Origin of the sequence: Nocardioides zeicaulis (genome assembly GCF_042432345.1) — a bacterium.
Classification (GTDB): domain Bacteria; phylum Actinomycetota; class Actinomycetes; order Propionibacteriales; family Nocardioidaceae; genus Nocardioides; species Nocardioides zeicaulis.
Genome location: NZ_JBHLXH010000001.1, coordinates 1,734,762 through 1,786,823 on the forward strand (window position 1 = coordinate 1,734,762; position 52,062 = coordinate 1,786,823).

Consider the following 52,062-nt stretch of genomic DNA (forward strand, 5'->3'; position numbering starts at 1 on the left):
AACTGGGTCGTCGCAGACCCCGCCGGGCGACCCATTTGATACGGACTACCGGGGGTGGGGAACTACGACGATGTAACTCCTGGGGCGACTTGCACCTCCTGTGACCAGAGGGGACAGTGGGACGTCCGTTCCCCGGATCGAGGTCCTTCCCCATGCGTCTCCTGCCCTCCCGCGCCCCCCGCTCGCTGGCCCACCGCATCGCCACCGACGACGTACGCCGGTCGCTGTGGCGGCACCCGGCGAGCATCGCCGCCGCCGCGCTCGCGCTGACCCTGGGCGCGGTCCCGCTGCTGCCCGACGGCTACGACGCCGAGCGCGGGGAGATCGCCCCGGCTGCGGACGCCGCGCCCTCCCACGGCGCCACCGGTCGGGGCCGGGTGACCGCGGAGATGCGAGCCGAGATCGAGCGCGTGGTCGCCGAGGGCGCGCTGCTCGACCGCGCGAGCGGACGCACCGCGCGCGCCCTGGCGTCGGTGCGGTGCGCGACGTTCGACGGGCAGCGCTACTGCCTCGGCTTCGGCTGGACCAACCGGTCGCGCGAGGAGCTCGCCGCCCGCCTCGAGCCCGATCCGGCCTCCGGGCGTGAGCGCACCGGCGACCTCGACGCCCAGGCGCTCGTGGCCCGCTCGGCCGGCCGTACGACGGCCGCCCGCGCCACGGCCGACCGCGCGGAGCTCACCGCCGCCGCGCAGGCCGTCGGCAAGGTGTGGCTGCTGCGCCACGAGATCCAGGGCGTCGACCTGCCCGCCGACTTCGCGGCGCAGCACCCGGAGGTCGCCGGAGCCACCGACGGACCGGGCGCCGCGAAGGGCTTCGGCGCCAGCTACCCGGAGCGGTTCTCGATCCTCGACCGGCGACAAGTCGCGGCGCAGAACGAGACCTGGTGGTGCGGCCCCGCCACGATGCAGGCGATCGGCTGGGGCGACGACCAGAAGCGGCGGAACCAGTCGTACTGGGCGCGCCGCCTCGGCACCACGAGCGCCGGCACCGCGATCACCGACATGGTCCGCGTGGTCAACAACAAGACCGACTACGACGACGAGGAGCACGCCGGCCCCTACGTCACGCTCGACGTCAGCGACTTCACCTTCAAGCAGTGGTACCGGCTGATGATGCGCCACGTGCACGACTACCGGGCGCCCGTCGTCCTGCACCCGATCCTGCTGAAGCAGTACTACCCCTACCTCGACGACGACGCGAGCGGGCACTTCCAGGTCGGCCGCGGCTTCGACCAGAACCCCGGCGGCAACCCGCAGCTCGGCTACTTCGAGCCGTGGGACCAGTCGAGGTTCGACCCGAGCGAGCCCGCCATCGGTCGCGTGCAGTGGCGCAACGCCTACCGCTCCTACCGCGCCAACCTCGCGCACTTCCAGCACAACGTCGGGGTCTGAGGTGCGCCGTACGACGCTCGCGCTGGCGCTGCTGCTGGCCCTGGCCGGCTGCGGCACCGACGACCCCGTGGCGCCCGGCCGGGACGTCCCGAGCACCGCCCCGACCCGCGCGCCGACGAGCGACGACGCCGGGCCGGCCGGCGCCGTCGACGGGACCCGCGAGGACCCCACCGTGGTCGAGCCCACCGATGCGCTCCTGGACTGGCAGGACACCGGCGTGCCGGCCGGCGTCGGCTATGTGAAGGGCCCGAAGTGGGAGGCGCTGTCCGACGAGGGCCGCACGCGGGTCGACCTCCAGGCCGACGGGATGTCCGCCTCCGTCGTCGCCGGAGGCGGCCGAACGATCTCCGAGGTCCTGATGAGCGAGGACTGGGCGGTGGTGGTCCGGCAGGACGAGGCCGAGACGGACCCCAGCCAGGTCGTCGCGATCGACCTCGCGACCGGGAAGGAGCGCGACCTGGTCTCCCCCGCCGCGGCGAGCGGCGGGTCGTGGGCCCTCACCGGCGGCGACCTCCACTACCCGACCTACGGCGACGGCGGGGCCTACTGCCTGGCCACGTCGGCGCTCGCCGACGCCAACGGCGAGGACGGCTGGTGCGCGCCCGCGCGCTCGGGGTTCTCCGGGCTGACCGCGAGCGAGGACGGCATCGGGATGATGACCTTCGACGACGCGCGACCGGTCGCCTGCCGGACGTTGAACCTCCTCGACGGCAGCGGCGTGCCGCAGCCGGTGGAGGGGCCGACCGAGTGCCTCGGTTGGGACGTCGCGGCCACCCCCGACGGGGTCGTGTGGTCGGAGGTGCCGAAGCCCCGGCGCCAGGAGCAGGCCCACCTCTACGCCTCCGTCGACGGCGCGTACGCCGACCTCGGGCCCGGCACCACCGGCAGCGTGCTGCCCTGCGGCGGCTCCGTCTTCTTCGTCCGCGACCCCCAGTCGCCCGACGAGCCCGCGCGGCTGATGCGGTGGACGCCCGACCACGCCCTCGAGGTGGCGTACGCGTCCACGTCCACGGGCAACGCGTTCCTCGGCAAGCCGGTGTGCGGCGGCGGCGTGATCACGCTCTCGTCGTTCGGGGAGCAGGGCGACGAGCACGTCTGGGCTAACGTCGGCTGACGTGAGCTTCACCGGATTCCCCGTCGCGGCACTGGACTTCTACGACGACCTCGAGGTCGACAACACCAAGTCCTTCTGGGAGGCCCACAAGCACGTGTGGCAGGAGTCGGTGCAGGTGCCGATGAAGGCGCTGGTGGCCGACCTCGAGGCCGAGTTCGGCCCGGCGAAGGTGTTCCGCCCCTACCGCGACGTCCGGTTCGCGAAGGACAAGACGCCCTACAAGACCCACCAGGGCGCGTTCGTCGCGGCGGGCCCGCGCACGGGCTGGTACGTCGAGATCTCGCCGCGCGGCACCCGCGTCGGTGCGGGCTTCTACGACGCCGACGGTCCGGCGCTCGCCGCGATCCGGGCCGCGATGGCCGACGACAAGACCGGCCGCGCGCTCGACCGGCTGCTGCGCCGGCTGGAGAAGGACGGCTTCGAGGTCGGCGGCGAGCAGCTGAAGACCTCGCCCCGCGGGTACGACGCCGACCACCCCCGCATCCACCTGCTGCGTCGCAAGCAGCTCTTCGTCGGCCGCTCCTACGGCTTCGACGCCGACGCCATCGGAGCCGGGCTCGTCGACCGCGTGCGCGAGGACTGGCGGGCCCTGCGGCCGCTGGTCCGGTGGATCGCCGCGGTCCGCGTCGACTGACCTACTCGAACCACACCTCGCTGGTGGTGATCGCGGTCAGCTGTTGGAGCGACAGCGGCGGTCGATCCGCCAAGGGCGGGGAGTCCTTGCTGCTCGCGGCGTTGCACGAGTTCGCCCACACGACGAAGCCGTAGCGGTAGGCACTGACACCCTGGCAGGTCACACCGTCGGCGAGCGTCGGCCCCCAGGAGAGCTGGACCGTGCCGTCGTCGAGCTCGACGCACGAGCCGCCGAGGCCGGCGTTGACCTCCTCGCACCGCGCCACCGTCAGCAACTGGTTGGGCTCCATGCCGACGGCCGTCTCCATCCCGTCGTAGGGGAAGTAGACGACCTTCTCGTCCACGTCGTCGACCACCGTGTCGGTCGGCCGCGACGGCGCAGCGAGCGCGGTCCCGAGGACCTCGTCGACCGTGCCCGGCACCGCCGCGGCGCCGAACCGGCCGAGCGCCCGCTCGGTCGTGGCAGGAGCAGGCGGCTCGACGGTCGGCGTCCCGGTCGGGGTCCCGGTGGGCGCCTCGGTCGCCGTCGGCTCGGTCGCCACCTCCGAGCTCGTGCTGTCGGGGTCGCCGAGGTGGGGTACGACGGCCGCCAGCGTGCCGATGACGCCGATCACGGCCAGCGAGGCGACCGTCGTACCGATCCGGGCGCGGCGCTGCCTCGAGCGGCCGCGGGTGATGCCGCCGCTGACGAGGCGGTCGACGTCGGGGGTGAGGCCGTCGCTGGCACGGCGGAGGAGCTCGGTGACGCCGGTGTCGTCGGTGGGCATGGGATCTCCTAGATCTCGAGCAGGTCTCGGAGGGACGGGCCCAGCACGGCACGGAGGCGCTCGAGGGCGCGGAGCGTCCGGTTGCGCACGGCACCCGGACTGACCCCGAGGGCGTCCGCGGTGTCGGCGACCGACACGTCCTCGAGGTAGCGCAGCACCAGGACCGCACGGTCCAGCGGTGCCAGCTGGGCGAGCGCGTCGCGGAGGGCGAGCGAGGTGGCGGCGTCCCCACCCTGCTCCGTCCGCTCCGGCAACGTCTCGCTCGGCGTCTCGTGGTTGCTGCGACGGCGCTGGGCGCTGATGTAGGTGCGCGTCAGCGTCGTGTGGGCGTACGCGACCGGGTGCTCGATCGGTCCGCCCAGGCGGCGGTGCCACCGCACGTAGACCTTGGCCAGCGTCTCCTGGACGAGGTCCTCGGCGCGGTGGGCGTCGCCGCACAGCAGCCACGCGGCACGGTAGAGCTGGGGTGTCCGCGCGACGGCGAACTCCTCGAACTCCTCGTGCGTGCGGGGCATGTCTCTCCCTGGTTGGTTCGGCGTCACCTCTTCAGACGCGGCTCGGGGCCGTCGCGTCACACCACCGTAGGGACCCGGTGCGCCGACCCGCAGAGTTCGGTCGGGCGAGGGCGTGTGTTCACCGGCGCGTCGCGGGCGCCCGGGACGCTCGCGTCATGGCCAAGCGACTCTTCCTGCTCCACATCGGGCCCGACGCCGTCGACGTCGCCGCGATGGCGGCCACCCTCGCCCTCGGCGGCGTGGCCCTCCCCGACGTCTCGTCCGAGACCCTGCGCCACGCGGGCCTCGAGCTGACCCGTACGCACAAGGCCGCCGGCCTGCGCGGCTCGCAGGTCGAGGGCGCGTGGGCGAAGGTGTGCCGCCGGGCCTGGAAGTCGCGCATGCACTGCTTCGCCAGCGTCCCCGAGCTCTTCGACGCCGCGCCCGAGCAGGTCGCGCTGGCCCTCGACGGGCTGGCCGGGACGAAGGTCGTGCTCGTCCTCACCAGCGGCTTCTCGGCCCTGCCGCCGGCCGCGTGGATGGCGCAGGTACGACCGCACCGCACCCACGTCCTGCCCTCCCACCTCGACGCCACCCAGCTGGCCGCCCAGGTCGCGCGCATCGCGCTGATGGAGGAGGAGGCGCGCCTCGAGTCGCGCCTCGCCAGGATCGGGCGCCGGCGCAGGCGGGTCGACCGCCGCCTGGCGGCCTGACGCGATCGAGATCCCCGGATATCCGGGGAAGTTGCCGCTTCGAGGCCGAAGCTTCGCGTACGAAGCGGCGGTTCCGACCTCGAAGTCAGCTCAGTGCGGCTGCCAGGCGTCGTCGTCCTCGGTGAGCGCCTTGACGCCCTGAGGGAGCTTCGCGTCGGCGAGGTCCTGGATGGTGACCTGCTCGAAGACCGAGCGCAGCGAGCTGCGGGCGGCGATCCACACGTGCTGCAGCACCTGGGCCGACTCGTCGTACTCGACCGCCTCGGGGCGCAGGCCGTAGACCGACACCAGCGGGCCGTCGACGGCCCGGATCACGTCGGCGACGGTGACCGACTCGGGCGTGCGGGCGAAGCGCCAGCCACCGGACTGGCCACGCTGGGAGACCACCACGTCGGCCCGGCGGAGGTCGGCCAGGATCGCCTGGAGGAAGCCGTGCGGGATCCCCTGGGCCTTGCCGAGCTGCTCCGCGCTGACGGCCGCGCCGTCGGCGCGCACCGCGATCTCGATGAGCGCCCGGAGGGCGTAGTCGGCTTTGGCGGAGACGCGCATGGGTCCAGTTTGTCAGAAGTGTCGATGCAGATACTCCTCGTCGGCACCACACGTCCCCCACACACGTACGCCACCGTCCCGGGGGGTGGGGGGACGGCGGCGTGCGTGCGGGCAGCGGTCAGACGGCGACCGGCTCCAGGTCGCGGTCGTCGTCCTCGGCGGCGCGGGCGGCGCGCTCCTGGCGGACGGCCCACACGATGCCGGAGATCCACAGCACCGCGATGACGGCCGCGGCGGCCGCCACGCCGACGCCGGGCACGCCGACGGCCTCGAGGAGGGTCTTGGAGTTGGTGAGGATGATCAGGCCGCCGGCGGCGACGCCGAGGACCCGGGCGGCGAGGCGCTTGACGAGCCAGGCCGCGATCGGCGCGGCCACGACGCCACCGGCGAGCAGTGCACCGGCGTAGCCCCAGTTGATGTTGGCCGCGCCCAGGCCGAAGAGGAAGCCGAGCGAGCCGCCCACGGCGACGACGAACTCCGAGGTGTCGATCGAGCCCACGACCTTGCGGGGCTCGAGACGACCGCTTGAGAGCAGCGAGGTGGTGCCGACCGGGCCCCAGCCGCCGCCGCCGACCGCGTCGAGCGTGCCGGCGACCAGGCCCATGGGGGCGAGGAAGAGCGCGGAGGGGTGGCCCTTGAACGTGGGCCGCGCGCCGCCGAGCTTGAGGAAGCGGTAGACGACGTAGAAGCCGAGGCTCAGCAGGATGACGGCGACGACGGGCTTGGCCACCGCGGCGTCCATGTTGGACAGCAGCGTGGCGCCGAGGAAGGCACCGATGAAGCCGGGGAGGGCCAGGATCGACACGGTGCGCCAGTCGACGTTGCCCAGCTTGTGGTGCGAGGCGCCGGAGACGAGCGAGGTGCCGATCTCCGAGAAGTGCACGGCGGCGGAGGCGGCGGCCGGGGCGACGCCCACGGCCAGCAGCAGCGTCGAGGACGTGACGCCGTACGCCATGCCGAGCGAGCCGTCGATGAGCTGGGCCAGCAGGCCGACGACGCCGAGGACGATGAGCTTGCGCACGGCGGGCTCCTTTCCATCAGGTCCGCGGGTGCGGATCGGGTGGTGGCGCTCGGCGGACGCACGGCGCACAACGTTTGTCTGGTGAAAGACTAGACATACGTACGGTGATAGACAAAACCGATCTAGGACACGGCGTGGCCTTTCGCGCCCGTTCTCCCCAACATCGGGGACCGGCCCACCCTCCGGAGCGAGGGGACGCGAGCGCTGTGAGCAGCGACATCTGCCGTTCGTGTTGCGTGCGGCCCCGCGGCGAGGCATCATTTTGTTACCGGCGAGTAGCAGCGCTGCCCGCCCCTCCCCACGCAACGACGGAACAGGTGCAAGCCGTGAGCCACTACAAGACCAACCTGCGCGACATCGAGTTCAACCTCTTCGAGGTGCTCGGGCGGGACGAGGTGCTGGGCACCGGTCCCTTCGCCGAGGTCGACGCCGAGACCGCCCGCGAGGTGCTGGCCGAGGTCGACCGCCTCGCCCGCGAGGACCTCGCCGCCTCCTACGTCGACAGCGACCGCAACCCGCCGGTCTTCGACCCCACCACGCACACCGCGCCGCTGCCGGAGTCGTTCAAGAAGAGCTACAAGGCCTGGGAGGACGCCGAGTTCTGGCGGCTCCAGGTCAACGAGGAGCTCGGCGGCACCCCCGCCCCCTCGTCGCTCATCTGGGCGATCGGCGAGATGGTGCTCGGCGCCAACGCCCCGATCTGGATGTACGGCGCGGGCCCGGCCTTCGCCGGCGTCGTGCACCGCAACGGCAACGAGCGCGACAAGCGCATCGCCCAGCACATCGTCGACCGGGGCTGGAACACCACCATGGTGCTCACCGAGCCCGACGCCGGCTCCGACGTGGGCGCGGGCCGCACGAAGGCCACCCCCAACGACGACGGCTCGTGGAACATCGAGGGCGTCAAGCGCTTCATCACCTCGGCCGAGTCCGACCTCTGCGACAACATCATCCACCTCGTGCTGGCCCGCCCGGTCGGCGTCGAGGGTGCCGGCGGCCCCGGCACCAAGGGCCTCTCGCTCTTCATCGTCCCGAAGATCCACTTCGACCACGAGACCGGCGAGCTGACCGGCGAGCGCAACGGCGTCTACGTCACCAACGTCGAGCACAAGATGGGCATCAAGGTCTCCAACACCTGCGAGGTCACCTTCGGCGACCCGTCGGTCGGTGGCGGCGAGGCGGCGAAGGGCTGGCTGCTCGGCGAGGTCCACGACGGCATCGCCCAGATGTTCCAGGTCATCGAGAACGCCCGCATGATGGTGGGCACCAAGGCCATCGCGACGCTGTCGACCGGCTACCTCAACGCGCTCGAGTTCGCCAAGGAGCGCGTCCAGGGCGCCGACCTGACCCAGGCGGCCGACAAGACCGCCCCGCGCGTCGCGATCACCCACCACCCCGACGTGCGCCGCTCGCTGATGACCCAGAAGGCGTTCGCCGAGGCGATGCGTGCGCTGGTGCTCTACACCGCCACCTGGCAGGACCAGGTGATGGTGGCCGAGCACGAGGGCACCACCGACTCCGACGAGGCCCGCCTCGCCGCCGCGGTCAACGACCTGCTGCTCCCGATCGTCAAGGGCTACGGCTCCGAGCGCTCGTGGGTGCTGCTGGGCACCGAGTCGCTGCAGACCTTCGGCGGCTCCGGCTTCCTGCAGGAATACCCCGTCGAGCAGTACGTCCGCGACGCCAAGATCGACACCCTCTACGAGGGCACGACCGCGATCCAGGGCCAGGACTTCTTCTTCCGCAAGATCGTCAAGGACCAGGGCCGCGCGCTCGGCCACCTCGCGCAGCAGATCCAGGGCTTCATCGCCTCCGAGGCCGGCAACGGTCGCCTCAAGACCGAGCGCGAGCTGCTCGCGACGGCCCTCGAGGACGCCAACGCCATCGTGGGTCACATGATCAACGACCTGATGTCCTCGCAGGACGACCAGCGCAACATCTACAAGGTCGGCCTCAACACCTCGCGCCTGCTGATGGTGCTCGGCGACGTGGTCTGCGCCTGGCTGCTGCTGCGCCAGGCCGAGGTCGCGCTCGGCAAGCTCGCCGGCGAGGTGTCGGCGAAGGACAAGACGTTCTACGAGGGCAAGGTCGCCGCGGCGCAGTTCTTCGCGCAGACCAACCTGCCGAAGATCAGCGCCGAGCGCGCCATCGCCGAGGCCACCACCCTCGACCTGATGGACCTCGACGAGGCGTCCTTCTGATCCACGCCTGACACGCAGCATCCTTCGCGAAAGTCCCCGGATATCCGGGGACTTTCGTGCTGTGCACCCGCGATCCGGGGTGCACAGCACGAGGCCCGGGCGCGAAGTCGACAGGTGCGAGACCTGACAGGTGTCACGGGGAGGTCGTGACAACTCCGCGAGGGCCCGCGGTCCTCGCGGCGACAGGCTGGGCGCATGAGCACTCCAGCGATCCGCGCCACCGGGCTGCGCAAGCAGTTCCGCCAGGCCGACGGCACCCCGGTCCTCGCGGTCGACGACGTCGACCTCACCGTCCAGCCCGGCGAGATCGTGGCCTTCCTCGGGCCCAACGGCGCCGGCAAGACGACCACGGTCGACATGCTGCTCGGGCTCACGAGCCCCGACGCGGGCACGATCGAGGTCTGCGGCACCGACCCGGCGACCGCGGTCCGGGCCGGGCGGGTGTCGGCGGTGATGCAGACCGGCGGGCTGCTCGACGACTTCACGGTCGAGGAGACCGTGCGCGCGGTCGCCGCGCTGCACGGCCGCCCCGACCGGGTCGCCGTCGTCCTGGAGCGGGCCGGCCTCACCGGGCTCGCCGGGCGCCGCGTCGAGGCCTGCTCGGGAGGTGAGCAGCAGCGACTGAAGTTCGCCCTGGCGCTCCTGCCCGACCCCGACCTGGTCGTGCTCGACGAGCCGACGACCGGCATGGACGTCGCCGCGCGCCAGGAGTTCTGGCGGGCGATGCGCGCCGACGCCGCACTGGGCCGCACCATCGTGTTCGCCACCCACTACCTCGCCGAGGCCGACGAGTTCGCCCAGCGCACGGTCCTGATGAACCATGGCCGGATCGTCCACGACGCCGCGACCACCGACGTCCGCGCTGCCTACGGCGGGCGCACGGTGACCTTCCGCCCGCCCGCCGCCGTCGTGGGCACCGACGGCATCGACGCCGACTGGCTCACGCAGGTGCGCCGGGCCTTGGCGCCCCTTGGCGTCACCGACCTCGACGTCTCCGCCGCCAGCCTCGAGGCGGCGTTCCTCGCCCTGACCGCCGAGCCGGCGGCCGCCACCGTCCTCGAAGGAGCCTCCCGATGAGCCAGCTCGCCCCCAGCCTCCGCGCCACCGACGTCGTACGCACCGCCGCGCGGCGGCCCGACCTTCTCACCTACGGCCGCCTCGACCTCCGCCGGCAGCTGCGCGACCGCATCGGCATGTTCTTCATCGTGGGCCTGCCCACCTTCATGTTCCTCGTCTTCGGCCTCGGCTCCGACGAGGCGGTGGGCAGCGGCAACGTCGCGATGTACGTGATGATCTCGATGGCGGCCTACGGCGCGGTCACCGCGACCACCGGCGTCGCCGGCAGCGCCGCCACCGAGCAGGTGATGGGCTGGGGCCGGCAGCTCGGCCTGACCCCGATGCGCCCGCTGGGCTTCGTCGCCACCAAGGCGGCGATCGCGATGGTGGTCGCCCTGATGCCGGTGACCCTGATCTTCGCCATCGGCGCCCTCACCGGGGCGCGCGGCAGCGCGACCGACTGGGTGCTCGCGGCGGTGCTGGTGTGGCTGGGCTCGGCGCTCTTCGCGATCTACGGCCTGGCGATGTCGCTGGTCTTCCGGGGCCCCAACGCCACCGGCATCGCGTCGGGGATGATCGTGATCCTGGCCTTCCTCGGCAACGTCTTCACGCCGATGAGCGGCCTGCTGCTCGACCTGGGACGGCTGACCCCGCTCTACGGCTACGCCGCGCTGGCCCGGTTCCCCCTCACCGAGGGGTACCTGCCCTCGGGCGGTCGCGACCCGCTGTGGCTCCCGGTCGCTAACGTGATCGCGTGGACGACCATCTTCTCCCTGCTGGCGCTGTGGGGCGTACGCCGGAGCCGGGCGCGGGTGTGAACCCCGCCGCCGGGCTCGGCGCGCCGACGCTGCCGGACAACCCGTGGGAGAAGTGGGGCTGGGCCTTCGCCGCCATCTGGCTGGTCTTCCTCGCCTTCCCGGTCATCGCGGTCGCCGACTCCGACGTCGGGTGGGAGGGCCAGCTGGCCGCACTGCTCTGCATCGTCGGGTTCGCCGTCGCCAACGTGCTCGGCTACTCCACCAGGCTCAGCGCGTGGTGGGCCCTGGGGCTGATGGTGGCGCTCGCGCTGGCCACCGTGCCGGTGATCGGCATCGGCGTCATCTCCTTCACCCCCTACCTCGCCATCCTGTCGGCGCTCGAGCTGCCGGACCCGTGGTGGAAGCGGGCGGCGATCGTGTGGGCGGCGGTGCCGGTGCTGTCGCTGCTGCGCATCGACGGCTTCCCGACGTTCTTCTTCCTGATGCTCTGGCCGGTGATGCTCGGTGGCGTGATGCTCCGGATCTTCGGTGAGCGCGAGCGGGTTGCCTACGAGGCCCGCGGCGAGCACGCCATCGTCGCGGAGCGCGAGCGGGTGGCCCGCGACGTGCACGACGTCCTGGGCCACTCCCTCACCGCGCTCTCGGTCAAGGCCGAGCTGGCGGCGCGGCTCATCGACATCGACCCGGCCCGCGCCAAGGAGGAGCTCGAGTCGATCCAGGCGACCGCGCGCCAGGCCCTCGCCGAGGTCCGCGCGACCGTGGGCGGGCTCCGCGCGGGCAACCTCGAGGCCGAGCTCCTCGCGGCCCCGCTGGTGCTGGCCGACGCCGGCATCGCCACGCGGGTCCAGGGCGGCGTCGCCGACACCGACCCGCGGCACCGGGCGCTGCTGGCCTGGGTGCTGCGCGAGTCGGTCACCAACGTCGTACGCCACTCGGGCGCGACGACGGTCGTCATCGAGCTCGGCGCGCAGGGCATCGCGGTCACCGACGACGGCTGCGGGCGCGGTGGTCCGGAGGGCAACGGGCTGCGCGGCATGCGCGAGCGGGTCAGTGGCGCCGGTGGACGGCTCGCCGTGGTCGACGCGGCGCCCGGGACCCGGGTGGAGGTGGCGTTCGCATGATCCGGCTGCTGCTCGCCGACGACCAGGCCCTCGTGCGGGGCGCGCTCGCGGCGCTGCTCGACCTCGAGCCCGACCTCGAGGTGGTGGCGCAGGTGGGCCGCGGCGACGAGGTCGTCGAGGCCGCGCGCGCCACGGGTGCCGAGGTGTGCCTGCTCGACATCGAGATGCCGGGCATGACCGGCATCGACGCCGCCGCCGCCCTGCGCACAGCGTTGCCGGGCGTGAGGTCCCTGGTGGTGACGACCTTCGGCCGGCCGGGCTACGTCCGCCGCGCGATCGACGCCGGGGCGTCGGGCTTCGTCGTCAAGGACACCCCGGCCCGCCAGCTCGCCGACGCCGTGCGCCGCGTCCACTCCGGCCTGCGGGTGATCGACCCCGACCTCGCGGCCGAGTCGCTGATGGACGGCTCCAGCCCGCTCACCGAGCGTGAGCGCGAGCTGCTCACGCTCGCCCTCGACGGTGCGACGGTCTCCGCGATCGCCGCCCGGGTGCACCTGTCGGAGGGCACCGTGCGCAACCACCTGTCCGCCGCCATCGGCAAGACCGGTGCGAGCACGCGCAGCGAGGCCGCCCGGATCGCCCTGGACCGCGGCTGGCTCTGAGGCCGCGCCTCAGATGTCGCGGCGCTCCTCCACGTGGGTGGTCTGCGAGCGCTGGTTCATCACGAGCGCGAGCACGAGCGAGAGCACGCCGGCGATGACGAGGATCCAGCCGACGGTGCCGGGGTCGACGACGTCCTGGATCGCCGCCGGGAAGTCCTTGATGGCGAAGAGCAGGATCAGGCCGATGACCAGCAGCAGGATGCCGATGCCGATACCCATGACGACTCCTTCGTCGCAGTGCGGGCGGCTCGGGACCGGCCCGTCCCGGGCAGCGTAGGGCGTCGGGTCGCCCGGGGACGTGCGTCGGCCACCCGTGGGGGTGTCGCCGTGCGACGTCCGTCCACGCGCACGAGGGCCGGACCCCGGTCGGGGTCCGGCCCTCGTCACGGGCAGGGAGGGGTCAGCGGACCGTGCCCACCTTGATCTTCACGGTCTTCTTCGTCGAGCCGGCGCTGGCGGTCACCTTCACCGACAGCTTCTTGCCCTTCATCGACGACAGCACCTTGAGCTTGGACTTCGTGGCCTTCTTGATCTTCGCCGACCCGGCGTACCACTGGAAGGTGTACGAGACCGGGGTCGAGGCGCGGAACAGCTTGTCGAGGCCGGTGAGCTTGAGCGTGGCGCCGACCTTCGGCTTGCCGGCGACGTCGATGCCCTCCACGATCGCGGCGAGCGCGGCCGGGGCGCTGACGACCGGGGCCGGCGGGGTGACGACGGGAGGCGTCACGACGGGCGGGGTGACGACGGGGGGAGCCGGGGCGGCGGCCACGGGGGCCGTCGGCTCGGAGATCGCGTAGGTCGGCTCGTGACCGTCGCCGGTCACGGCGACGAGGACCGTGATCCGCTTGCCGAGGTCGGCGGCGGTCAGCTGGTAGGTCGGGCCGTTCGCGCTCTCGATCCACTCGTCCTCGTTGCGGAACCAGTAGTACTCGACGCCCGAGGGTGCCGGGGTCCACGAGCCCGCGGTGGCGGTGAGCGTCGAGCCGACCTGGGCGGCGCCGGAGATCACGGGGGCGGCCGTGTTGTCGAAGTACGGCAGCTGGACGGGGTCGTGCTCGCCCTCGACGAGCTTCGCGTCGACGGAGCCGCTGTCCTCACCCGACACGGTGGTGACCGGGGTGGCCTCCTCGAAGGTGCCGACGTTGTCGTAGTACTCGCCGAGGTCGGCGGTGTCGTCCTGGTAGTCGTAGAACTCCACCACGTAGGCGTCGTCGGCGAGGCCGTTGATCACGTAGGTGCCGTCGTCGCCGGTGGTGGCCCAGTCGACCACGTTCTGCTCGTCGTCGAGGGCGTACACCTCGGCGCCCGCCACGGGCAGGTCGCCGGCGTCGGTGACGCGGCCGGAGATGGAGGAGTACTCCTCCAGCTCGGCCGCCGGGAGCTCCTCGGTGCCGCCCTCGGTGACGGCGACGTCCGTGCCGCCCTCGACGGTGGCGGAGTCCTCGTAGAACTCGCGCTGGTAGCCGTCGGCGTAGAACTCCACGCGGTACGTGCCGGCCGGGACGCCGTCCACGTCGTAGGCGCCGGTCTCGGCGTCCACGTCGGAGCCGTACTGGGTCGGCTCCCAGGTCGTGCCGTCCTCGGCGGAGGTCACCTCGTGCCACAGGCTGACCCAGGCGTCCACGGCGGCGGCGCCGGAGGCGGTTCCCACGCTGCCGACGACGTGGCCCGCGAGGGCGAGGTCGGCGTCGACGGCGTCGTCGGCGACACCGTCACCGACCACGACCGTCCGGGCCTGGTCGAAGTCGAGGACGTTGTCGTAGGCCTCGTAGACGTAGTCGTCGGTCGGGCTCTCGAAGACGACGCGGTAGGAACCGGGGGCCAGTCCGACCAGGGAGTACGCGCCGTCCTCGTCGACGGCCACGTCCTCCGCGTAGGTCCAGTCCTCGCCGTCCTGGAGCCATGCCACGACTCGGACGGCCGAGGTCAGCGGGCCGTCGTCGTGCGTGACGTGACCGGAGATGGCGTCGTCGACGATCACGGCGTGGGCGGGCGCGACACCGAGGACGGTGGCGGCCAGCGAGGTGGTGATGAGCGCGACGGCGGGCCGGCGCAGGGATGAGGACACGAGAGTTTCCCCCCCAGGGGAACGAGGGAGGCAGCGCTCGGAGTGGGCCGCCTCGACGCCTGCGACGCTAGGGCCCGGGCGTGCGTCCCGTGGGCGAACGCCGGGAATCCACCCGGACTACCTACCCAGGGGTGGCCCTACGCTCTCCCCATGACCGACCAGCAGGACATGAGCGGCCTCGTGCGGGTGTGGTGGGAGGCCGTCGACTCCTTCACCCGGCTGCTCGAGCACGTCGGCGACGACCAGTGGGCCACGCCGACCGACCTGCCCGGCTGGGACGTGCACGCGGTCGCGGCCCACACCGCCCACCTCGAGGCGCTGCTCGCCGGACGACCCCACGACGAGGTCGAGGTCGGCGAGGTGGCGCACGCCCGCGGGGCGATGGGTCGCTTCACCGAGCAGGGGGTCGTGGCGCGGCGCGGCGAGCCCGCGCCCGACCTGATCGGCGAGATCCGCGCGTCGGCCACCGCTCGCCACACCGCGCTGCTGGCCGACCCGCCGAGCGACCCCGACGCACCCGCGCCCGGGCTGTTCGGCGCCATCGGGTGGTCCACGCTGACGTTGCTGCGCAACCGACCGCTCGACGTGTGGATGCACGAGCAGGACGTACGCCGTGCGCTGGGCATGCCGGGCAACCTCGACGGTGACGCCGCAGCGCACACCACCGACTACCTCCTCGAGAGCCTGCCGATGGTCGTGGCGAAGCGGGCGCAGGCGCCGGCCGGCAGCGCCGTGCGCGTCGAGGTCGCCGGGCACGCCCCGGTGACGGCGGTCGTCGGCGACGACGGCCGCGCGCGGCTCACGCGCGACGACCTCCCGCCGACCTGCACGCTGACCATGGACCGGGAGTCGTTCGTCGTGCTGGCCGGCGGCCGCCGTGCGCCCGTCGAGGGAGCGGTGGCCGTCAGAGGCGACGCCGAGCTGGGCGAGCGGGTGCTCACCGCGATGGCGGTCACCCCGTGACCGCCTGACCGCCCGGGCCGTCAGGACCGGTCGCGCACCCGGACCAGGCCGGCGAGGGTGCCCACCCACACGGTGCCCTCCGGTCCGACGGTCACCTCCGAGCCGTCGCTGCCGGCGAGCAGGCCGGTGCCCGTGCGCACGCTCCAGCGCCAGCGACCGGTGTCCACGTCGAGGGCAGTGAGGTACCACGCGCTCACCCCGGTCACGGTGGGTCGCTTGGTCCACGCGTAGGCCAGCCCGGAGGGCAGGCTGACGACGGCGCCCGACGACGGCGAGACCCAGTCGGTGCTCCAGCGCTCGACGCACGCGCCGTCGGTGACGTCGACACGGGCAATGCCGGGGCTCGTGGTGAAGCCCAGGAGGGTGCTGCGCGGCGAGGAGTAGCCGTCGTTGTTGGTCACGACGACCGAGCTGCCGAGCGCCGCGAGGTCGCTGGAGGTCGCGCCGGCACCCTTGTCGAAGACCGGTCGGTGGCAGACCTGCTCGCCGGTCCCGCGCTGCAGCACCACCACCTGCAACCGCCCGTCGGCCTCGTCGGTCACGGCGAGGGTGCCACCGTCCAGCAGTGTCGCCGCGGAGCCGCCGGCGTGCTCGGTGGGTGTGCGCCACACGGTGGTCGGGGTGCCGTCGGGGCCGACACCGATCCGCTGCACGGACTCGTCGGTGACGACGTACACGCCCCCGTCGGGGTCCTCGACCAGGTCGCGCCCGACCTCCTCGCCGAGGTCGAGCACCCGCACGTCGTCGGTGTCGGGGGCCAGGGTGCCGACGAGGCCCTCGCGGGAGGCCCACCAGATCACGCCGGACCAGTCGGGTGCGAGGGAGACGAGGCAGTCCCCGAAGGGGACGTAGGGCTTGAGGTCCCACGTCGCGTCGGTGGCGAGGTCGGGCCCGCCCTCGCCCGTCGTGGTGCGGACGGCCAGCACCTCGCGGTCGGCGGTCGCGACGACCGCGCGGTCGGCCTGGTCGAGGTAGGACGCGTCGCCGGCGCAGGTCTCGTCGTCGGGGAGCTCGCGCGTCGCGGCCGGCCGGAGGTCGGAGGGGTCGACGAGCCGCAGCTCGGGGCCGCCGCGGCCCGTGCAGGTCGCGACCAGCAGGCCCGTCGAGGCCACCGCGAGGCGGCCGCACCGCTGGAGCCCGAACCACGAGGTGTCGACCTCGGGCTGCAGCCCCAGTGGTCCGGGCCGTGCGGCGGGGGTCCCGGTCACCCGGAAGGGGTTCTGCGGGACGTCGGCGGTGACCGGGGACGCCTGCGCGGGGCGCCCGACGTAGGACGGCCCGGCGAGGACGCCCGGCGCCGGGGGCACCGGCAGCCAGCCGTCGGGGAGCACCAGGACGAGGCCGCAGACCACTGCCACGCCGGCGGCGATCCGGGCGACGGTCCGACGCTCGACGTGCGTGCGGTCCTGCACCCACCACCGGATCCGCGGGACGCAGAGCGCGACCGCGACGGCCAGCAGCACGAGGGGTCCGAGGGCGAGCCACAGGAGCACGAGCGCAGCGACCAGCCAGACCACCGGGCGACTCTAGAGCGACGTCGTACGCCCGCCGGGGAGGCGCCACGGGCGCCCGACCGGGGGTGCGTCACACTCCCGCCGCCGGCGCCCGCCCGTGCGCGGGCCGGTCAGTCGGTGGTGTGTCGCTGCGGTGGCGCCGTGACGGTGAGGTCGGCGAACGTGCCGTGCCCGGCGGCGTGGCGCAGGAAGATCCGTGAGCGGCGCGGCACGGGGACCAGGCCCCTCACCACGTCGGCGTCGTCGATCACCTCGACGACCTGAGGCGTACGCCGGGCGAGCAGGGCGCCGCTGAGCTGCTCGAGCTCGCGGAGCCGCCCGGAGACCTGCTGGTCGAACGTGCTGGTCTGGTCACCCATGGCGGTGACTCCCTCCCACTACCCCCACTTCGGCGACCCCCCACGGGACACCTGCCGAGAACGCTAGGGGCACCCGCAGGGGTGGGGAACAGCGTGGGCGGAGGCTCCGGGGAGTCTTGAGCCGGGGACCGGACCAGTGGTCGGTAACGCACGATCCGTTGACCAGCGCTTGAGGCTGCGCGCTCCGGAGCCCGGACGAGGGAGCCCCGACGAGGAGCCCGGACGCACGAAGGTGCCCCGCCCGTGACGGGCGGGGCACCTCGGGACCAGGACTCAGACGGTCCGTGGTCGTGCGGACGGACCGGCCCCCACCGGTCCCCGCTGTCGCGGGATCTGGGTCCGGACCACCTCGGGTCCCGACTCCAGCACGTCCTCCACCGTCCCGATTCGGATCATCGGTCACTCCCCCACACTTGATGCTTCCGGGACGTCCCCCGCCCCACACACATCCAAGAGGGCCGGGGCCGCTCGGTGATACACCCCCAGAGCGTTAATTTGCGCGGCTAGCGGACCCGACCGAGAGCGAGGGTGACCACCTTGGTCGCGCCATCGGCGACGAGGGTGACCTTGACCCTGAGCTTCGAACCCCGCATCGCCTCGGTGACACGGAGGCTCGCCTTGGTCGCCTTCCTGATCTTCTTGGTGCCTGCGTACCACTGGAACCGGTAGCCGACCCTCGTGCGCAGCTGGGCCACCAGGTTCTTCACCGTCACCGTCCGACCCACCACCGGCTTGCCCTTGACCGCGAGGTCTGATGCGACCTCGGCGAGCTGTGCAACCGTCGTCGGCGCCGGCGTGGGAGCAGGCGTCGGAGCCGGGGTCGGGGCCGGGGTCGGGGTCGGGGTCGGAACCGGAGACGGGGTCCCAGTCGGAGTCGGGGTCGGCGTGGGAGCAGGCGCTGCCGCCTGGACCGTCGTCGGCCACTCGACGAGCCAGGACGATGCGTTGGCCGCGTCGCCGGACGCAGTCACGCGGACGCCGACCGTCTTGCCGAGGTCCTCCGACCTGGGCACGAACGAGCTGCTCGTCTGGCCGTCGACCGGCTCGCCGTCGACCTGCCACTCGTAGGTGAACGTGGCACCCGACGGGGTCCACGTTCCGGGAGCCACGGTCAGCACCTCACCTACCCGGGCAGCGCCGCCGATGCGCGGCTCCTCGACGTTCTCGTAGTACCCGGACAACAGTCGGGTGTCGATGCCGGTCGCGAGCGTCTCGTCACCGAGCACGACATCGTCGGCGAGCTCCCAGGACGACTTGTCCGGCCAGCACCTCGGGGCCGTGCTCATGCTCCCGCTGAAGCACACGCGGTACGTCCCGGCCCGGAGCCCGGTGAGCTCGTACGTGCCGTCCGGCTTGGTGGTGGCGCTCGACCACGTGCCGTCGGCCGGCGTGGCGCCGGATGCGGGCCTGGCGTTCACGTAGACACTTGCGAGAGGAGCGCCGGAGGCGTCGGTCACCTTGCCGGTGATCCTCGACCCCTTGAGGAGGACGAGGTTCTTGTCGGTGGCCCGGGCGCCCTCTGCGACGACTATGTCACGGGCGGTGTCGACGGATGGTGCGCCGCCCCAGCACTGGTTCAGGTAGGGCGTCGAGAACGTCTGGACACAGACCCGGTAGGTGCCTGCTCGCAGCGAGGTGAACTCGTATCGGCCGGCGCCATTGGTCGAACTGCTCGTGACGTACTGCCAGACCGTCGCGCCAGCAGGCTTCTGCTGGAGCACGACGTAGAGGTTCGGGACGGGCGCGCCGGCGGAGCTGGACACCAGGCCCCCGATACGGCTGCTCCGGGCGAGGGTCGCGTCGACGGCGCCGACCCGAGACCCCTCGGCGTCGACGACGACGTCGCGCGCCAGCTCCGCGGTGGGCACATCGTCCCAGCACTCGCTCAGGAAGTCGGTCGTCCAAGCGTCGAAGCAGACCCGGAAGGTGCCGACACCCAGACCGCCGATGTCGTAGGCGCCGTCCGCGTCGGTGTAGCCCCACGCCTGCTCGGCCCACCAGCCCTGCTCGGTGTTCTTCCTCCGCACGGACACACGGAGGTCTGCGACCGGGTCGCCCGCAGCGTCGACCACGCGGCCGGCCACGCGCGACGCGCGAGCAAGGACGGGGTCGATCCCCTCGACGGCTGCACCATCGGCCACGAGGATGTCGAGACCCTGCTCGACGGTGGCGCGGTCGTTCCAGCACTCGCTGACGTAGGTGCTGCCGGGAGCCGAGAAGCAGGCGCGGTACCGGCCGGGACGCAGGCCACGGACGGTGTACGCACCGTTCACGTCCGCTTGGGCGCCGGGCGCCCACGTCCAGCTGGAGCTGCGGGCGTCCCACACGCTGAGCGTCACCTGGACGTAGGAGATGCCGGCGCCGCCCGAGCTCCGCACGGTCCCGGAGATGCGTCCCTTCGCGGCGAGCGCCGCGCCGATCGTGGTGGTGCCGCCGGGGACGACCGGGACGTCCTCGCCGGCTCCCACCGACACGGCGTCGTTCCAGCACTCGTTGAAGTAGGTGTCGGAGGGATCCTCGAAGCACACCCGGTAGCGGTCGCCGGACAGCGCCGGGCTCTCGTAGAAGCCCTGTTCCGACGTGCGCACCGTCGTCGCCACTTCCCAGCCGAACTGCCCCGGGGCGTAGAACGAGACCTGGACGTCGGACAGGCCGCCGCCAGTGAGGCTCACGACCCGCCCGCTGATGGTGCCGGCGTCGGCAGCGTGTGCCGGCGCCCCCAGCGACAGCGTGCCCGCCGTCGCGACGAGCGTCGTCACGAACAGCGTGACGAGATGATTGAAGCGTCCGAAGGCGCGCAACGATGAACCCCCACCTAGGCAGCCCCCCTGGCTGCGTCAGGGGAACCTTAACGACGAGGGCGGACAACGCGGGCTCGATCGCATGCCTTGGCCGGACTTCGCGCTGTTCGGGCTTGTTCGGAGTCCGCATCTGGAGCAGAGAGGACCCCGCCGGAACGGGTTCCGACGGGGTCCAGATCCTGCGCGGGTCAGGCGGCGGCCCGGGCCTCGCTCTCGAGCTTGCGGCCGAGGAGACGACGGGTGCGGCGGTCGCCGGTGGCCATCTTGTAGAGGATGGCGAGCTGCTGCGGGGCGTTCTTCTTGTTCGTCGTGGCCAACCAGCCGTTGGGCAGCGAGAGGCGGATGACCTTGTGCCAGGCCGACGCCACCTGCTGGGGCATCGGGCGGGTGCAGTAGGTGAGGTCGTACTTCTCGAAGAGGGCCTGCACCTTGGGCGCGATCTCGCCGTAGCGGTTGGACGGCAGGTCGGGGAAGAGGTGGTGCTCGACCTGGTGCGAGAGGTTGCCGGTCATGATGTGGAGCGCCTTGGAGCCGGAGATGTTGGCGCTGCCGAGCATCTGGCGGACGTACCACTCGCCCTTGGTCTCGCCGTCGATCGAGCGCTTCTCGAAGGTCTCGACGCCCTCGGGGAAGTGGCCGCAGAGGATGACCGAGTTCGACCAGAGGTTGCGCACGATGTTGGCGGTGACGTTGGCCGCCAGCGTCGGCAGGAACGAGCCGGTCGGGATCGACAGTGCGGGGTGGACGACGTAGTCCTTGGTCGCCTGCCTGCGGATCTTGGTCAGCACCTGCTTGGCGCGGCGACGGAAGCCGGGGTCCTTGGTCTGCTTCTTGGCGATGACCGCACCGAGCTCGAGGTCGTAGGCGGCGATGCCGTACTCGAAGAAGACGGCGTTGATGAAGCAGAACAGCGGCTGGGCCAGCGAGGCCGGCGTCCAGGGCTGGTCCTCGTCGACGCGCATGATGCCGTAGCCGAGGTCGTTGTCCTTGCCGATGACGTTGGTGTAGGTGTGGTGGAGCTCGTTGTGGCTGTGCTTCCACTGCTCGGCCGGCGAGGCCATGTCCCACTCCCACGTGCTGGAGTGGATCTTGGGGTCGCGCATCCAGTCCCACTGGCCGTGGAGGACGTTGTGGCCGATCTCCATGTTGTCGAGGATCTTCGAGACGCTCAGGCCCAGCGTGCCGAGGATCCACGCCGGCGGGAACGAGCTGAAGAGCAGCACGGCGCGCGAGCCGAGCTCGAGCTTGCGCTGGGTGTCGATGACCCGGCGGATGTAGGCCGCGTCCTTCGCGCCGCGGGTGTCGATGACCTCCTGGCGGATGGCGTCGAGCTCGATGCCGATCTGCTCGATGTCGGCCTCGCTGAGGTGGGCGATCGGGTTGGTCTGGCCGAGGACGGCCTTCTTCTGGATCGTGGTCATGTCGATCTCCTGGGGGGTCTCGTGGAGGTCAGGCGTCAGTGGTCGATGTGGCAGGGGCCGGCGGCGGCGTTGATGCAGGTCTGCACCTTGATGTCGCCCGTCTCGCCGGGCACCGCGGTGGTGATGGCGCCGTTGCGGAGGTCGCGCACGCTGCCCTCGCGCAGCGGGATCACGCAGCCCATGCAGATGCCCATCCGGCACCCGCTCGGCATGAGCATCCCGGCCTCCTCGGCCGCGTCGAGGATCGGCGTGGCTCCGTCGAGGTCGAGGGTGGTGCCGGAGGAGAAGGTCACCGTGCCGCCGTCGCCGGGCTCGACCCGCGCGGTGCGGAACTGCTCGGTGGTGAGGCTGATGCCGGCGGCCTCGTGGTGGGCGGCCAGGGCGTCGAGGAGGCCGGCGGGACCGCACGCCAGGGTGCGGCGCTCGGCCAGGTCGGGGACCAGGTCGGCGAGGTCGTCGACCGACAGCACGCCGTGCTCGTCGTCGTAGCGCGCCACGAGGCGGATCGCGCCGGCCCCGTGGAGGGCCTCGAGGTCACGGATGAAGATCGAGTGGGGGCGGCTCGGCGCGACGTGCACCACGACGATGTCGTGGACGGCGCTGCGCTCGGGACGGAGCACGCCCTCGTCGGTGCTGGGGAACAGGTTGCGCAGCATGCCGATGACCGGGGTGATGCCCGACCCGGCGGTGACCATCAGGAAGCGGCCGCCCTCGGGCGGGAGGACGAACTCGCCGGCCGCCTGCTCGAGGTGGACGAGGGTGCCGGGTCGCGCCTCGTGGACGAGGTGGTTGCTCACCAGGCCGTCGGGCACCGCCTTGACGGTGATCGAGATGCGGCCGTCGCGGCGCGGGCCGTGGGTGAGCGAGTACGCCCGCCACTGGCGTACGCCGTCGACGTCGATGCCGATGCGGAGGTACTGGCCCGGCACGTGGCCGGCCCAGTCGGCGCCGGGGCGGATCACGATGGTCGCGGCGTCGGCGGTCTCGGGGTGGACCGACTCGATGCGGCCGCGCAGGTCGGCGCCCGAGCGCAGCGGCGCGAAGAGGTCGAGGAAGTCGGCCGGGAGGTAGGGGGTGGTGGCGGCCTCGGCGACGCGCATCGCGCGGTCGCGGAGCCGGGAGCCGCGGGCGGAGGGGCCCGTGCCCGGATCGAGGAAGGTCGTCATGAGACCACTGTCCCTTCTTGCGGGCTCGGGTACCTGCCTCCCGCACGTGAATCGGGGCTACGATCTTGTTCGCTGCGAACAACCCCCCACGTCAGGAGCGTCATGACGACCCGAGGTGTGCGTCCGGCCACACAAATGCGGACGGTCGTGGGTCTCGACCCCCAGGTCGCCGACGCCCTGCGCGCGCGGCTGCCGGAGGTGGCCGACCGGGTGGTGCTGACCATCATCGACGAGGTGCCGAGCTATGCCGGCGCCTTCAGCGGCCGGATGGGCGAGGTGATCCGCAACGCGGTGCAGCTCGCGCTCGGCGGCTTCCTCACCCTCGCCGCCCGCCGCGACGGCAAGGCGCCGCCCAAGGCGCCCGCGATCGAGGGCGCCTACCAGCTCGGCCGCGGCGAGGCGCGCAGCGGCCGGACGGTCGAGGCCCTGCTCGCGGCGTACCGCGTGGGCGCCCGGGTCTCGTGGCGCGACATGGCCGACGCCGCCGTCGCGGCGGGCATCGGCGCCGAGCAGCTGGCCCGCTTCGCCGAGCTGGTCTTCGCCTACATCGACGAGCTGTCGGCCTCGTCGGTCGCGGGCCACACCGACGAGCTCGAGAGCAGCGGCCGGGTGCGCCAGCGCAACCTCGAGCGACTGGCCCGGTCGCTCCTCACCGGCGCCCCGGCCGACGCCGTGAACGCCGCGGCCGAGCGCGCCGACTGGGACCCGCCGGCCACGCTGACGGCGGTGGTCCTGCCCGAGTCGCAGGTCTCGCACGCGCTCACGGCCCTCGACCCGGCCACGCTCCAGCCCACCGACGAGGTGCCCGGGGTGCCCGACGGCCACGCCGTGCTGCTCGTGCCGGGCAACGGGTCGGCCGGTGCGCGGCGTACGCTCCTGCGCTCCCTCCAGGGCACCGACGCCGTCGTCGGGCCTGCGTCGCCGTGGCTGCAGGTGGCGGCCTCGCACCGCCGCGCGCTGCGCTGCACCGCGCTGGGCCTCACCGGCCTCGTCGACTCTGAGGAGCACCTCGCCGCGCTGCTCCTCGCCGCGGACCCCGAGGCCCGCGCCGACCTCCGGGCCCGGGTGCTCGCCCCGCTCGCCGACCTCCGCCCCTCGACCGCCGAGAAGCTCACCGACACCCTCCGCAGCTGGCTACTGAACCACGGCCGCCGCGACGCGGTCGCCGACGAGCTCTTCGTCCACGCCCAGACCGTGCGCTACCGCGTCCAGCAGCTCCGCGAGGTCTACGGCGACCGGCTCGAGGACCCGGCCTTCGTCCTCGAGGCCACGCTCGCGCTCGCGTGAGCCGGGGGCGGGCGTGGGTGCGGGGCGGGTGCGCCGTCCACGGGTGTACTCGAGCGGACCATTGTCCGCTCGACGCACGCCATAGCGTGCGTCTAGCGTCAACGGCGGTCGACAAGTGTCGACGGCGGTCGACAAGCGACCACCGCTCTACTCGAGCGGACCATTGTCCGCTCGACGCACGCCATAGCGTGCGTCTAGCGTCAACGACGGTCGACAAGTGTCGACGACGGTCGACAAGCGACGATCGCTCTACTCGAGCGGACCCTTGTCCGCTCGACGCCCGGCGGGTCCACCATGGGATGTCGGTCGACCCGCACTTCCCATTGGCAGCTGCGTGAGGGAAGTGCAGGTCCGGCGACATCCCATGGTGAAGCAACAGGGGCGTCAGGCGGAGGCGTACGCCTGCTCCCCGGCGACCCAGGTGGCGCGGACGTGGTCGGCGAAGCCGCGGAGGCGGGCGGCGTGGTCGCGGTCGGAGTCGCCGGCGAGGGGGTCGGCGTCGAGCCAGACGAGGTCGGCGGGGTGGCCGACGGCGACCGTGCCCCAGCCGTCGGTGGAGGCGGCGAGGGCCTCGCGGGCGGTGATCGACTGCTCGGGGTGCCAGGGCCCGCGGTCGTCGCCGGAGCGGTGGACGGCGGCGGCGACGGCGAGCCAGGGGTCGAGCGGGGAGACGGGGGCGTCGGAGCCGAGGACGACGTCGACGCCGTCGTCGAGCATCCAGCGCAGCGGGAAGCAGCGCTCGGCGCGACCGGGCCAGAGCCGCTCGGTCACGTCGCGGTCGTCGATGAGGTGGGCGGGCTGCACGCTGGCGCGGACCCCGAGCGCGGCCATCCGGCGTACGTCGTCGCGGGTGGTGAGCTGCACGTGCTCGATGCCGCCGCGGGCGCCGGTGTCGGCGAAGGCGGCGAGCGCCTCGGTCACGGCGCGGTCACCGATCGCGTGGACGGCGACGTCGAGCCCGCCCGCCGCCGCGCGGGCGAGGAGCGCGCGCAGCTCCTCGGGCGTCTGGTTCGGCTGGCCCTCCTCGAACCCTGCGACCGCCTTCTCGGCGTAGGGCTCGCAGCACCACGCCGTGCGGGTGTTGAGCGAGCCGTCGCTGATGATCTTCAGGGGCCCCATGGTCAGGCGGGGGTCGTCGCCGAGCGGGTCGCCCGAGCGGAGCCCGCGGGCCAGCACGTCGTCGAAGCCGTCGGCGTAGCATGCGTGGCGGATCCGCAGCAGGTCCGCGCCCCCCGCCCAGCGCTCCACCCAGTCGGCGACGCCGCCGCTGAACTCCAGGTCGACCAGCCCGACCACGCCCTGCGCGGCGGCCGCCTCCATGGATCGGCGGTAGGCGTCGGGGCCGGTGCCGTCCGTGCCGACGACCGTCGCCAGCCGGCCGTAGGCCTGGAACCACTCGCCCTCGCTGACCACGTCCTCGCGGCTGGACAGCGCGAGCATGTGGAGCGCGGTCGTGTTGAGCCAGCCGTGGTGGCCGTCCCCGGCGATGAGGACGATCGGCTGGTCGGTGCCGATCGCGTCGAGGTCGGAGACGACCGGCACCTCTGGCCACGCGGTGGGCCGGTGGCCCCAGCCGATGACCGGCACGCCGGGCCACTGCTCGAGCCGCTCGCGCACCATCGCGACCGCCTCGGCCGACGATCGCGCCGGGCCGAGGTCGAGCCGCGCGGACGCGAGCGTCCACTGGCCGAGGTGCACGTGCTGGTCCCACAGCCCTGGCATGAGCCAGCCCCCGCCGAGGTCGTACGACGGCTCGTCACGACGCGACGCCAGGCCCGGCCCGACCTCCACCACCCGGCCGCCCTCGACCCGGACGTCGACCTGGACGTCGACCCGGACGTCGACCCGGTCGTCGAGGAGGTCCGGGGAGGCGGGCTGGGCCGACGGGTCGGTGAGGGCCACGAGGCGGGCGTCACGGAGCAGCACGGCACCACGGTAGGAGGTCGGGGGCGTGCCCGTGGTCCCGGGGCCGGGCCACCCCTCGGGATAGGTTGACGGCGTGGAATGGCGGGGGGCTGCGGTGCTGGTCGCGCTCCTGGCGATCGGCGCCGGGAGCGGCTGGGCCGCGTCCGCACAGACCCGCGACACCACCATCGGCTCGGGTGCCGCCGAGCCGGTGACCGCCGAGGACCCCGCGATGCCGGTCGAGGCCCCGCGCCCCTACCGCCCGGACCCCGACGACCCGCCGCTCCGGCCCGGGATCGCGATGCGGGAGGCCACCGTCGGCACCGGCAGGTTCGAGATCACCTTCCCCGCGCCGCGCGGCTGGAGCACCAACGCCAACGCGAGCAACGAGTGGAAGTGGAAGAAGCCCGGCACCTCCAACAACACCTACGTGATGCGCATCGAGCAGATCGACAGCCAGGACATCACCATCGAGGACGCCATCGACATCCGCGTCGAGCGCCTTCTCGACGAGCAGGACGACGTGCGGATCCTCGACCGCGGCGGGTCGTCGCTGGAGTACACGTACCGCAGCAACGAGGACACCGCCCGCCACAGCTTCATGCGCTGGCTCGACCTCGACGACAGCGGCCAGGCCGACGTCGAGATCGTGGTGCACGGCCGCGAGGTCGACCAGGAGGGCGCGCAGGACCTCATCGACCGCGTCGCCGAGGGCATGCGCGGCGCCTCCGGCTCGGTGGTGCCGTGAGCCGGCGACGCACGGCCGCGGAGCCGCGCCCGTGAGGTGGCGCGGGCCGGTGGTGCTCGTGGCGCTGGCGACCGTCGGCGCGCTTGGCGGCTTCGGCCTCTCCCTCGCCGTCGCCGAGCACCCCGTCGACGGCGGGACCGCGGCCCCCGTCGCTGCACAGTCGCCCAGCCTGCCGGTCGACCCGGTCCCCGAGATCCTCCCCGACCCGGCGACGCCCGCGCTCCGCCCCGACCTCCCGATGACCCGCCAGGTGGTGGGCGCCGGCGACTTCCGGATGTCGATCCCGGTGCCGCGCGGCTGGCGCTTCTCGGAGAACTCCCTCAACGAGTGGCAGTGGCGCCCGCCGGACCAGCCGCCGTTCGGCTACGTGCTACGGGTCGAGCAGGTGCTGAGCAACCGCCGCTCCATCGCCTGGACCCTCGAGCGCCGCATCGACGAGCTCGACGAGGACGAGCAGAACGTGCGCGTCCTGGGCCGCACACCCTCGAGCCTGCACTTCTCGTACGTCACCAGCAACCACCTGCGGCACGGCTACCTCCGCTGGATCGACCTCACTGGCTCCGACAACGCCCAGGTGGAGGTCGCGGTGACCGGTCGGACGGCCGACCAGGACGGCATGGCCCGGCTCATCGAGCGGGTCGCCGACGGCATCCGGCTGGGCTGAGGGCCCGGGCCAGCACGCCGGTCAGTAGCCCAGGACCTCGATCGAGTCGAGCACCCGCAGCGCCTCCGCGCTGTCGTCGGCGCGCACCTGCTCCCACAGCAGGTAGTTGGTGGTGACCCGCACCACCCGCTCGACGACCACCTCGGTGCCCTCGCACCCGGTGAACACCACCATCTTGGAGGCGTCGCCGTCGATCTCGTCGAGGATCTCGCCACCGGCGTTCACGCAGTCGGGGTGCTGCGGCACCCGGGTGGGCAGCTTGTCGCCGGCCAGGATGCCGACGAAGACGCCGGGAGCAGGGGCCGTGGTGTTCCAGCCGGTGCGGGACCCGACGGCCAGGGCGGGCTGCGAGGCACCACCCTCCGAGGGCGTCCACGGGTCGGGGTCGACCTGCGCGGTCCAGCTCTCCGGCACGGTCACCGAGATCGTGCGCGCGTCGTTCTGGATGGTGCGCTCGCTCGTCGACGAGCGCTCCAGCGCCCACCCGGAGGTCGCGCCGATCGCGAGGGCGACGACGCCCGCGACCAGCCACGGCGTACGACGGCGCCGCCCGGGCCCGGTGGCCGGGGAGAGCCTGCCGGTGGAGCCGCTCGCCGCTGGCCGCCCGGAGGCCTGGGTGCGCTCGTCGTCGACCGGGATCCACGCCACCGGTGCCTCGTCGACCGCGCCGTCGAACGCCTCCGCGAGCGCGGCGGTGAACGCCTCGACGTCGGCGAAGCGCTCGTCGCGGTCGCGGGAGAGAGCGCGCAGCACGACCGCCTCGGCGGCGGCGTTGTCGATGCCCATCGGCACCGGCGGCTCCGGCTCCGCGGCCGCCGCGAGCGTGGTGTGCTGGAACGGCTGCCGGCCGGCGAGCAGGTAGTAGCTCAACGCGCCGAGCGAGAACTGGTCGGCCCGCGCGTCGAGGGCCTCGCCCATGGCCTGCTCGGGGGCGACGTAGGTCGGCGTGCCACCCACCATCGTCAGGCGCGAGGACACGTCCATGGCCTTGCCCAGGCCCAGGTCGCCGAGCATGGCGAGCACCTGGGCGCCGCGACCGGTCTCGACGGTGCGGAACAGCACGTTGGCCGGCTTGACGTCGCGGTGCAGCACGCCCCGGTCGTGGAGGGCAGCGAGCCCCTCGCCCACCTGGCAGACCACCGACAGCGCCTGCCCCGGATCGAGCGGACCGAGCTCGAGCCGGTCGGCCAGCGTGCCCTGGTCGGCGTAGGCCATGACGAGGTAGGGGCGCTCGTCGTCGAGCTCGCCCGCGTCGTAGACGGTCACCACGTGGGGCGACTCGACCTTGCGGAGGTAGCGCCCCTCCTCCAGGAACCGCTGGCGCGTGTGGAGGTCGCCGCTCCAGTTGTCGGCCAGGACCTTGATCGCGACCAGGGAGTCGAGGTGCTCGTCGTAGGCGAGCCAGACGGTCGCGAACGCCCCCGACCCGATGCGGCGGCGCACCGGGTAACGACCGAGACGGGAGGGAGCGGACACCCGGGCATTATCGTGCAGGCGTGAGCAATCGGGGGGACCACGGGGCGGCGCTGGCGCCGGACGACATCGACGAGCTGGCGCGGCGGGCCCGCGAGGGCGACCGCGACGCGCTCGAGGCGCTGCTGGCGGAGGTGCGCCCGCGGGTGCTCAACATCTGCCGCGGCGTCCTGCCGTACTCCAGCGACGCCGAGGACGCCTGCCAGGAGGCCATGCTCAACGTCGCCACCCGCATCGGCGGCTGGGGCGGACGGGGCCGGTTCACCACGTGGCTGCACGTCGTGGCGGTCAACAGCGCCCGCACGACGTACCGCCGGCTCAAGAACCTCGCCACGCCCACCGACTTCGAGGACGGCGCCCACGACCGTCCCGACCCGCGCACGACGTCGGTCATCGCCGGCACCCGCCTCGACCTGCTCGAGGCGATGGAGAGCATCGAGAAGGACCACCCGCAGTACGTCGAGCCGCTGCTGCTGCGCGACGTCTACGGGCTCCCCTACGACGAGATCGCCGCGCTCGTCGACGCGCCGCTCGGCACCGTCAAGGCGCAGATCCACCACGGCCGCAAGCTCGCGCGGCCGCTGCTGCGGGGCGAGCGGTGAGACCCGCCCGCCACCGCCGGCGGGCCGCGTGGGCGTCGCTGGCGGTCGCGGGCCTGCTCGCCGGGTGCTCGTCGGGCCCCGGCGCCGACGTCGACCTGGAGCCGGCGGGCCCGGCCCCGACGTCCAGCGACGGCGGCGCCGACGCGGGGCCTGACGGCGAGGGGCGCGCCACCGACCCGTCGCCGGCGCCCCTCACCGACCCGGTCGAGCCCGACCTCGACCTCGCCGTCTCGACGCCGCGCGAGGACTCGGTCTACCCCGCCGTCGGCGACCCCGGCGTCGACGCCCTGCTCTACGCCCTCGACGTCTCGTGGGACCCCGCCGCGCAGCGGCTCGACGCCACCGCGACGATCACCTTCCGCGCCACCCGCAGCGCGCCCCGGTTCCAGCTCGACCTGGCGCCGAGCATGACCGTCGGCGAGCCGACGCTCGACGGGGAGCCCGTGCCGTTCGCGCGGCGCGGCAAGGACCTCGTCGTGCGGGCACCGGTGGAGGCCGACCAGCGCTACGAGCTGAGCCTCGACTACGTCGGCACGCCGAGCCCGACACGTGCGCCCACGACCCGCGGCGACTTCTCCACCACCGGCCTCACCATCACCGACACCGGTGAGCTGTGGACGATGCAGGAGCCCTACGGCGCCTTCACCTGGTACCCGGTCAACGACCAGCCGGCCGACAAGGCGCTCTACGACATCACCGTCCACGCCCCCGCGCCGTGGACCGGCATCGCCAACGGGCACCTGACGGGGCTCGACACCGCCGACGGCACGACCACCTCGTCGTGGCAGCTCACCGAGCCCGCGTCGTCGTACCTCGTCACCCTCGCGGTCGGCGACTACACCCACCGCAGCAACGCCACCGAGAGCGGGCTGCGCGTCGACTACTGGACGCCGCGCGGGATGGTGCAGCACCTCGGCGGCCTCGAGACCGCCGCCGCGAGCGTCGACTGGATCGAGTCGCGGCTGGGGCCCTACCCCTTCGACTCCCTCGGCCTGGTCGTCACCGACTCGCTCAGCGCCATGGAGACCCAGACCATGGTCACCCTCGGCAACAGCGACTACGTCCTGTCGCCGCAGGTGATCGCCCACGAGCTCGTCCACCAGTGGTACGGCGACCAGGTCTCGCCCGACGACTGGCGCGACGTGTGGCGCAACGAGGGCATGACGATGCTGATGCAGTGGCTCTACGAGGACGACCACGACATCGCCCCTCTGCGCAACACGCTGCAGGCCGCCCGCAACGCCGACCAGGGCCTGCGCGACGCCTACGGACCGCCCGGGGCCTACGACGCCCGGCAGTTCGGCGGCTCCAACGTCTACTACTGCCCGGCCCTGATGTGGAACGAGCTGCGCGTCGCCCTCGGCGACGACGAGTTCTTCCGCATCGCGCGCTCGTGGCTGACCGACCACGACGGTCGGTCCGTGGGCCGCGAGCAGGTCGTCGAGCACTGGGAGAAGGCCACCGGGCTCGAGCTCTCGGCGTTCTTCGACGACTGGCTGCTCGGCGACACGACCCCGGCGCCGGGGGTCCCCGGCGCCTGAGGGCTGCCGCTGGTCGAGGAGCGACGACGCCCCCTGACGGGGCCACCTCGACCAGCGACGGATCAGGCAGGGCTCAGGCTGTGCTCAGGCGGTGGCCTCGAGCGGGCGACCCGCGGTGGGGACCGGCAGGCCGTAGTGCTCGCGCAGCGTGGTGCCCTCGTAGTCCTCGCGGAACAGCCCGCGGCGACGCAGCAGCGGCACCACGTGGTCGACGAAGGTCTCGAGCCCCGAGGGCAGCACCGCCGGCATGATGTTGAAGCCGTCGGCGGCGCCGGTCGAGGCCCAGAGCTCGATGTCGTCGGCCACCTGCTCCGGCGTCCCGGTGAAGGCCCGGTGGCCACGGCCGCTGCCGAGGCGCAGCAGCAGCTGCCGCACGGTGAGCTGCTCGCGACGCGCCAGCGCGAGGGTGAGCTCGTAGCGCGCGCGGTTGCCCTGGATCTCCTCGACCGGCCGGACGTCGGTGGGCAGCGGTGCGTCGAGGTCGATCTCGGACGCCGGGATGCCGATGTCGCCTGCCAGCTGGGCGAGCGGGTGGTCGAGCACGACGAGGTCGTCGAGCTGCTGCTCCAGCGCGCGTGCCTCCGCCTCGGTCGAGCCGAGGATCGGCACCAGGCCGGGCAGCACCTTGAGGTGGTCGGGGTTGCGCCCGGCCCTGCGGGTGGCCGCCTTGAGCTCGGCGTAGAAGGAGCGGCCGTCCTCGATGCTCGGCTGTGCGGTGAAGACGGCCTCGGCGTAGCGGGCGGCCAGCGCCATGCCCGGCACCGACGAGCCGGCCTGCACGATGACCGGGTGGCCCTGCTCGCTGCGCGCGACGTTGAGCGGACCGCGCACGCGGAAGTGCTCGCCGACGTGGTCGAGCACCTCGACGCGCGACGAGTCGTGGAAGACGCCGCTGGCCTTGTCGGCGATCGTGGCGTCGTCGGCCCAGCCGCCCCAGAGGCCGAGGACGACCTCCAGGAACTCCTCGGCGCGGCTGTAGCGCTCGGCGTGGGTCGGGGCGACCTCGTGGCCGAAGTTGGCGCCGGCGTTGAGGTCGGCGGTGGTCACCACGTTCCACCCGGCGCGGCCGTGGCTGATCGCGTCGAGGGAGGCGAAGGTGCGCGCCAGGTTGTAGGGCTCCTCGTAGGTGGTGGACGAGGTGGCGATCAGGCCGATGCGCTGCGTGGCGACGGCCATCGCCGAGAGCAGCAGCGCGGGCTCGAGGGCCTCGGTGGGGCGCCGCTCGAGGTTGGTGCCGAACAGCGACGGACTGTCGGCGAAGAACACCGAGTCCATGGTGCCGCGCTCGGCCACCTGCGCGAGGTGCTGGTAGTGGGCGACCTCGCGGTAGGCCGTCACGTCGGTCTCCGGCAGCCGCCACGATGCCTCGTGGTGGCCGTTGTTCATCAGGAACGCGTTGAGGATCAGGTGCTGCGACATGCTCGTCCTTTTGGTCAGGCGCGCCAGCGCGAGAGGCGTCGCTCGATGGCGACGAGGGTGTAGTTGACGGCGAGCCCGATCGCCGAGGTGGTGATGATCGCGGCGTACATCTGCGGGATCAGGAAGTTGTACTGGGCGTAGTTGATGAAGTAGCCCAGGCCGGCGGTGGCCCCGATCATCTCGGCCGCGATCAGCACGAGGATGGCGCTGGCGCCGGCGATGCGGATGCCGGTGAAGATCGTCGGCACCGCGGCCGGGAAGACCACCTTGCGGAACGTCGTCACCGGCGACAGGCCCAGCACCCGCGCCGAGCGCAGCAGCTGCGCGTCGACAGCCGCCACGCCACTGATCGTCGAGAGGAGGATCGGGAAGAAGCAGGCGTAGAGCACGATCGCGACCTTGGAGGTCTCGCCGATCCCCAGGATCAGCACGAAGACCGGCAGGATCGCCAGCGCCGCGGTGTTGCGGAAGACCTCGAGGACGGGCGTGAACAGCTCGCGGACCGGGCGGTACCACGCGATCGCGGCGCCCAGCGGGATCGCCGTCACCACGGCCAGGGAGAAGCCGGCCGCCGAGCGGACCAGGCTGGCCCGGACGTGCTCGGCGAGCTGGCCGCTGCGCACGAGCTCCCACCACGCCTCGACCACGCCGGAGAACGGCGTGACGAAGTAGGGGTCGACCAGACCCGCCCGGGGCGCGACCTCCCACACGACGGCGAGCAGGACCAGGCCCACGCTCCCCCGCAGCCAGCGGGCGGCGCGGCGGCGGTGGCGCGAGACGCTGCGGACCCCGGCGGAGGCCTCCTGGCGGGGGTTGAGCCCCGCCTCGGTGCGTTCGGCGATGAGGCTAGGCAACGCGCTCGACCTCCTCCAGGGGGGCGCGACGGTTCAGCTCGCGCAGCAGGCTCCAGATCTCGTGGCGGTAGCGGGCGAACTCCGGCGTCGAGCGGACGTCGACGTCGTCGGGTGCCTCGCGGTCGAGGTGGATGTCGACGACCTCCCGGATCCGCCCCGGCCGGGCGCTCATCACCGCGACCCGCTGGCCGAGGTAGACCGCCTCGTCGATGTCGTGGGTGATGAACACGATCGTGGTGCCGGTGCGCCGCCAGATCTGCACCAGCTCCTCCTGGAGCCGCTCCCGGGTCTGGGCGTCGAGCGCACCGAACGGCTCGTCCATCAGCAGCACCTCGGGCTGGTAGGACAGGCTGCGCGCGATGGCGACGCGCTGCTTCATCCCGCCCGACAGCTCGTGGGGGTAGCGCTGGGCGAAGTCCGAGAGGCCGACGAGGTCGAGGAACTCCGCGGCGACCCGGGCGCGGTCACGCCGCTTCATCCCGGTCGCCTCGAGGGCGAACTCGACGTTGCCCTGCGCCGTGCGCCAGGGCAGCAGGGTGTACTGCTGGAACACCACGCCCCGGTCGAGGCCCGGCTCGGTCACGACGCGACCGTCGACGACCACCCGGCCCGAGGTCGGGCGGGTGAGGCCGCTGACCAGGTCGAGCACGGTCGACTTGCCGCAGCCGCTGGGGCCGACGATGGTGAGGAACTCGCCTGCCTCGACGGTCAGGTCGAGGGAGTCCAGGGCAACGAACTCGTGGAGCCGCTTGTCGCCCTCGGCGCGGACCTGGAAGACCTGGCCGACGCCCGAGAGCTCGATCCGGCTGCTCATCTCAGCCCTCCTTCGCGTAGGGGTTGAGGTCGTTGGAGTAGAGGTCGCCGACGTCGACGGCGCCGTCCTCCACCTCGCCGTTGGCCTCGAGCCAGTCGACCCAGATGGAGAAGTCGTCGTCGGAGAGGGTGCCGCCCTTTGACGAGATGCCGAGCCCCTTCCAGTACGTCAGGGCGTCGGCCTGCTCGCCGCGGCCGTCCTCCTCGAGGTAGGTCGAGATCGTGTCGACGACCTCCTTCGCGGAGTGTTCCTGGGCCCAGGCCACCGCCTTCGCCATGCCGGCGACGAACTCCTTCGCGCCCTCGGGGTGCTCCTTGACCCATTGGTCGCGCAGCGAGATGCCGCCGCCGTTGTAGGGGCCGACGACGTCGGTGTCGTCGACCAGCACCTCGAGGCCCGGGCGCTGGAGCGCCACCTCGCGGAAGGTGCCGTTGAGGTAGACCGCGTCGACCTGCTTCTCGCGCAGCGAGGACTCCGACGTGGCCGGGGGCAGCGGCACCAGGGTCACCTGGGCGATCTCGTCCTGGCTGAGGCCGCCGTCGGCGAGGTAGGTGTCGATGACCGCCTCGGCGTTGGCGCCGAGCGTGTTGACCGCGACCTTCTTGCCGATGAGGTCGCGGGGGCCCTCGATGCCGTCGCCCTTGCGGACGAGGAGCGAGGAGTTCACGGTGTCGTCGGAGCCGTAGTAGGCGACGTAGGTCTGGATGGGGGCGCCGGTGGACTCGAGCTTGGCGATGGCACCGAGGAACGCGGCGCTGTAGTCGACCTGGTCAGTGGCGAGGGCGCGCAGGCTCTCCGGGCCGCCCTGCACGTCGCCGAGCCGCTTCAGCTCGACCGAGGTGCCGTCGTAGTAGCCGAGGGCGTCGGCGAGCTCGGGGAGGTTCACCGTGCCGAGGTAGGACTGGTAGCGGACGACGGTCTTGCCGTCGTCGGTCGCGGCGCCGCTGGAGCCGCCGCAGCCGGCGGCGGTCACGGCCACGGCGACGGTGGTGGCGACGGCTGCGAGCGCCCGTCGGGTCGGGGTGAGGGACATCAGGGGATCCTTCGCGTGGAGTCGATCGGGTGAGGTCGGGACTCTATACATATATGAGTGACTTACTCGACAATTGAGACGGCCTCCACGCCGATTGCCATGCAGGGATTCCCTCGCGGGGTGCCACGCCCCGGCGCGCACGACCTGGCCAGCCGCGGACCAGCACCGGCGTGCGCCCACAGCGAACGTCCCTTGCCGCAGCGGCGCCGCACCGCTGGAGTGGGCCCATGAACCTCCTCGTCCTCGGCGGCACCCGTTTCCTCTCCCGCGAGGTCGCCACCCGCGCGATGGCCCGCGGGTGGGACGTCACCTGCGCCTGTCGCGGCGAGTCCGGGCCGGTGCCCGACGGCGCGACCCACCTGCGCTGGGACCGGACCGACCCATCGCCGGCCGAGGTCGGCTCGGGCACCTGGGACGCCGTCGTCGACGTCGGACGGCTGCCTTCCCAGGTGAGGGCCGCCGTGGCTGCGACCGCCGCGGCCCACTGGGTCTTCGTCTCGACCGTGAGCGTGTACGCCGACAACTCCTCCCCCGCGATGGAGCCGCTGGTCGAGCCGATCGACGAGGACCGCGACCTCGCCACCGACCCGGAGGCCTACGGCGGGATGAAGGTGGCCTGCGAGCAGGCGGTGCGCTCCGGCGCGCAGTCGTCGGTCGTCGTACGCCCCGGGCTGATCGTCGGGCCCGGCGACCCGACGGGCCGGTTCTCCTACTGGCCGCAGCGGCTGGCCCGCGGCGGCGAGGTACTGGCACCGGGCCGGCCGGAGGACGTCGTCCAGGTCATCGACGTGCGCGACCTGGCCGAGTGGCTGCTGGTGCTCGCCGAGCAGCGGACGACCGGCGTGCTCGACGCCGTGGGCACCCCGACGCCGTTCGGCGACCTCCTGGCGGCGGTCGCCGCGGGCGTGGGCGCGGCCTCACCGCAGCTGACCTGGGTGGACGCGGACGTCCTCGAGGCCCACGACGTCCAGCCCTGGGCCGGCGAGGGGTCGCTGCCGCTGTGGCTGCCGCGACCGGAGTACGACGGCATGCTGGCCCACGACCCCGGTCCGGCCGAGGCGGCCGGGCTGCGGCTGCGCTCGGTGGCCGACACCGCGGCCGCGTGCCTGACCGACCCGGTCACCGCCCTGTCGCCCGAGCGGGAGGCCGAGGTGCTGGCCGCCTGGCACGCCCGCTGACCTCCGCCCGCTGACTCTGCCCTCCCCCGCCGCCCGAGCCGGGTATCTAGGGACGAAATGGTGGGCGAAGAGGTCGTTTCGCCCACCAGAACGTCCCTAGATACCCATGAAGGGGACGGGTGACGGGTCAGAAGAGCAGCGCGGTGCCGGGGTCCTGCAGGATCCCGGCGACATCGGCGAGGAAGCGCGAGCCCTTCTCGCCGTCGATGTGGCGGTGGTCGAACGACAGCGCCAGCGTGGTCACGTCGCGCACCACGATCTCGCCGGTGGCCTCGTCGACCCAGGGCCGCTTGTTGATCGCGCCGAAGCACAGGATCGCGGACTCGCCCGGGTTGATGATCGGGGTGCCGGCGTCGACGCCGAAGACGCCGACGTTGGTGATCGTGAAGGTGCCACCCGACATCTCGGCCGGCTGCGTCCTGCCCTCGCGGGCGGTGGCGGTGAGCTCGGCCAGCGCACCGGCCAGCTCGACCATCGACAGCGCGTCGGCGTCCTTGACGTTGGGCACCACCAGGCCGCGCGGCGTGGCGGCCGCGATGCCGAGGTTGACGTAGTGCTTGTAGACGACCTCCTGCGCGGCCTCGTCCCAGAACGAGTTGATCTCCGGGGTCCGCTTCATCGCCATCAGCACCGCGCGCGAGAGCACGAGCAGCGGGCTGACCCGGACGTCCTTGAGGTCGCGGCGCGCCTTGAGCCGCTCGACGAGCTGCATCGTCGCGGTGACGTCGACGGTGATCCACTCCGTGACGTGCGGGCTGGTGAACGCCGACTGGCTCATCGCCGTCGCCATCATCTTGCGCACGCCCTTGATCGGCTCGCGGATCTCCCGCTCGCCGGCGTGGCGCGAGGCGGTCAGGCCACGCTGCGACGAGCCGCCGTAGGACGCACCGGGCGTGGCCGACGCGGCCGCGGCACCCGTCTCGCGCGACGGCGCGCCCGAGCCGCCGGCGGCCGACTGCACGTCGTCGCGGGTGATCGAGCCCGACGGGCCCGAGCCGGTGAGCGACGTCAGGTCGACCCCGAGGTCCTTGGCCAGCTTGCGCACCGGCGGCTTCGCCAGGGCACGTACGGCACCGGGCTCCTGCACGGCCGGCGGCACCAGGGCCTCGGCCGGGGCGGTGAGCGCCGCGCGCTGGTCGGTGGCGGGCACCGGCGACTCGTCGGCCGGCATCACCTCGTCGGACTGCGCACCACCCGGGGCGAAGGCGCCCTGCACCTGCATCTGGGTCTGTGCGCCGGCCTCGGTGCTCGGCGAAGCCGAGCCGCGGCGGGCGCGGCGCATCGGGCCGCGCTCGGCCTTGATCCGGCCGACGAGGGACGCGCCCTCCATCGAGCCGGACGCCGCCGGGTTGGACAGGTCGATGTCGGCCGGGTCGACCTGCGGCGCGGCGGAGTGCCCGCTCTGGGCGGCGCCGGCCTTCTGGGCCATGCCGAGGTAGGGGTCGGACTCGGTCTGCTCGGCCAACGGGGTGCCGGCCGACGGGGCCGGCTCCTCGCCGGGGGCGCCGATCGCGATGATCGGCGTCCCGACGGGGACGGTCTCGCCCTCGGGCACGAGCAGGGCCAGCACGGTGCCCTCGAACGGCGAGGGCAGCTCGACGAGCGACTTGGCGGTCTCGATCTCGACGATCACGTCGTTGATCTCGACGGTGTCGCCGACCTTGACCTTCCAGGCCACGATCTCGGCCTCGGTGAGGCCCTCGCCGACGTCGGGAAGAAGGAATTCAGACATCAGGATCCTTTCGGAGCCAGTGGTCTCGAGGCTCGCTGCGCTCGCACCTCGACCACCGAGCGGCAGGTGGTCAGAAGGCGAAGGTGCGGTCGACGGCGTCCAGCACGCGGTCGAGGTCGGGGAGGTACTCCTCCTCGATCCGCGACGGCGGGTAGGGCATGTCGAACGCGCCGACGCGCAGGACCGGGGCCTCGAGCGAGTAGAAGCACTCCTCGGTGACGCGGGCGGCGACCTCCGCACCCATGCCGAGGTTGACGTGCGCCTCGTGGGTGATCACGCAGCGGCCGGTGCGGCGTACGGACTCGAAGACCGGGCGCATGTCGAGCGGGGACAGGGTGCGCAGGTCGATGACCTCGAGGTTGCGGCCCTCGGTCTCGGCCGCCTCGGCGGCCTTGAGCGCGGTCTTCACCGTCGGGCCGTAGGCCAGCACGGTGGCGTCGGTGCCGGCGCGGACCACGCGCGAGGTGAACAGCGGCTCGGGGGTCGCGGACTCGTCGAGCTCGGCCTTGTCGGCGTGGTACTGCCGCTTCGGCTCGAGGAAGATCACCGGGTCGTCGTGGGCGATGGCCTGCTGGATCATCCAGTAGCCGTCGACGGGGTTGGAGCAGGCGACGACCTTGAGGCCGGGGGTGTGCGCGAACTGCGCCTCCGGGCTCTCGGAGTGGTGCTCGACCGCGCCGATGCCACCGCCGAAGGGGATGCGGATGACGATCGGCATCTTCACCTTGCCCTGCGAGCGGTAGGTGTACTTCGCGACCTGGCACACGATCTGGTCGTAGGCGGGGTAGACGAAGCCGTCGAACTGGATCTCGATGACCGGGCGGTAGCCGCGCAGCGCCATGCCGACCGCGGTGCCGACGATGCCGGACTCCGCGAGCGGGCTGTCGATGACGCGGTCCTCGCCGAAGTCCTTCTGCAGGCCGTCGGTGATGCGGAAGACGCCGCCGAGCTTGCCGACGTCCTCGCCCATGAGCAGGACCTTGTCGTCGGCCTCCATCGCCTTGCGCAGGCCCATGTTGAGGCCCTTGGCGAGGGTGATCTTCTGGGTGGTGCTCATCAGGAGTGGCTCCCCTCGAACGAGGCGAGGTAGGCGGCGAACTCGTCGCGCTGGGCGGCGATCTCGTCGGTCATCTCGCTGAAGACGTAGCCGAACTGGTCGAGCGGCTTGGGGTCGGGCAGGGCCTTGCAGCCCTCGCGGAGGTGGTGGCCCATCTCCTTGGCCTCGGCGTCGAGGTCGTCGAAGAACTCCTGGTCGACCAGGCCGTTGCGGCGGAGGTAGACCTTGAGCCGCTCGATCGGGTCCTTGAGCTTCCAGTGCTCGAGCTCGTCGTTGAGGCGGTAGCGCGTGGGGTCGTCGGTCGTGGTGTGGGCACCCATGCGGTAGGTGTAGGCCTCCACCAGCGTGGGGCCCTGGCCGTCGCGGGCGCGCTGCAGCGCCGCCTGGGTGACGGCGTAGGTCGCGAGGACGTCGTTGCCGTCGACGCGGATGCCCGGGAAGCCGAAGCCCAGCGCGCGCTGGTAGAGCGGGATGCGGGTCTGACGCTCGATCGGCTCGGAGATCGCCCACTGGTTGTTCTGGCAGAAGAACACGACCGGGGCGTTGTAGGAGGCGGCGAAGATGAACGCCTCGTTGACGTCGCCCTGCGAGGACGCGCCGTCGCCGAAGTGGGCGATCACGGCCGCGTCGCGCTCGGGGTCGCCGGTGCCGACGACGCCGTCGCGCTGCATGCCCATGGCGTAGCCGGTGGCGTGGAGGGTCTGCGCGCCGATGACGATCGTGTAGAGCCCGAAGTTGTTCTCGTTGGGGTCCCAGCCGCCCTGGTCGACGCCGCGGAACAGCCCGAGCAGCCGCAGCGGGTCGACGCCCTTGCAGTAGGCCACGCCGTGCTCGCGGTAGGTCGGGAAGACGTAGTCCTGGGGGCGCAGCGCGCGGCCGGCGCCGATCTGCGCGGCCTCCTGGCCGAGCAGCTGGGCCCAGATGCCGAGCTCGCCGTGGCGCTGGAGGGCGGTCGCCTCGACGTCGATGCGCCGGGTCAGGACCATGTCGCGGTAGAGCCCGCGCAGCTCCTCGGCGGAGAAGTCGTGGTCGAACTCGGGGTGGTGGACACGCTCGCCCTCGGGCGTGAGCAGCTGGACGAGCTCGGGGCCACCGTCGGACTGCGAGGGTCCGAAGACCTCCGCGAGATCGGGGCCGAAGGTGTCGCTCCGGGGGGAGGCAGGGTCGGACAACGCACTCTCCTTCAACAGCTAGCGGCGGTCGCGGGATCGCCGGACGCCGACGGCTAGTACAGCGTGGTCGTCGGCGTGTGTGACCCCGACCACATGGTGGGCACAACGTATCCGGCGGCGTCTGCCAGCACCAATCCGGGCATCCCTTCGAGCCTCACCCGCCGCGGCCCTGCGGGCCCGTAGCCTTGGCCGACCAGCAACGACCGACCACGGGGGGTGGCGTGCCGCTCGCGACCGCACCACGACGCGTGGGCCGCCTCGGTGCCGCGCTGCTCGCCGGCGCCGCGCTGCTGGTGGCCGGGTCCCCCGCGCCCGCGACGACCTCGGCGTCCGCGGTGGTGGCCTTCCCGCCGCGACCCCTGTTCTGGGAGCAGCCGCTGGCCGACCCCGCCGTCGTGCACGACGGCGCGCGGTGGTTCGCCGCCGGCACCGGCTGGCGCGGTGCCACCAGCACGAGCGCCCAGGAGTACGGCGGCTGGGTGCCCGGTGCCCCGCTGCTCGACGCGAGGCCCGCGTGGGCGCGCAACGGCGACGTCTGGGCGCCGGAGGTGGTGCGCGCCGACGACGGCACCTGGCTGGCGTACTACTCCGTGCCGGTCGCCGGCCTGCCCCGCGCCGACGACCGCTGCATCGGCGTCGCCACCTCACCCGACCTCGCGACCCCGTTCACCCCGCTGCACACCCAGCCGCTGGCCTGCCCGGCCGGGGCGGCGACGTCGTCGGCGAGCGACGTGGTCGGCCCCCCGGCCGGGCTGCCCCGGCGCGGCGTGATCGACCCGTCGTCGTACGTCGCACCGGACGGGCGCCGGTTCCTGCTCTACCGCACGCAGGGCACGCCTTCGTCGATCCGGATGGTGCGGCTGACCCGCAGCGGGCTGCGCGCGGCCGGGCCCAGCCGCGAGCTGCTGCGCGACCCGGGCGTGCTGGAGAACCCCGAGATGGTCGACGCGCGCGGGTCGCACCACCTGCTGGCGAGCCGCGGCGACTACGGCGGCTGCGGCTACCGCACCGTGTGGCGCCGATCGGCGTCGGTGCGCCGCGGGTGGGACTCCGCACCGGAGCACGTGCTGCTCGACCGCGCCGGCACCGGCATCTGCGGACCCGGCGGCGCCGACCACGTGCCCGGCACGCCCGACCGCCTCTTCGTCCACGGCTGGGTCTGCGACGGCGTCAACGCGCCGTGCGAGTCGACGTACTCCTCGCACGCCGACCCGCTGCTCCGCGGGCGCCGGGTGCTCTACCTCGCCAGCCTCCGCTGGACCGCCGACGGCCCGGTGCTGGGGCGGTTCGCCCAGGGGCCGGCGTGGGTGCCGCCGGGCGCGGGGTGACTCGAGCGGAGACATCTCCGCCTGACGCACGCCATAGCGTGCGTCTAGCGTCAACGGCGTGCGTCTAGCGTCAACAGCGTGCGTCCAGCGTCGACGGCGGTAGTCGAGCGTACTTATCTCCGCTCGAGTCACGGCATGCCGGGCGACAAGCGACCACGACGGACGTCGAGCGGCCATGGGTCCGCTCGAGCGGACCTGTGTCCGCTCAACCCCGCCCGTGGGGCGTGTCCCAGACCGCGGCGTCGGGGCCGACGGGGACGATCTGGGTCGGGTTGATGTCGGTGTGGACGACGTAGTAGTGCTGCTTGATCTGGTCGAAGTCGACCTCGTCGGCGAAGCCGGGGGTCTGGTAGAGGTCGCGGGCGTAGCCCCAGAGGTTCGGCATCTCGGTGAGCTTGTTGCGGTTGCACTTGAAGTGACCGTGGTAGACCGCGTCGAAGCGCACGAGCGTGGTGAAAAGGCGTACGTCGGCCTCGGTGATCGCCTCGCCCATCAGGAAGCGGCGGTCGGCGAGGCGCTCCTCGAGCCAGTCCATCGCGGTCCAGAGGCGGTCGTAGGCGTCCTCGTAGGCCTCCTGCGACCCGGCGAAGCCGCAGCGGTAGACGCCGTTGTTGACCTCGGTGAAGACGCGCTTCATGACCTGCTCCATCTCCTCGCGGAGATCGGCCGGCCACAGGTCGGGGGCGTCGGGGCGGTGGTGGTCGCGCCACTCGAAGAACAGGTCGTGGGTGATCTGCGGGAAGTCGTTGGTGACGACCTTGCCTGACTCGACCTCGACGATCGCGGGGACGGTGATGCCTCGCGGGTAGTCGGGCTGACGGGCGAAGTACGCCTCCTGGAGGCGCTCGATGCCCAGCACCGGGTCGCGGCCGTCGGGGTCGAGGTCGAACGTCCAGCTGCGGGCGTCGTGCGTCGGGCCGGGGGCGCCCCAGGAGATGACGTCCTCGAGGCCGAGCAGGCGCCGCACGATGATGGAGCGGTGCGCCCACGGGCAGGCGCGCGCCGCGACGAGGCGGTAGCGGCCGGGCTCGGCCTTCCACACCTGCACGTCGCGCGGGCTGTCCTTCGAGCCGCTGGGGAACTGCTCGTCCAGCGGGTCCGCGGAGCGCTCCCCGGCCAGCACCCGGTCGGGGATGTAGGACATGTCGCGCTCGAAGGGTTCGCCCTTCTTCGTGTAGGTCGCGGTGTCGTTCACGGTTCAACCTTACGCCCGTCGGCCGGCCTCGCCACCTTCAGCAGGGCGGGGTAGTCCAGTGGCAGGACGTCGCGGCGGCGGCCCGCTGGCAACGGTTTGCCACTGGACTACCGCGAAACCACAAAGAAGTGTTTGCAAATGACGCTTTGCAGTCCTACGCTCAACCGGTGCCGTCCTCCATCTCCCCCGACATCGCCGGCCTCCGCGCGCTGAGCCACCCCGTACGCCTGCGGATGCTCGGCCTGCTGCGGACCGAGGGCCCGGCCACCGCCACGACGCTGGCCGCCCGGCTCGACCTCAACACCGGCGCGACGTCCTACCACCTGCGCCAGCTCGCCCAGCACGGCTTCATCGAGGAGGACGCCGAGCGCGGCAACGGCCGCGACCGCTGGTGGCGCGCCTCCCACGAGGCGACCCGCACCGACGTCGGCGACCGGGAGATCGGCGGCGAGCAGCTCGCGGCGTACCTCGCGACGGTGGCCCAGCTCTACGCCGACCGGATGCGCGCCGCGGTGGCCGAGCTGCCGTTCCTGCCCCGGGAGTGGCGCACTGTCGGCACCCTGAGCGACTGGGAGGTGCGGCTCACCGCCGCCCAGGCCGACGCGCTCGTGGGCCGGTTGACGGCGATGGTGGAGGAGACCGACGCGTCCGACGACCCCGACGCCAGGCCCTTCTCGGTCAACGTCAACGCGTTCGTCCGCCCCGGCCTGCCGTGGGACGAGCAGTGACCCGCCGCTCCCCCCTCGTCGGCGCGCTGGTCGCGGAGGGCGTCTCCTTCGTCGGCACCCGGGTGTCGATGATCGCGATCCCGTGGTTCGTGCTCTCGACGACCGGCTCGGCGACCCAGACCGGCCTCGTGGCGGCGGCGGAGATCACGCCGCTGGTGCTCCTCAAGGCGCTCGGGGGCCCGCTGCTCGACCGCGTCGGTCCGCGGCGCGTGACGCTGGTCTGCGACCTGCTGTCGGCGTTCGTGGTGGCCGCCGTCCCCCTGCTGCACCAGCTCGGGATGCTGACCTTCCCGCTGCTGCTCGTGCTGGTCGCGGTGGCCGGCGCGCTGCGCGGCCCCGGCGACGCCGGCAAGTCCGCGATGAGCCCGGAGATCGCGCGGGTCGGAGGCTTCTCGCTCGAGCGGGTGACCGGGCTCGCCTCGGCGGTCGAGCGCACGTCGACGATGGCGGGGGCCGCGGCGGCCGGCGTGCTCGTGGCCACGGTCGGTGCGGCCGACGCGCTCTACGTCGACGCCGCGTCGTTCCTCGTCTCGTTCGTGGTGTTCGGCCTCGCCACCACCGGCCTCGGCCGGCCCGTCGCGCCCGAGGCCGACGCCCACCCGACGTCGTACGTCACCGAGCTGCGGCAGGGCTGGGACTTCCTGCGCACCGAGCCGGTGCTCGTCGCGATCTGCCTCATGGTCGCCGTGACCAACCTCGTCGACCAGGCGTGGACCGGCGTGCTCGCCCCGGTGTGGGCCAAGGAGTCGGGGGCGGGCGTCGCGGTGCTCGGCACGCTCTTCGCGGTGATGAGCGGCGCGTCGGTCGTCGGTGCGCTGGTCGCGGCCCGCTGGGGCGAGCGGCTGCCGCGCTTCCGGACGTACGTCCTGGCCTTCCTCGTCGCGGGCGCACCGCGCTTCGTGGTGATGGCGCTGGAGTCGCCGGTGTGGGCGGTGCTGCTGGTGACCGCTGTCGCCGGCGTCGCCTCCGGCTTCCTCAACCCGATCCTCGGCGCGGTGATCCTGGAGCGGATCCCGGCGTCCCTCATGGGGCGGGTGTCGTCGCTCAACACCGCGATCTGCTGGTCGCTGATGCCGCTGGGCGGGGTGCTGGGCGGCCTCGCGGTCGCCGGGCTCGGGGTCTCCCCGGCCCTGCTCGTCGCCGGCGCGGTCTACCTCGTCACCACGATGGCCCCGGCGCGGGTGCCGTCGTTCCGGGCGATGGACCGGGCACCGGTGGCCGGGGCGCCGGGGGTTGTCGGCCCGTCACCGACGTTGTCGGCCTTTGCAGAGGCCGACCACCTCAGCGATCCCCGGCCGGCCGGGGATCGCTGACGAGGGGCTCAGGGCGCGAAGCGGGCGGCCACCTCGACCACGCGGTCGAAGGCCTCGGACTCGCCGATGCTGACCCGCACCCCGTCGCCGGCGAAGGGGCGCACCGAGATGCCCACCTCGCCGCACGCGGCCGCGAAGTCGAGGGCGCGCTCGCCCAGCGGGAACCAGACGAAGTTGCCCTGGGCGTCGGGCAGCTCCCAGCCCACCTCGCGCAGCCGGGCGACGAGGTTGGCGCGCCGCTCCACGAGGTCCTCGACGCGGGCGAAGAGCTCGTCGGTCGCTTCCAGCGAGGCGATGGCGGCGGCCTGGGCGACGTGGCTGACGCCGAACGGCAGCGACACCGCCCGCAACGCGGCAGCGAGCGGCGCGGGGGCGACGGCGTACCCGACGCGGAACCCAGCCAGGCCGTAGGCCTTGGAGAAGGTGCGGGTGAGCACGACGTTGTCGTGGCGCTGGTAGGTCGCGATGCCGTCGACGGCGTCGTCCATCCGGACGAACTCGAGGTAGGCCTCGTCGACCACGACGACCACGTGGGAGGGCACGTTCGCGATGAACGCGTCGAGCTCGGCCTGGGTGACCGCCGGGCCGGTGGGGTTGTTGGGGGTGCAGACGATGACGACCTTGGTGCGGTCGGTGACCGCGGCCGCCATCGCGTCGAGGTCGTGGTGTCCGTCGGCGCGCAGCGGCACCTGCACGCTCGCGGCGCCGCCCGCGGTGACCGCGATCGGGTAGGCCTCGAAGGAGCGCCAGGCGTAGACGACCTCGTCGCCGGGCTCGCAGAAGGCGTTGACGAGCTGGTAGATCAGCCCGACCGACCCGGTGGCCGCGGCGAGGTGCTCCACAGGCACGCCCATCGCCTCGCCGAGGGCGGCGTAGAGGGCGGTGCTGCCCATGTCGGGGTAGCGGTTCATCTGCGCCGCCGCCTCGGTGGCGGCCTCGAGGACTCCCGGCAGCGGCGGGTAGGGGTTCTCGTTGGAGGAGAGCTTGTACGACGTCAGCCCCGGGCGGGCGACGGGCGGCTTGCCGGCGACGTACGCAGGGATGGCGAGCACGTTGGGCCGGGGCTGGGGACTCGTGGTCATGTCCGAACCCTAGTGAGCGGTCCGACGGCCCCGCCACGGCCTCACCAGCGGCAGCAGCACGAGGCCCAGCACGAAGCCGATCCCGGCACCGAGGACGTTGTCCACCATGTCGGTGACGTCGCACGCGCGGTCGATGCGGGCGACCTGGAGCTGCACGAACTCGATGCCGAGGCTGTAGGCCGCCAGGAGCAGGAGACCGAGCGGCGCCAGCACCAGCCCGGCCCACCAGCGCCCGACCGCCAGCACCAGGAACAGGCCCGCCGGCACGAACAGCAGGACGTTGAGGGTGCGCTGGTCGAGGCCGAGGACCTCGAACGTGGTGCCGGACGGGCCGCCGTAGTCCCACGAGCAGGAGGTGCTGCGGGTCTCGGCCGGCACGAACCCCGTGTCGGGGCGGGTCGGCACGAGCGTGACCAGCGCGATCGCGACCACCGACCACAGCAGCCCGGCCACCGCGACCGCGGTGGGCGTGCCGGTGCGGCGACGCAGCAGCAGCGCGAGCAGCGCCGCGACGACGGCGGCGACGAGGGCGCCGAGCACCATCACGCCCGTGCCGCCGATCGTCACCACGCGGGCGAGGGTAGTCGGCCTGTCCGCGGGCCTCGACGCGCCGACGCGCCCTCGCAGGCTCGGTCGCGAGCTCGCTCGACCGCCCGACCCACGCCGGGCCCGACCGCGTCGGTCCCGGCTAGTGTCGTGACATGCGCTTCGTGACGTGGTTGCTGACCTACGCCGCCGGGCTGGCCGTGGCCGCCTGGCTGCTCGACGGGATCTCGTTCGAGGGCGCGAGGAACGGGCAGGCCGAGCTCCAGGACAAGATCGTCCCGGTGCTGGTCGTGGCCTTCATCCTCGGCCTCGTCTCGACCTTCATCGAGCCGGTGATCAAGGTGCTCTCGCTGCCGTTCATCATCCTCACGCTCGGCTTCCTGCTGCTGGTGATCAACGCGCTGATGCTGCTGCTCACCGCCCGCCTGGCCGACGCCTTCGACATCGGCTTCACCGTCGACGGCTTCTGGAACGCCCTCGTGGGCTCGCTCGTCATCACCGTCGTGGGTTGGGGCGTCCGGACGGCGCTGCCCGCCCGGGACTGACGCCCGTGCACCGGCTGCCCGAGCCGCGCACGCCCGGCCGCTACCGGGTCGCGGTGGTGTGCCTGGGCAACATCTGCCGCTCGCCGATGGCGCACGTCGTCCTAGAGAGCCGGCTGGCCGACGCCGGCCTCGACGACCGCGTCGAGGTGGTCTCGGCCGGCACCGGCGGCTGGCACGTCGGCGACCCGATGGACCGCCGTGCCGCCGCGACCCTGTCGGCCGCGGGCTACGACCCGAGCCGGCACCGCGCCCGGCAGTACGACGCTGCGTGGCCCGACGCGTACGACGTCGTGCTGGTGATGGACGAGACCAACCTCGCCGACGTGGGCGGGCGCTCCGAGCGGGTCCAGATGTTCCGCGACCACGATCCGGAGGATCCGGGTGGCGAGGTCCCGGACCCGTACTACGGTGGTGACGACGGCTTCGAGGAGGTGCTGGCGATGGTCGAGCGCACGAGCGACGCGATCGCGGCCGAGCTCGCCGACGCGCTCGGGGACCCCGCCTGATGGCTCGCCAGCCGCTGGCGGCCCGCCGCGCCGAGGAGCTCCTCGGAGCGGCCGTCGTCGCGACCGCACCGGTCGCCGGCGGAGACATCGCCACCGCGACCCGGCTGCGGCTCTCCAGCGGCCAGACCGCGCTGATGAAGACGCTGCCGCACGCGCCCGAGGGGTTCTTCGAGGCCGAGGCCCACGGCCTGCGGTGGCTCTCCGGCATCGAGGGCGGGGTGCCGGTGCCCGAGGTGCTCGCCGCCGCGAGCGACTGCGTCATCCTGGCGTGGGTCGAGCCGGGCTCGAAGACCCCCGTCGAGGCCGCGGTCGCCTTCGGCCACCAGCTCGCCACCACGCACGCGGCGGGCGCCGACGGGTGGGGGCTCGACCACGACGGCTTCATCGGCCGGCTGCCGATGCCCAACCGCACGGCCGGCTCGTGGGCGGAGTTCTACGCCGTGCGCCGCGTCCTGCCCTACCTCAAGCTCGCGCGCGACCGCGGGGCGATCACCGATGCCGACGCCGCCTCCGTCGAGGCCGTCGTCGGCCGGCTGGGCGACCTGCTGCCCGACGAGGCGCCGGCCCGGCTGCACGGCGACCTCTGGAACGGCAACTGCCTCTGGGGCCAGGACCAGCGCATCCACGTCATCGACCCCGCGGCCTACGGAGGCCACCGCGAGGTCGACCTGGCGATGCTCCACCTCTTCGGCCTGACCCACCTGCCGCGGGTGGTGGCCGCCTACTCCGAGGTCCACCCCCTGGCCGACGACTGGGAGGACCGCCTCGGCGTCCACCAGCTCTTCCCGCTGCTCGTGCACGCCTGCATGTTCGGGGGCGGCTACGGCGCCCGCGCCGGCTCGGTCGCCTCGCGCTACGCCTGACCCACCCGACAGGCTGGTCCGCCGGGGCACCCGGGAGCGCAGGCTGGGGTGGTGAGCGATGCCTCGGAGTGGGTCCCTGACTCGCGCGACCTCGGCGACCTCGAGTCGGCGGCGCACGCCTGCCGCGGCTGCGAGCTGTGGGAGCCGGCCACCCAGGTCGTGTTCTCCTCCGGCGAGCGCTCGGCCCGCCTCGTGCTGGTCGGCGAGCAGCCCGGCGACCAGGAGGACCGGTCCGGGGAGCCGTTCGTCGGACCGGCCGGGCGACTGCTCGACGAGGCGCTGGTCGCGGCCGGGATCGACCGCGCGGCGGCGTACCTCACCAACGCGGTGAAGCACTTCCGCTTCGAGCGTCGCGGCAGCCGCCGGATCCACAAGACGCCGGGGGTCGGCCACGTCACCGCGTGCCGGCCGTGGCTCGGTGCCGAGCTCGAGGCCGTGTCGCCGGCGGCTGTGGTCGCCCTGGGGGCGACCGCGGCCAGGTCGGTGCTGGGACGTCCGGTGAAGATCGGCGAGGTGCGCGGCCGGGTCCTCGACGAGGCCGCGGTGCCCGTCCTGGTGACGGCCCACCCCTCCGCCGTGCTGCGCCTGCGCGGCGACGCCGGCTACGACGAGGCGTTCGGCGCGCTCGTCTCCGACCTGCGGCTCGCCGCGCCCTTCGGCCGGCGCGGCTGATCCTCAGCCGGCACTCAGGACCCGGTGGCATCCTTGGCGCGTGACCGACTCGAAGCCCCGCGTGCTCGTCGTCGACGACGACCGGGCGGTCCGCGACTCGCTGCGGCGCTCGCTGGAGTTCAACGGCTACGAGGTCGTCCTGGCCGCCGACGGCGCCGAGGCGCTGGTGACGCTCGGGGTGCAGCACCCCGACGTGGTGGTCATCGACGTGATGATGCCGCGCCTGGACGGCATCGAGACCACGCGGGCGCTGCGCGCGTCGGGCAACGACGTACCGGTCCTGGTGCTGACCGCGCGCGACGCCGTCGGTGACCGCGTCGAGGGCCTCGACGCCGGCGCGGACGACTACCTCACCAAGCCGTTCGCGCTCGAGGAGCTGCTGGCGCGGATCCGCGCGCTGCTGCGCCGCGTCGTGCCCGACGACGGCGAGGAGGGCGAGGTGCTCACCTTCGCCGACCTCACCATGGACGTGGCCAGCCGCGACGTCTCCCGCGGCGGGCGGCCGATCGAGCTGACCCGCACCGAGTTCACGCTGCTGGAGATGTTCCTGCGCCGCCCGCGCCGGGTGCTGGACCGCTCGTTCATCCTCGAGGAGGTCTGGGGCTACGACTTCCCGACCTCGGCGAACTCGCTGGAGGTCTACGTCGGCTACCTCCGCCGCAAGACGGAGGCGGAGGGCGAGCCGCGCCTGATCCAGACCGTGCGCGGCGTCGGCTACGTGCTGAAGGAATCATGAGGTCGACCTCGCCGTGGCCCGACGGGCGGTGGCACTACCGGCGCTCGCTGGCCTCCCGGGTCGCGGTGCTCACCACGATGGCGCTCGGGCTGTCGATCGCGGTGATGGCGCTGACCGCCTTCGTGGTGATGCGCCAGCAGCTGATGAGCTCGCTCGACCAGTCGCTGCTCGACCGCGCCCACAAGGCGACGGCCAACACGACCCTCTCCGACCTGACCGTGCGGGGGGCGCCGCCCTGGGTGCTGGGCGCCGCCGACGTCCGGATCATCTTCATCACCGCCGACGGTCGCGGCATGTCCGGGGCCGACATCCCGGACTTCACCCTCGGGCAGCCGGAGTACGACGTCGTGACCGGCCGGCGCGAGTCGGTCGTGCGGACGCTCGTGACCGAGCAGGGCGAGCGCTACCGCGTGGCGACCGTGCGGGCGGCTCAGGGCGAGGCCCTGGTCCTGGCGCAGCCGCTGGTCGCCAACGACCGCACGCTGGAGAAGCTCGGCGGGGTGCTGTTCACGTTCGGCGCGCTCGGCGTGCTGGCCGCCCTGCTGGCCGGCTGGCTGGTGGCCCGCAGCGGCCTGCGCCCCGTACGCCGCCTCACCTCCGCCGTCGAGCGGATCGCGGTCACCGAGGACCTCACGCCGCTGCGCGTGGAGGGCGACGACGAGGTGGCCCGCCTCGCGACGGCGTTCAACCAGATGCTGCTCGCGCTCGGTGCCTCCCGCGACCGCCAGCGCCGGCTGGTCGCCGACGCCAGCCACGAGCTGCGCACGCCGCTGACCTCGTTGCGCACCAACCTCGACCTGCTGCGCCAGGCCGAGGGCAACAGCGCGCTGCCGGCCGAGGCCCGGATGGAGCTGCTCGACGACGTGCGGGGCCAGATCGAGGAGCTCAGCGCGCTCGTCGGCGACCTCGTCGAGCTCGCGCGCGACGAGCCGGTGTCGCACGTGGTGTCCGAGATCGACCTCGCCGTGGTCGTGGAGCGCGCGGTCACCCGCGTGCGCCGACGCGCGCAGGGCATCGCCTTCGACGTCCGGCTCGAGCCCTGGCGGGTGGTCGGCGACGCCGGCAGCCTGGAGCGCGCGGTGACCAACCTGCTCGACAACGCCGCCAAGTGGAGCCCCTCGGAGGGCACCGTGACCGTGCGCCTCGAGGACGGCGTGCTCACCGTCGACGACCAGGGCCCCGGCGTCGCCGTCGCCGACCGCCCGCACGTCTTCGAGCGCTTCTACCGCTCCGACGAGTCGCGCTCGATGCCCGGCTCGGGGCTCGGGCTGGCGATCGTGCGCCAGGTCGTCGACCGCCACGGCGGCCGCGTCGACGTCATCGAGGCCCCCGGCGGAGGTGCCCGCTTCGGGCTCTGGCTGCCCGGCGTCGAGGCCGCGGCTGCCGGCGCCGGGGTGGCCGCGGCGCCCCCGAGATCCCCGGATATCCGGGGAACCTGACGCTTCGAGGCCGAAGCTTCGCGTACGAAGCGGCAGCTCCGACCTCGAAGTACGGTGCTGACGTCCGGGTCAGTCGAAGACCTGCAGCAGCCGCTCGGCCTTCCAGCCGGCCTCGGCCCACTCCTCGGCGAGGTCCGACTTCACCGTGATCCCGCCGCCGGTGCCGAGGGTCCACGTGCCGCTCCCGTCGGTGGTCAGCGAGCGGATCACGACGCCGAGGTCGGCGGGCCCGTCGCCGCTGATCCAGCCGAACGCACCGGCGTACGCCCCGCGCGGGGTGGCCTCGACCTCCTCGATGATCTCCATGGTGCGCAGCTTCGGCGCGCCGGTCATCGAGCCGGCCGGGAAGAGCGCGTGCAGCGCCGCGACGGTCGAGACGTCGTCGCGCAGCCGACCGCGCACGGTCGAGACGAGCTGGTGGACCGACTCGTAGGACTCCACCTGCATCAGCGCCGGCACCTCGACCGACCCGACCTCGCAGACCGTCGACAGGTCGTTGCGCAGCAGGTCGACGATCATCAGGTTCTCGGCGCGGGTCTTCGGGTCGGAGGCGAGGCGGGCGCGGTGCTCCTCGTCCTCCTCGGGCGTGGCGCCGCGCGGCGTGGTGCCCTTGATCGGCTTGGTCTCGAGGTGCCGGTCTGGCGTGACGAGGGCGTACCGCTCCGGGGAGCTCGACAGCAGCCACGCCCGCGCGCCGTCGACGTCGTGCTGGAGGAAGCCGCTGTAGGGGGCGGGGTTGAGCTCGCGGAGGCGGAGGTACGCCGTCACCGGGTCGAGGTCGTGCTCGACGGACTGGCGGTGGGTGAGGTTGACCTCGTAGGAGTTGCCGGCGCGCAGGTGCTCCTGGACGCGGGCGAAGGCGGCGGCGTACTCCGCGGGGACTGGGCTTCTCGTGGGTTCCTCGGGGTTCTCGGGGTC

49 protein-coding genes are annotated in these 52,062 nt (G+C 73.0%); 25 read left to right on the forward strand and 24 right to left on the reverse strand.

The window, feature by feature from the left end:
- Window positions 1-152: 152 nt before the first annotated feature.
- The 3 genes from ACFFJG_RS08490 to ACFFJG_RS08500 are packed head-to-tail and all read left to right on the forward strand — an operon-like array spanning window position 153 to window position 3,139.
- Window positions 153-1,391: a hypothetical protein gene (locus tag ACFFJG_RS08490; RefSeq protein WP_378518167.1), complete on the forward strand. Its 1,239-nt coding sequence runs from the start codon at window positions 153-155 to the stop codon at window positions 1,389-1,391.
- Between the two features lies 1 nt (window position 1,392).
- Window positions 1,393-2,505, forward strand: a complete 1,113-nt coding sequence (locus ACFFJG_RS08495; RefSeq protein WP_378518168.1) for a hypothetical protein — start codon at window positions 1,393-1,395, stop codon at window positions 2,503-2,505.
- A 1-nt stretch (window position 2,506) separates the two neighbouring features.
- Entirely contained in the window at window positions 2,507-3,139 is a 633-nt protein-coding gene (locus ACFFJG_RS08500; RefSeq protein ID WP_378518169.1) for a DUF2461 domain-containing protein, read from the forward strand.
- A gap of 1 nt (window position 3,140) precedes the next feature.
- Here the strand turns inward: ACFFJG_RS08500 and ACFFJG_RS08505 are convergent, their stop codons facing one another.
- Window positions 3,141-3,905, reverse strand: coding sequence for a hypothetical protein (locus tag ACFFJG_RS08505; RefSeq protein ID WP_378518170.1), 765 nt, complete (start codon window positions 3,903-3,905; stop codon window positions 3,141-3,143).
- Window positions 3,906-3,913: 8 nt separating this feature from the next.
- Window positions 3,914-4,420 (reverse strand): SigE family RNA polymerase sigma factor, encoded by a 507-nt coding sequence (locus tag ACFFJG_RS08510; protein ID WP_378518171.1) that lies wholly within the window; start codon window positions 4,418-4,420, stop codon window positions 3,914-3,916.
- A gap of 155 nt (window positions 4,421-4,575) precedes the next feature.
- Between ACFFJG_RS08510 and ACFFJG_RS08515 the strand changes: the two genes are divergently transcribed.
- Window positions 4,576-5,112 (forward strand): hypothetical protein, encoded by a 537-nt coding sequence (locus tag ACFFJG_RS08515; RefSeq protein WP_378518172.1) that lies wholly within the window; start codon window positions 4,576-4,578, stop codon window positions 5,110-5,112.
- A gap of 90 nt (window positions 5,113-5,202) precedes the next feature.
- On the opposite strand, the gene ACFFJG_RS08520 is transcribed toward ACFFJG_RS08515, so the two are convergent.
- Together ACFFJG_RS08520 and ACFFJG_RS08525 are read right to left on the reverse strand one after the other, a co-directional pair.
- Window positions 5,203-5,661: an RrF2 family transcriptional regulator gene (locus ACFFJG_RS08520; RefSeq protein ID WP_378518173.1), complete on the reverse strand. Its 459-nt coding sequence runs from the start codon at window positions 5,659-5,661 to the stop codon at window positions 5,203-5,205.
- Window positions 5,662-5,779: 118 nt separating this feature from the next.
- The gene (locus tag ACFFJG_RS08525) at window positions 5,780-6,682 is read right to left on the reverse strand and encodes a sulfite exporter TauE/SafE family protein (protein WP_378518174.1); all 903 of its coding nucleotides are present in this window, start codon (window positions 6,680-6,682) and stop codon (window positions 5,780-5,782) included.
- A gap of 326 nt (window positions 6,683-7,008) precedes the next feature.
- Here ACFFJG_RS08525 and ACFFJG_RS08530 point away from each other — a divergent pair, with 326 nt between their 5' ends.
- From ACFFJG_RS08530 to ACFFJG_RS08550, 5 genes are all read left to right on the forward strand, one after another.
- Window positions 7,009-8,883 (forward strand): acyl-CoA dehydrogenase, encoded by a 1,875-nt coding sequence (locus tag ACFFJG_RS08530; protein ID WP_378518175.1) that lies wholly within the window; start codon window positions 7,009-7,011, stop codon window positions 8,881-8,883.
- Between the two features lie 195 nt (window positions 8,884-9,078).
- Window positions 9,079-9,960, forward strand: a complete 882-nt coding sequence (locus ACFFJG_RS08535; protein ID WP_378518176.1) for an ABC transporter ATP-binding protein — start codon at window positions 9,079-9,081, stop codon at window positions 9,958-9,960.
- A complete protein-coding gene (locus ACFFJG_RS08540) occupies window positions 9,957-10,757 on the forward strand; it encodes an ABC transporter permease (protein ID WP_378518177.1) in 801 nt (266 codons plus the stop codon). Before ACFFJG_RS08535 ends, ACFFJG_RS08540 begins: the two co-directional genes overlap by 4 nt.
- Window positions 10,694-11,818, forward strand: a complete 1,125-nt coding sequence (locus ACFFJG_RS08545; protein WP_378518178.1) for a sensor histidine kinase — start codon at window positions 10,694-10,696, stop codon at window positions 11,816-11,818. Before ACFFJG_RS08540 ends, ACFFJG_RS08545 begins: the two co-directional genes overlap by 64 nt.
- Window positions 11,815-12,420: a response regulator gene (locus tag ACFFJG_RS08550; protein WP_378518179.1), complete on the forward strand. Its 606-nt coding sequence runs from the start codon at window positions 11,815-11,817 to the stop codon at window positions 12,418-12,420. Before ACFFJG_RS08545 ends, ACFFJG_RS08550 begins: the two co-directional genes overlap by 4 nt.
- A gap of 9 nt (window positions 12,421-12,429) precedes the next feature.
- Here the strand turns inward: ACFFJG_RS08550 and ACFFJG_RS08555 are convergent, their stop codons facing one another.
- Both ACFFJG_RS08555 and ACFFJG_RS08560 read right to left on the reverse strand, forming a co-directional pair.
- Window positions 12,430-12,639 carry a DUF6458 family protein gene (locus ACFFJG_RS08555; RefSeq protein ID WP_378518180.1) on the reverse strand — a complete coding sequence of 70 codons (210 nt, stop codon included), beginning with the start codon at window positions 12,637-12,639 and terminating at the stop codon, window positions 12,430-12,432.
- Between the two features lie 181 nt (window positions 12,640-12,820).
- Window positions 12,821-14,488, reverse strand: a complete 1,668-nt coding sequence (locus tag ACFFJG_RS08560) for a carboxypeptidase regulatory-like domain-containing protein (RefSeq protein WP_378518181.1) — start codon at window positions 14,486-14,488, stop codon at window positions 12,821-12,823.
- Window positions 14,489-14,638: 150 nt separating this feature from the next.
- On the opposite strand from ACFFJG_RS08560, the gene ACFFJG_RS08565 reads away from it, so the two are divergent.
- Entirely contained in the window at window positions 14,639-15,451 is an 813-nt protein-coding gene (locus ACFFJG_RS08565; RefSeq protein ID WP_378518182.1) for a maleylpyruvate isomerase family mycothiol-dependent enzyme, read from the forward strand.
- A gap of 20 nt (window positions 15,452-15,471) precedes the next feature.
- On the opposite strand, the gene ACFFJG_RS08570 is transcribed toward ACFFJG_RS08565, so the two are convergent.
- The 5 genes from ACFFJG_RS08570 to ACFFJG_RS08590 all read right to left on the reverse strand — a co-directional run bounded on the left by ACFFJG_RS08570 (window position 15,472) and on the right by ACFFJG_RS08590 (window position 22,712).
- A complete protein-coding gene (locus ACFFJG_RS08570; protein WP_378518183.1) occupies window positions 15,472-16,968 on the reverse strand; it encodes a hypothetical protein in 1,497 nt (498 codons plus the stop codon).
- Between the two features lie 107 nt (window positions 16,969-17,075).
- On the reverse strand, window positions 17,076-17,324 hold the full coding sequence (locus ACFFJG_RS08575; RefSeq protein ID WP_378518184.1) for a hypothetical protein: 249 nt from the start codon (window positions 17,322-17,324) through the stop codon (window positions 17,076-17,078).
- Window positions 17,325-17,827: 503 nt separating this feature from the next.
- On the reverse strand, window positions 17,828-20,125 hold the full coding sequence (locus ACFFJG_RS08580; protein ID WP_378518185.1) for a carboxypeptidase regulatory-like domain-containing protein: 2,298 nt from the start codon (window positions 20,123-20,125) through the stop codon (window positions 17,828-17,830).
- A gap of 188 nt (window positions 20,126-20,313) precedes the next feature.
- Window positions 20,314-21,546: a fatty acid desaturase family protein gene (locus tag ACFFJG_RS08585; protein ID WP_378518186.1), complete on the reverse strand. Its 1,233-nt coding sequence runs from the start codon at window positions 21,544-21,546 to the stop codon at window positions 20,314-20,316.
- 35 nt (window positions 21,547-21,581) lie between these two features.
- Window positions 21,582-22,712, reverse strand: coding sequence for a ferredoxin reductase (locus ACFFJG_RS08590; protein ID WP_378518187.1), 1,131 nt, complete (start codon window positions 22,710-22,712; stop codon window positions 21,582-21,584).
- Between the two features lie 147 nt (window positions 22,713-22,859).
- Here ACFFJG_RS08590 and ACFFJG_RS08595 point away from each other — a divergent pair, with 147 nt between their 5' ends.
- Window positions 22,860-23,999 carry an RsbRD N-terminal domain-containing protein gene (locus tag ACFFJG_RS08595; protein WP_378518188.1) on the forward strand — a complete coding sequence of 380 codons (1,140 nt, stop codon included), beginning with the start codon at window positions 22,860-22,862 and terminating at the stop codon, window positions 23,997-23,999.
- Window positions 24,000-24,383: 384 nt separating this feature from the next.
- On the opposite strand, the gene ACFFJG_RS08600 is transcribed toward ACFFJG_RS08595, so the two are convergent.
- The gene (locus tag ACFFJG_RS08600; RefSeq protein ID WP_378518189.1) at window positions 24,384-25,925 is read right to left on the reverse strand and encodes an amidohydrolase; all 1,542 of its coding nucleotides are present in this window, start codon (window positions 25,923-25,925) and stop codon (window positions 24,384-24,386) included.
- 73 nt (window positions 25,926-25,998) lie between these two features.
- On the opposite strand from ACFFJG_RS08600, the gene ACFFJG_RS08605 reads away from it, so the two are divergent.
- Window positions 25,999-26,652, forward strand: coding sequence for a hypothetical protein (locus tag ACFFJG_RS08605; RefSeq protein WP_378518190.1), 654 nt, complete (start codon window positions 25,999-26,001; stop codon window positions 26,650-26,652).
- Between the two features lie 31 nt (window positions 26,653-26,683).
- On the forward strand, window positions 26,684-27,316 hold the full coding sequence (locus ACFFJG_RS08610; protein ID WP_378518191.1) for a hypothetical protein: 633 nt from the start codon (window positions 26,684-26,686) through the stop codon (window positions 27,314-27,316).
- A gap of 21 nt (window positions 27,317-27,337) precedes the next feature.
- On the opposite strand, the gene ACFFJG_RS08615 is transcribed toward ACFFJG_RS08610, so the two are convergent.
- On the reverse strand, window positions 27,338-28,792 hold the full coding sequence (locus tag ACFFJG_RS08615) for a serine/threonine-protein kinase (protein WP_378518192.1): 1,455 nt from the start codon (window positions 28,790-28,792) through the stop codon (window positions 27,338-27,340).
- A gap of 20 nt (window positions 28,793-28,812) precedes the next feature.
- Here ACFFJG_RS08615 and ACFFJG_RS08620 point away from each other — a divergent pair, with 20 nt between their 5' ends.
- Both ACFFJG_RS08620 and ACFFJG_RS08625 read left to right on the forward strand, forming a co-directional pair.
- Complete coding sequence (locus ACFFJG_RS08620; protein ID WP_378518193.1) at window positions 28,813-29,391, forward strand: RNA polymerase sigma factor; 579 nt, start codon at window positions 28,813-28,815, stop codon at window positions 29,389-29,391.
- Window positions 29,388-30,932: a M1 family metallopeptidase gene (locus tag ACFFJG_RS08625; RefSeq protein ID WP_378518194.1), complete on the forward strand. Its 1,545-nt coding sequence runs from the start codon at window positions 29,388-29,390 to the stop codon at window positions 30,930-30,932. Before ACFFJG_RS08620 ends, ACFFJG_RS08625 begins: the two co-directional genes overlap by 4 nt.
- Before the next feature lie 84 nt (window positions 30,933-31,016).
- Here the strand turns inward: ACFFJG_RS08625 and ACFFJG_RS08630 are convergent, their stop codons facing one another.
- Genes ACFFJG_RS08630 through ACFFJG_RS08645 form a run of 4 tightly spaced genes read right to left on the reverse strand, consistent with a single transcriptional unit; the run spans window position 31,017 to window position 35,052 of the window.
- Complete coding sequence (locus ACFFJG_RS08630; RefSeq protein WP_378518195.1) at window positions 31,017-32,351, reverse strand: LLM class flavin-dependent oxidoreductase; 1,335 nt, start codon at window positions 32,349-32,351, stop codon at window positions 31,017-31,019.
- 14 nt (window positions 32,352-32,365) lie between these two features.
- Window positions 32,366-33,205, reverse strand: a complete 840-nt coding sequence (locus tag ACFFJG_RS08635) for an ABC transporter permease (RefSeq protein ID WP_378518196.1) — start codon at window positions 33,203-33,205, stop codon at window positions 32,366-32,368.
- Window positions 33,198-34,019, reverse strand: a complete 822-nt coding sequence (locus tag ACFFJG_RS08640; RefSeq protein WP_378518197.1) for an ABC transporter ATP-binding protein — start codon at window positions 34,017-34,019, stop codon at window positions 33,198-33,200. The genes ACFFJG_RS08635 and ACFFJG_RS08640 overlap by 8 nt, the downstream gene beginning before the upstream one ends.
- Window position 34,020: 1 nt before the next feature.
- Window positions 34,021-35,052 carry an ABC transporter substrate-binding protein gene (locus tag ACFFJG_RS08645; protein ID WP_378518198.1) on the reverse strand — a complete coding sequence of 344 codons (1,032 nt, stop codon included), beginning with the start codon at window positions 35,050-35,052 and terminating at the stop codon, window positions 34,021-34,023.
- Window positions 35,053-35,279: 227 nt separating this feature from the next.
- Between ACFFJG_RS08645 and ACFFJG_RS08650 the strand changes: the two genes are divergently transcribed.
- Entirely contained in the window at window positions 35,280-36,230 is a 951-nt protein-coding gene (locus tag ACFFJG_RS08650; protein ID WP_378518199.1) for an NAD-dependent epimerase/dehydratase family protein, read from the forward strand.
- A 127-nt stretch (window positions 36,231-36,357) separates the two neighbouring features.
- Here ACFFJG_RS08650 and ACFFJG_RS08655 read toward each other — a convergent pair whose 3' ends face one another.
- The 3 genes from ACFFJG_RS08655 to pdhA all read right to left on the reverse strand — a co-directional run bounded on the left by ACFFJG_RS08655 (window position 36,358) and on the right by pdhA (window position 40,191).
- Window positions 36,358-37,962: a 2-oxo acid dehydrogenase subunit E2 gene (locus ACFFJG_RS08655; RefSeq protein ID WP_378518200.1), complete on the reverse strand. Its 1,605-nt coding sequence runs from the start codon at window positions 37,960-37,962 to the stop codon at window positions 36,358-36,360.
- Between the two features lie 70 nt (window positions 37,963-38,032).
- Window positions 38,033-39,019 (reverse strand): alpha-ketoacid dehydrogenase subunit beta, encoded by a 987-nt coding sequence (locus ACFFJG_RS08660; RefSeq protein WP_378518201.1) that lies wholly within the window; start codon window positions 39,017-39,019, stop codon window positions 38,033-38,035.
- On the reverse strand, window positions 39,019-40,191 hold the full coding sequence (gene pdhA, locus ACFFJG_RS08665; protein ID WP_446686219.1) for a pyruvate dehydrogenase (acetyl-transferring) E1 component subunit alpha: 1,173 nt from the start codon (window positions 40,189-40,191) through the stop codon (window positions 39,019-39,021). Before pdhA ends, ACFFJG_RS08660 begins: the two co-directional genes overlap by 1 nt.
- 221 nt (window positions 40,192-40,412) lie before the next feature.
- On the opposite strand from pdhA, the gene ACFFJG_RS08670 reads away from it, so the two are divergent.
- Window positions 40,413-41,519: a family 43 glycosylhydrolase gene (locus ACFFJG_RS08670; protein ID WP_378518202.1), complete on the forward strand. Its 1,107-nt coding sequence runs from the start codon at window positions 40,413-40,415 to the stop codon at window positions 41,517-41,519.
- A 205-nt stretch (window positions 41,520-41,724) separates the two neighbouring features.
- Here the strand turns inward: ACFFJG_RS08670 and ACFFJG_RS08675 are convergent, their stop codons facing one another.
- A complete protein-coding gene (locus ACFFJG_RS08675; protein WP_378518203.1) occupies window positions 41,725-42,714 on the reverse strand; it encodes a glutathione S-transferase family protein in 990 nt (329 codons plus the stop codon).
- A 167-nt stretch (window positions 42,715-42,881) separates the two neighbouring features.
- On the opposite strand from ACFFJG_RS08675, the gene ACFFJG_RS08680 reads away from it, so the two are divergent.
- Window positions 42,882-43,442 carry an ArsR/SmtB family transcription factor gene (locus ACFFJG_RS08680; protein ID WP_378518204.1) on the forward strand — a complete coding sequence of 187 codons (561 nt, stop codon included), beginning with the start codon at window positions 42,882-42,884 and terminating at the stop codon, window positions 43,440-43,442.
- Entirely contained in the window at window positions 43,439-44,755 is a 1,317-nt protein-coding gene (locus tag ACFFJG_RS08685; protein WP_378518205.1) for an MFS transporter, read from the forward strand. The genes ACFFJG_RS08680 and ACFFJG_RS08685 overlap by 4 nt, the downstream gene beginning before the upstream one ends.
- Before the next feature lie 8 nt (window positions 44,756-44,763).
- Here ACFFJG_RS08685 and hisC read toward each other — a convergent pair whose 3' ends face one another.
- Window positions 44,764-45,837: a histidinol-phosphate transaminase gene (gene hisC / locus ACFFJG_RS08690; protein ID WP_378518206.1), complete on the reverse strand. Its 1,074-nt coding sequence runs from the start codon at window positions 45,835-45,837 to the stop codon at window positions 44,764-44,766.
- Between the two features lie 9 nt (window positions 45,838-45,846).
- Window positions 45,847-46,407, reverse strand: a complete 561-nt coding sequence (locus ACFFJG_RS08695) for a VanZ family protein (protein ID WP_378518207.1) — start codon at window positions 46,405-46,407, stop codon at window positions 45,847-45,849.
- Between the two features lie 131 nt (window positions 46,408-46,538).
- Here ACFFJG_RS08695 and ACFFJG_RS08700 point away from each other — a divergent pair, with 131 nt between their 5' ends.
- Genes ACFFJG_RS08700 through ACFFJG_RS08725 form a run of 6 tightly spaced genes read left to right on the forward strand, consistent with a single transcriptional unit; the run spans window position 46,539 to window position 51,144 of the window.
- Window positions 46,539-46,928 carry a phage holin family protein gene (locus ACFFJG_RS08700; RefSeq protein WP_378518208.1) on the forward strand — a complete coding sequence of 130 codons (390 nt, stop codon included), beginning with the start codon at window positions 46,539-46,541 and terminating at the stop codon, window positions 46,926-46,928.
- Window positions 46,892-47,434 carry a low molecular weight protein-tyrosine-phosphatase gene (locus ACFFJG_RS08705; RefSeq protein WP_378518209.1) on the forward strand — a complete coding sequence of 181 codons (543 nt, stop codon included), beginning with the start codon at window positions 46,892-46,894 and terminating at the stop codon, window positions 47,432-47,434. The genes ACFFJG_RS08700 and ACFFJG_RS08705 overlap by 37 nt, the downstream gene beginning before the upstream one ends.
- A complete protein-coding gene (locus ACFFJG_RS08710) occupies window positions 47,434-48,297 on the forward strand; it encodes a fructosamine kinase family protein (protein ID WP_378518210.1) in 864 nt (287 codons plus the stop codon). Before ACFFJG_RS08705 ends, ACFFJG_RS08710 begins: the two co-directional genes overlap by 1 nt.
- A gap of 51 nt (window positions 48,298-48,348) precedes the next feature.
- Entirely contained in the window at window positions 48,349-48,969 is a 621-nt protein-coding gene (locus tag ACFFJG_RS08715; protein ID WP_378518211.1) for a UdgX family uracil-DNA binding protein, read from the forward strand.
- Between the two features lie 40 nt (window positions 48,970-49,009).
- A complete protein-coding gene (locus ACFFJG_RS08720; protein WP_378518212.1) occupies window positions 49,010-49,705 on the forward strand; it encodes a response regulator transcription factor in 696 nt (231 codons plus the stop codon).
- Window positions 49,702-51,144, forward strand: coding sequence for a sensor histidine kinase (locus ACFFJG_RS08725; RefSeq protein ID WP_378518213.1), 1,443 nt, complete (start codon window positions 49,702-49,704; stop codon window positions 51,142-51,144). Before ACFFJG_RS08720 ends, ACFFJG_RS08725 begins: the two co-directional genes overlap by 4 nt.
- Window positions 51,145-51,213: 69 nt before the next feature.
- On the opposite strand, the gene ACFFJG_RS08730 is transcribed toward ACFFJG_RS08725, so the two are convergent.
- The coding region (locus ACFFJG_RS08730) for an anthranilate synthase component I family protein (RefSeq protein WP_378518214.1) at window positions 51,214-52,062 on the reverse strand (849 nt) is incomplete at its 5' end.

Coding starts and splice junctions, on each gene's coding strand:
- ACFFJG_RS08490 (WP_378518167.1), top strand. CDS start 153: ATGCGTCTCCTGCCCTCCCGCGCCCCCCGCTCGCTGGCCCACCGCATC.
- ACFFJG_RS08505 (WP_378518170.1), bottom strand. CDS start 3,905: ATGCCCACCGACGACACCGGCGTCACCGAGCTCCTCCGCCGTGCCAGC.
- ACFFJG_RS08510 (WP_378518171.1), bottom strand. CDS start 4,420: ATGCCCCGCACGCACGAGGAGTTCGAGGAGTTCGCCGTCGCGCGGACA.
- ACFFJG_RS08515 (WP_378518172.1), top strand. CDS start 4,576: ATGGCCAAGCGACTCTTCCTGCTCCACATCGGGCCCGACGCCGTCGAC.
- ACFFJG_RS08520 (WP_378518173.1), bottom strand. CDS start 5,661: ATGCGCGTCTCCGCCAAAGCCGACTACGCCCTCCGGGCGCTCATCGAG.
- ACFFJG_RS08535 (WP_378518176.1), top strand. CDS start 9,079: ATGAGCACTCCAGCGATCCGCGCCACCGGGCTGCGCAAGCAGTTCCGC.
- ACFFJG_RS08540 (WP_378518177.1), top strand. CDS start 9,957: ATGAGCCAGCTCGCCCCCAGCCTCCGCGCCACCGACGTCGTACGCACC.
- ACFFJG_RS08550 (WP_378518179.1), top strand. CDS start 11,815: ATGATCCGGCTGCTGCTCGCCGACGACCAGGCCCTCGTGCGGGGCGCG.
- ACFFJG_RS08555 (WP_378518180.1), bottom strand. CDS start 12,639: ATGGGTATCGGCATCGGCATCCTGCTGCTGGTCATCGGCCTGATCCTG.
- ACFFJG_RS08565 (WP_378518182.1), top strand. CDS start 14,639: ATGACCGACCAGCAGGACATGAGCGGCCTCGTGCGGGTGTGGTGGGAG.
- ACFFJG_RS08575 (WP_378518184.1), bottom strand. CDS start 17,324: ATGGGTGACCAGACCAGCACGTTCGACCAGCAGGTCTCCGGGCGGCTC.
- ACFFJG_RS08585 (WP_378518186.1), bottom strand. CDS start 21,546: ATGACCACGATCCAGAAGAAGGCCGTCCTCGGCCAGACCAACCCGATC.
- ACFFJG_RS08590 (WP_378518187.1), bottom strand. CDS start 22,712: ATGACGACCTTCCTCGATCCGGGCACGGGCCCCTCCGCCCGCGGCTCC.
- ACFFJG_RS08630 (WP_378518195.1), bottom strand. CDS start 32,351: ATGTCGCAGCACCTGATCCTCAACGCGTTCCTGATGAACAACGGCCAC.
- ACFFJG_RS08640 (WP_378518197.1), bottom strand. CDS start 34,019: ATGAGCAGCCGGATCGAGCTCTCGGGCGTCGGCCAGGTCTTCCAGGTC.
- ACFFJG_RS08645 (WP_378518198.1), bottom strand. CDS start 35,052: ATGTCCCTCACCCCGACCCGACGGGCGCTCGCAGCCGTCGCCACCACC.
- ACFFJG_RS08650 (WP_378518199.1), top strand. CDS start 35,280: ATGAACCTCCTCGTCCTCGGCGGCACCCGTTTCCTCTCCCGCGAGGTC.
- ACFFJG_RS08655 (WP_378518200.1), bottom strand. CDS start 37,962: ATGTCTGAATTCCTTCTTCCCGACGTCGGCGAGGGCCTCACCGAGGCC.
- ACFFJG_RS08660 (WP_378518201.1), bottom strand. CDS start 39,019: ATGAGCACCACCCAGAAGATCACCCTCGCCAAGGGCCTCAACATGGGC.
- hisC (WP_378518206.1), bottom strand. CDS start 45,837: ATGACCACGAGTCCCCAGCCCCGGCCCAACGTGCTCGCCATCCCTGCG.
- ACFFJG_RS08700 (WP_378518208.1), top strand. CDS start 46,539: ATGCGCTTCGTGACGTGGTTGCTGACCTACGCCGCCGGGCTGGCCGTG.
- ACFFJG_RS08710 (WP_378518210.1), top strand. CDS start 47,434: ATGGCTCGCCAGCCGCTGGCGGCCCGCCGCGCCGAGGAGCTCCTCGGA.
- ACFFJG_RS08725 (WP_378518213.1), top strand. CDS start 49,702: ATGAGGTCGACCTCGCCGTGGCCCGACGGGCGGTGGCACTACCGGCGC.